Here is a 47140-nt window from a genome sequence, read left to right on the forward strand (position 1 = left end):
GGCCACACCGCGGGGGGGCGGGGCCCCCCCCCCCGGGCCCCCCCGCACGCCGCACGATCAGCCCACCTGATCGTGCGGTGCCCTCCCGGGGACACTGGGGGCATGACGACGTCCGTGCTCACCCGCGCCCGCACCCGGCTGTCCTCCGCCGTCCTCGTCGCCGTCGGGCTGGCGGCCGGCTTCGGCGTCGCGCAGGGCACCGGCGTCCGGGCGCTGGGCGGGGCGGTGTTCCTCGCCGGCGGGCTCGGCGCGGCCTGGCTGTGGGTGCAGCGCCGCGGCGCGGCGGTCGCCCTCGGGCTCGGCGCGCTCTACGTCGGCGCGTTCGTCCTGGCGCACGTGCTCGCCCTCGGCGCCGGGATGCCGGCCTGGCTGGCGGTGAGTCTGGTCACGATCGCCGCCGCAGGGGTGACGTACGCGGTGGCGGACCGGCCGCAGGCGGAGGTCACCGCGCGCTGACCGCCTAAGGTGGGAAGGTCGCCGGGCCGGCGGCCGTTGTCCGTGGTACCGCGAGCGCTGCCGCCGCGGGATCCCCCTGACTCTCCCTGAGGTGCCCTTCCGCATGCCCACCCGCGACGACCTGCGCAACGTGGCGATCATCGCCCACGTCGACCACGGCAAGACCACCCTGGTCGACGCCCTCCTCCGCCAGGCCGGTGCGCTCGGCCGCGCCAAGGGCGAGGGGACCGACGCCGACACGACGCAGGACCGCGTCATGGACTCGATGGACCTCGAGCGCGAGCGCGGGATCACCATCCTGGCCAAGAACACCGCCATCCGGCTGGCCGACGAGAACGGCAACCCGGTGACGGTGAACATCGTCGACACCCCCGGCCACGCCGACTTCGGCGGCGAGGTCGAGCGCGGCCTGTCGATGGTCGACGGCGTCGTGCTGCTGGTGGACTCCTCCGAGGGCCCGCTGCCGCAGACCCGCTTCGTGCTCCGCAAGGCGCTCGGCAAGGGGATGCCGGTCATCCTCGTGGTCAACAAGACCGACCGGTCCGACGCGCGCATCGCCGAGGTCGTCGACGAGACCTACGAGCTGTTCATGGAGCTGCTCGAGGACAACGGCCTGGACACCGACGCCCTCGAGTTCCCGATCGTCTACTGCAACGGCAAGGAGGGGCGGGCGTCGCTCACCCGGCCCGCCGACGGCGCCTCGCCGGACAGCCCCGACCTCGCGCCGCTGGTGAAGACGCTGCTGGAGACCATCCCGGCGCCGACCTACGACGCCGAGGAGCCGCTGCGCGCGCAGGTCACCAACCTCGACGCCTCGCCCTACCTCGGCCGGCTGGCGCTGCTGCGCATCCACTCCGGCACGATGAAGAACGGCCAGACCGTCGCCTGGTGCCGCACCGACGGCAGCGTCAAGAACGTCAAGATCACCGAGCTGCTGGTCACCGAGGGCCTCACCCGCACCCCGGCCGACAGCGCCGGCCCCGGCGACCTCGTCGCCATCGCCGGCATCGAGGACGTCATGATCGGCGACACCCTCGCCGACCCGAACGACCCGCGCCCGCTGCCGCCGCTGACCGTCGACGAGCCGTCGATCTCGATCACCATCGGCATCAACACCTCGCCGATCTCGGGCAGGTCGGGCAAGAAGCTCACCGCCCGGCTGATCAAGAACCGCCTCGACCAGGAGCTGGTCGGCAACGTGTCGGTGCGCATGCTGCCCACCGAGCGCCCCGACACCTGGGAGATGCAGGGCCGCGGCGAGCTGGCGCTGGCCATCCTCGTCGAGCAGCTGCGCCGCGAGGAGTTCGAGCTCACCGTCGGCCGCCCGCAGGTGGTCACCAAGGAGATCGACGGCAAGCTGCACGAGCCGGTCGAGCGGGTCACCATCGACACCCCGGGCGAGTACGTCGGCACGCTGACCCAGGCGCTGGCCTCCCGCCGCGGGCGCATGGAGAACCTCGTGCACCACGACACCGGCTGGGCGCGGATGGAGTACGTCGTCCCCTCGCGCGGCCTCATCGGGTTCCGCACCGAGTTCCTCACCGAGACACGCGGCACCGGCGTCCTCAACCACAACCTCGAGGGCTACGAGCCGTGGATGGGCGACATGCGCGCCCGCCCGACCGGCTCCCTGGTGGCCGACCGGCAGGGCGTGGCGACGTCGTACGCGATGTTCTCGCTGCAGGAGCGCGGCCAGATGATGGTCGCCCCGGGCACCGAGGTGTACGAGGGCATGATCGTCGGGGAGAACTCCCGGCCCGACGACATGGACGTCAACATCACCAAGGAGAAGAAGCTCACCAACATGCGGTCCTCGACCGCGGAGGAGCTCGAGCGCCTGGTGCCGCCGAAGGTCCTCAACCTCGAGCAGGCGCTGGAGTTCTGTGCCGAGGACGAGTGCGTCGAGGTGACGCCGGCCGCCGTCCGCGTGCGCAAGGTCGTCCTCGACCAGAACGAGCGCGGCAAGGCGAAGAACCGCAAGCCCAAGGTCTGAAGCCGACAGCACGCAGGAGCCCCCGTCCGGTCCGCCGGGCGGGGGCTCCTGCGCATCTCCGCGGACGTGCCCGCAGGCTGCCGTGACCGGATCGTGACCGGTGGTGATGACCGGCCGTCCGGGCGCGACAGGCCCGGCCGCGGCGCGCCGGGACCCCGCGGCGCGCCGACCTACCGTCGCCCGGTGGGCCCGGACGCGGGCCCGCAGCACGCTGAGCGGGAGGCGGGACTGCTGATGACGACCACGGAGGCGACGGGGACCACGGGGGTGTTCCGCGGGGGCATCGACGTGCGCGTGAGCCTGAGGGCCGACGCCGGGTCGGGGGAGAACGCCTTCGACGGGGCCTGGTTCCCGCGCGGCCGCGACCTTGCCGTCGAGGTGCCCGAGCTGATCGCCGCGCTCGACCGCCGCGGGGTGCGGATCGAGCGCTTCACCTACGCGCTGGACTCGTGGCTGCCGGCGCCGCGGAAGGTCCTCGTCGACGGCCGGGTGGTGCGCACCGGCGGGTTCCGCAGCATGGACCCCGGCGTCGTGTGCCTGAGCTGGGCCGGCGGCAACCGGCGCGCGGACCTGCTGGTCGTCCCGCCGGAGACCGACGTCATCACCGGTGTGCGCGCGCTGCGGCTGTGCACCCGGCGGGGCCTGCCCCGGTCGCCGCAGATGGTGCTCGCCGCGGCCCGCTCGCAGCCGCTGCCGCAGGTGCCCGACCTCCCGGTGGCCACCCGCGCCGTCTGAGCGCTTCCGCCGTCCGCGAACCGGGTGGACGGCGGAGGCGCGGCTCCGCTGGGGTGGGCCCGTGCGACTCCTCGTCCTCGGCGGCACCCACTTCCTCGGCCGGCACGTGGCGACGGCGGCCCTCGACCGCGGCCACGAGGTCGCCACGTTCAGCCGCGGCGTCACCGGCGCGCCGCCCGACGGCGTCCGCCCGCTGCACGGCGACCGCGACGACCCCGCCGCCCTCCCGCGCGCCCTGGACGGCTGGACGCCGGAGGTCGTCGTCGACACCTCCTGCCAGACCCGCCCGGCCGCAGACCACGCCGCGGCCGCCCTGGCCGGCGTGCGCGCCTACGCGTTCGTCAGCAGCCTCAACGCCTACTCCACCTGGCCGCCGGGCCCGGTCCGCGGCGAGGACGACCCCACCTGGGACACCCCCGACGACGACTACGGCCCGAACAAGGCGTACGCGGAGCGGGTGCTGGGCGCGGCACTGCCGGGCCGGTTCCTCACCGCCCGCGCCGGTCTCGTCCTCGGCCCGCACGACAACGTCCGCCGGCTGCCGTGGTGGCTGCAGCGGATCGCCCGCGGCGGCCGCGTCGTCGTCCCCGACGCGCTGGAGCAGCCGATCGCGCTGGTCGACGTCCGCGACCTGGCCGGCTGGCTGGTCGAGATGGCCGCGCGCGGGCAGGACGGCCCGGTCAACGCCACCGGCCCGGCCGGGATGACGACCCTGGGCGGGCTGCTGGAGACGTGCCGGGAGGTCACCGGCAGCGACGCGGAGCTCGTCCCGGTGCCGGAGGAGGACCTGCTGGCCGCCGGCGTGGAGCCCTGGCTGCACCTGCCGTTCTGGCTGCCCCGGGAGACGGCGGCGACGGCGTGGGACGTCGACACGACCCGCGCGCGGTCGCTCGGGCTGCCCACCCGGCCGGTCCGCGAGACCGTCGCCGACACCTGGGCCTGGCTGCGGCAGGACCCCGAGCGGCTGCCCACGCCGCACGGCCTGCCCGAGCCCGGCCTCCCCGAGGAGCTCGAGGCGAGGCTGCTGGGCGGCCGCTGAGCCGCCGGGAGGCCCCGCCCGGCATCGCCGGACGGGGCCTCCCGAGGAGTGCTCCTAGTCGCGCGGGTCGGCGGGACGGCCGGCGCGGAGGCTGCGCTCGAGGTCCGCGACGTCCGCCGCGTCCGGCGTGTGCAGGTGCTCGTCCTCGGCCAGGCGGGCGGCCTCGGCGGCGAGGGCGTCGGCCGACTCCTGCACTCGGTCCTTGCGGTACTGGCGGAAGGAGTGGGCGACGGCGGCGGCCCAGACCAGGTAGATGACCGCGTAGACCGCGTAGCGGACCGGGTCGGAGGCGTCGATCCAGTCGCTGCGCAGCAGCGTGCGGGTGTTGGTCAGGACGATGATGCCGCCGACCAGGGAGCCGAGCAGCCGCGGCGGCACGTGCCGGACCAGCCAGGCGGCGATCGGCGCGGCGACCAGGCCGCCGAGCAGCAGCGCCACCACCCAGGCGAGGTCGATGCCCTGCGAGCCGAGCGCGAAGAGGAAGCCGAGGCTGGCGGCCAGCGCGACGAGGAACTCGGAGGTGTCGATCGAGCCGATCACCTTGCGCGGCTCCATCCGGCCGCTGGCCAGCAGCGCCGGGGTGCCGACCGGGCCCCAGCCGCCGCCGCCGGTGGCGTCGACGAAGCCGGCCACCAGGCCGAGCGGGCCGAGGAACCGCTTGCGGACCGGCTTGCCGAGGTTGCGGCGGTCGATGCCGCGGAAGGTGAACCGGATCAGCAGGTAGACGCCGAGCGCGAGCAGGATCAGCGACATCACCGGGGCGGCGACCTCGGTGGAGAGGTTCGACAGCACGGTGGCGCCGGCGAACGCGCCGACGGCGCCGGGCACGCCGACCTTGGCGACGACCTTCCAGTCGACGTTGCCGAACCGCCAGTGCGACACCCCGGAGGCGAGGGTCGTGCCGATCTCGGCGAGGTGGATGGTCGCCGAGGCGGCGGCCGGGTTGGTGCCCAGGGCCAGCAGCAGCGTCGTCGAGGTGACGCCGTAGGCCATGCCCAGGCTGCCGTCGACGAGCTGGGCGCCCAGCCCGGCGAGGGCGAGCACGATCAAGGTCTTCACGAGGGTGGGGCTCCTGTCCGGCTGGGAGGCGGGCCGCGGGCGCGCGTCAGGGCGCGACTCGACGCGGGTCGTGCGAGGGGAGGGGCGCCCCGGAGGGCGCGGGCGTCAGCGGCCCGGACAGGTGGCCGTGCAGACGCGCAGCAGGTCGACGTGGATCCGCCCCACCAGGAGCACCGCCGTCGCCGCCACGAGGACTATGTCTACCAGATCGATCGGGATATGCCAGCGGGGGTCGGCGGGTCGGGGGTCACCCCGCGAGCGCCTCGCAGGATGACCCCCCGGTCAGGGGAGCGGCGGCGTCAGCCGACGACGAGGCCGGTGAGGAGGTACGCCAGCGCGGCCACCGCCCCGGCGGCCGGCAGGGTGACGACCCACGCGACGACGATGTTGCCGGCCACGCCCCAGCGGACCGCCGAGAGCCGCCGCGTCGACCCGACGCCCATGATCGAGGTCGTCGTGATGTGCGTCGTCGAGACCGGCACGGCGAACACGGTCGCCGTCGTGACCATGACGCCGGAGGCCACCGTCTGGGCGGCGAAGCCGCCGGCGGGGGTGAGCTGGATGATCCGCCGGCCCATGGTGCGCATGATCCGGAACCCGCCGGCGTAGGTGCCCGCGCTGATCGCGAGGGCCGCGGCGAGCACGACCCACAGCGGCACCTCGAAGTCGTCGATCTCGCCGGCGGTGAACAGCGCCAGCGTGATGATCCCCATCGTCTTCTGGGCGTCCTGCAGGCCGTGGCCGAGCGCCATGGTCGCGGAGCTGACGATCTGCGCGTAGCGGAACCCGCGGTTGGCGCGGGTGACGTTGGCCCGCCGGAAGGTCCAGAGGATGGCAAGCATGAACAGGTAGCCGAGGCCGAAGCCGACCAGCGGCGACACGACCATGGGGATGACGACCTTGTCGACGACGCCCAGCCACTGGACGTCGTGGGCCGCGGCCAGCGCGGCGCCCACCAGGCCGCCGATCAGCGCGTGCGAGGACGACGAGGGCAGCCCGAAGTACCAGGTGATGAGGTTCCACGCGATCGCGCCGACCAGCGCGGCGAAGACGATCTCCAGCCCACCGGTCCCGGTCGGCGCCTCGATGATCCCGGCGCCGACGGTCTTGGCGACCTCGGTGGACAGCAGGGCGCCGACCAGGTTCATCACCGCCGCCAGCGCCAGCGCCACCCGCGGCGTCAGCGCCTTGGTGGAGACGGCGACGGCGATGGCGTTGGCGGCGTCGTGGAACCCGTTGGTGTAGTCGAAGGCCAGGGCGACGACGACGATGACGACCAGCGCGACGAAGGCCGCGTCCATCGACGCTCAGGACTCCTTGACCGCGATGGACTCGACGACGTTGGCCACCTTCTCGAACGCGTCGGCGGCCTCCTCGAGCTGGTCGGCGACCTCCTTGAGCCGGAGGACCTCCAGCGCCTCGAACTCGCCGCTGTAGAGCCGGGAGAGCAGCCGCCGGTAGAGCTTGTCGGCCTCGTTCTCGATGCGGTTGACCTCGATCCAGTAGTCGGGGAGCGCCTTCATCGTCTGCAGCCGCGGCATCGCCTCGGCGGTGGTCTCCGCGGCGCGCTGCAGCAGCGCCGTCTGCTGGCCCATCTCGGCCGGCAGGGTGCCCAGCCCGGTGAGGATCACGAGGTCGGCGGCGGCCTCCACGAAGTCCATGACGTCGTCGAGGTGGCTGGCCAGGCTGTAGATGTCCTCGCGGTCGAACGGCGTCACGAAGCTGGAGTTCAGCTGCCGGAAGATCGCGTGGGTCGACTGGTCGCCGGTGTGCTCGAGGTCGCGCAGCCGGTCGGCGAGCTCGGGCCGGCGGGCGTGGTCGTGGATGAAGTCGCCCAGGACGTCGGTGGCCGCCACCAGGTTCTGCGCCGAGTCGCTGAACAGGGTGTAGAAGCTCTGGTCCTTGGGGGTCAGGCTGAAGGGCACGAAGGGACTCCGGATCGGCGGGGTTCGGGGAGGCGCCCGCCGCGGATGAGCGGTCGCACGGCCGTCGGGCAGCATAGGTACCCGTTCACGCGCGGTTCAGCGCAGGTTCACCCGCGGGCCGCGTCCGGTGCCTCCTGCGCGCCGTCGCCGAGCGCCTCGACCAGGTCGGCCCGGGCGCGGGCGACCCGCGAGCGGATCGTGCCCACCGGGCAGCCGGCCACCTCGGCGGCCTCGGCGTAGGAGAGCCCGAGCAGCTGGGTCAGCGCGAACGCCTCCCGGCGGTCGGGGTCCAGCCGGGCCAGCAGGTCGGTGACGGCGGCGCCCTCGCCCACCCGGTCGGCGTCCTCGCCGCGGCCGAGGGCCTCCAGGTCGGCGTCGTCACGGACCAGGGTGAGCCGCCGGCGGCGCCGCGAGCGGACGGCGTCGGCGCAGACCCGCCGGGCGATCGCCAGCAGCCACGTCCGCAGCGAGGAGCGGCCCTCGAAGCGGTGCAGCGTGGCGAAGGCGCGGGCGTAGGTCTCCTGGGTCAGGTCGTCGGCGGAGTCCCGGTCGCCGAGCGCGGCGCACAGCCGCCAGACGTCGGACTGGGTGGACCGCACGAGGGTCGCGGCGGCGAGGGGGTCGCCGTCGACGGCGGCCGCCGCGACCCGCGCGAGCTCGTCCACGTGTTCCCTCCGTCACACCCAGCCTGTCCCGGGAACCGGACGGGCCCTCCGTGACGACTACGACGACATGCAGTGTGCCCCCTTCCGCGAGGCGGTCTCCGCGCGACTCGACGGCGAGCCGCTCGGCGTGCCCGCCGCCGACCTGGACCGCCACCTCGCCGCGTGCCCCGCGTGCGCCGGGTGGGCCGACGCCGCGGAGGCGGTGACCCGCCGGGCGCGACTGGCCCCCGCGCCGCCGGTGCCCGACCTCACCGCCGCCGTCCTCGGCGCGCTGCCGCGGCAGCTGCCCGGCACCGCGGCGGCCGCGCGCGCCCGGCTGGTGCGGTCGGCGCTGCGGCTGGCGCTGCTCGCCGTGGGCGTGGCGCAGGCCGGCCTGGCGTGGCCGGCGCTGTCCGCCGGCACCGCGGCGATGAGCGCGCCCGTGCACGTGGCGCACGAGACCGGCGCGTGGAACCTCGCCGTCGCGGCCGCCTTCCTCGCCGTCGCCGCCGCGCCCCGGCTGGCCGCGGGGGCGCTGCCGTTCCTCGCCACCTTCGCCGTCCTGCTGACCGTCACCACGGTGCGCGACCTGCAGGCCGGGCACGTGCACGCCGACCGCGCCGCCGCGCACCTGCTGCTGCTCGCCGGCGTCGTGCTCATCGCCGTCGTCGCCTGGCGGCAGCGGCCGCGGCGGGAGGCCGCGCCCGCGGCGGCCCGGCGGGTGGTCGCGTGAACACCGCCGTCCCGGCCCGCCGCCCGCCGCGGCCGGTCCTCCTGCTGCTCGTGCTGCTCGCCGGCTGGCTGGGCCTCGGCGTGGCCACCGCCGGCCCCGCCGCCGCGCACGCCGAGCTGGTCTCCACCGACCCGGGGGAGGGCGCCCGCCTCGACGCGGTGCCCGCCCAGGTCACCCTGCGCTTCACCGAGGGCGTGTCCCTCGGCGCCGGCTACGCCCGCGTCCTCGGCGACGACGGCGAGCGCGTGGACACCGGCGCCGCGTCGGTGCAGGACGACACGGTCACCATCCCGCTGCGCGGCGACCTGCCCGACGCCAGCTACGTCATCACCTACCGGGTGGTCTCCGCCGACTCGCACCCGGTCAGCGGGGCCTACGCCTTCGTCGTCGGCGACGGCGAGCTCGCCGACGCCGGGGCGGTCGCCGCCGACCCCGACGCCGACCCGTTCGTCGCCGCCGCGCTGCCGGCCGCGCGCGCCCTCGGGTTCGCCGGCGAGGCCGTGGGCCTGGGCGTGCCCGCCTTCCTGCTGCTGTGCTGGCCGGCCGGCTGGGCCTCGCGGCGGATGCGGCGGCTCGCCACGGCCGGGCTGGGGACGGTCGCCGGGGCCGCGGTGCTCACCTTCCTGCTGCAGGGCCCGTACGCGGGCGGGGTGGGGCTGGGGTCGCTGCTCGACCCGGCGCTGCTGTCCACCACCGGCTCCTCCGCCTACGGCCTGACCACGCTCGGCCGCGGCGCCCTCGCGCTGCTGCTGGCCGCGCTGCTGGTGCCGCTGTGGCGCCGGGGGGCCGCGCCGCAGCCGGCGGAGACGGCGGGGCCGGCCGTCCTCGGCGCCGGCGTCGTCCTCACCACCGCGGCGGTCGGGCACCCGGTGGCCGGCAGCCTCCCGGTGTTCGCCACCGCCGTCACCGCGGTGCACGTCGCGGCCATGGCGCTGTGGCTGGGCGGGCTGGCCGCGCTGCTGGCCGGGCTGCTGCGGCCCGGCGTCGAGGCCGGGGAGCTGGCCGCGGCGCTGCCGCGCTGGTCGAGGATCGCCTCCGGCTCGGTGGCCGCGCTGGTGGTCACCGGCGTCGTCCAGTCGGTGCGCGAGGTCGGCTCGCCGGCCGCGCTGGTCTCCACGACCTACGGCTGGATCCTGCTGGCCAAGCTCGCGCTGGTCCTGCTGCTGCTGGCCGCCGCCGGTGTCTCGCGGGTGTGGGTGCAGCAGCACCTCGGCCTCAGCCGGCCGCGGCCGGGCGGGCGCCGCCGGGTGACCGCGCACGCCCTCGCCGCCCCCGGTCCCGGCGCCGAGGAGCCGGCGGTCACCGAGGCCGCCCGGGCCCGCGCCGAGGCGCAGGCCCGGGGCGCCGTCGAGGACGTCGCGCCGCTGCGCCGCACGATCCTGGTCGAGGCCGCCGTCGCCGCCGTCGTGCTGGTGCTGTCCGCGCTGCTGGTGGGCACCCCGCCGGCCCGCGCGACGGCCGCCCAGCCGGTCGACGTCACCCTGCCGCTGCAGTCGTCGGCGGGGGAGTCCGGCAGCGTCCAGCTGTCGATCGACCCGGCCCGCCCCGGCGCCAACACGCTGCACCTCTACCTGTTCGACGACGACGGCCGGCTGGCCCAGCCGGCCGACCTGCGCGTGACGCTCACCGAGCCGGAGCAGGAGATCGGCCCGCTCGACGTCGACCTCGAGCCCGCCGGCCCCGGCCACTGGGTGGCCGACGGGATGTCGATCCCAGGCGCCGGCACCTGGACCGTCGCCGTCAGCGTCCGGCTCGACGAGTTCACCGCCACCACCGCCGGCACCGACTTCCCGGTGCGCTGAGAACCCCTCCGCGGGACGACAGAAGGAGAACCGTGTCCCCCACCCTGCGACCGCTGGCCCGTGCCGGCGTCGTCCTGGCCGCCGTGCTGACCGCCCTGGTCGCGTCCGTCGTGGTCGCGGCCACCGCGTCGGCGCACGTGACGGTCTCGTCGGCCGACGCCGCCGCCGGCGGCTACGGGAAGCTGACCTTCCGGGTGCCCAACGAGAGCGACACCGCGAGCACGGTCTCGGTGCGCATCTCGATCCCGGAGGACCAGGCGCTGGCCTCGCTGCGGACCCTGCCGGTGCCGGGGTGGACGGTCGTCACGACCGCCGCCGAGCTGCCCGAGCCGGTGGACAACCACGGGACGGAGATCACCAGCTACGTCTCGGTGGTGGAGTTCCGCGCCGACGCCGGCGGCGGGATCGCGCCCGGCCAGTTCCAGGAGTTCTCGCTGTCCGGCGGCCCGTTCCCGGACGCCGACACGCTGTCGTTCCCCACGGTGCAGACCTACAGCGACGGCACCGAGTCGGCGTGGATCGAGCCCACCGTCGAGGGCCAGGAGGAGCCGGAGAACCCCGCGCCGACCCTGACGCTGGCCGCCGCCCCTGGGGACACGACCGACACCGACACCGCGGCGGCCGCCGACGGGCACGCCCACGACGGCGAGGTGAGCGGCGAGCCGGCCGGGCTGGCGCTGTTCCTCGCCATCCTGGCGCTGGCCGTCGGCGTCGCGGGCGTCGTCCTCGGGTACCGCGCGGGCCGACGTACCGTGTCCTCGTGACCGCTCCCGGACGCGGCCGGAGCGCCGCGCTGCTCCTCGCCGCCGGCCTGGCGCTGTCCGCCTGCGGCTCCGGCGACGGGGACGAGGCGGCGGCCGCCGAGGGCCACTCCCATGCCGACGGGGACCACGCGGGCGGCTCGCTCGCCACGGTGGAGGGGCCCGACGACACCTACGCCGGCCTCGACCTGCCGGACCCCTATCAGCGGCCCTCGTTCACCCTGACCGACCAGACCGGCGCGTCCTACGACTTCGCGTCCGTGACGGCGGGGCGCCCGACGCTGCTGTTCTTCGGCTACACGGACTGCCCCGACATCTGCCCGACGACGATGGCCGACGTCGCCCTCGCGCTGCGCGACACCGACACGGCGCTGGCCGAGCAGGTGCAGGTGGTGTTCGTGACCACCGACCCGGCCACCGACACCCCGCAGGTGCTGGGGGAGTACCTGGACCGGTTCGACGCCGACCTGCCCACGCAGTTCGTCGGGCTGACCGGCGACCAGGACGCGATCGACCAGGCCCAGCTGTCGGCCGGCGTGCCGCTGGCCGAGGAGGACGGCCGGATGCACAGCTCGCTGCTGCTGCTCTACGGCGCCGACGAGCAGGCGCGCGTCGCCTTCGACGCCGGCAACACCGCGCGGGACATCGCCGGCGACCTGGCCGCGGTCGCCGACGCTGCGTGAGCGGCGCCGTGCAGCGGACCCGGGCCGCCGGCGCGCGGCTGCTGGTCGTCCTGCTCGGCGTGCTGGCGGCCCTCGCCGTGGCCGGGCCGGCGCAGGCCCACGTCGGTGGTGAGGCCGCCGGCAGCGACTTCGCCGGCCGGGTCACCTCGGTGCAGCCGGCGGTGCCCGGGGTGAGCGTGCGCGTGCTGGACTTCGGGGACTCCCTGGAGCTGGTGAACGCCACCGGCACCGAGGTGACCGTGCCGGGCTACTCCGACGAGCCCTACCTGCGGATCGGCCCGGACGGCGTCTGGCGCAACGCGCACAGCCCGGCCACCTACATCAACCTCGACCGGTTCGGCCGGGTCACCCTGCCCGCGGACGCCGACCCGCGGGCCGACCCGGAGTGGGTGCGCGTCTCCACCGAGCCGCAGTACACCTGGCACGACCACCGCACGCACTGGATGACCGAGGGACAGCTGCCGCCGGCGGTCGCGGCCGACCCCGACCGGGCGCAGACGGTGTTCTCCTGGACCGTCCCGGTGCGGCACGGCGACACTGCGGTGACCGTGCGCGGCGTCCTCACCTGGAGCCCGCCGCCGTCGACGGCGCTCACCTGGGGGCTGCACCTCGCGCTGGCCGCCGCCGTCGCGGCCGCCGGTCTGCTGGCCCGGTCGCCGCGGCCGCTGGGCTGGGCGCTGGCCGCGGGCGGCGCCGCCGCGCTGTGGCACGCGGCGAGCACGCCCGAGCCCCCCGTGACGGTGTCCTCGCACGTGGCGGCGGTGGTGTCCGCGCTGCTGCCCGCGGTCACCGCGGTGCTGGTGGCGGTGCTCGGCTGGGTCGCCGCCCGCCGCGGCCGGGGCGTCATGGCCGGGCTGTGCGCGGTCGTGCTCGGCTGGCTGCTGCTGGTGCAGGGCCTGCCCGACGTCGACGTGCTGTGGAGCGCGCACGTGGCCGGCGCCGGCCCGGAGCCGCTCGCCCGGGTGGCGGTCGCCGTCCTCGTCGCGGGCGGGACGGGGCTCGTCGTCGGCGGGCTGGCCGCCGCCCGGCGCTTCCGCGACCCGGAGCGGGCCCGCCCGCCGGACCCCGCCCCGGAGCCCCAGCCGGTCGCGTGACCGGCCGGGGCCGGGGGGCGGTCCGGCTAGGCGGTGCCGTCCGGGACCGGGTGCAGGTGCGGGCGGGCGCCGGAGAGCATCTCGTTGGCCCGGTCCAGGTCGGCCTCGAAGTCGACCTCGACGGCCGCCCACCGCGAGATGTCCACCGGGCGGAAGCGCACGCCGGCCTCGACGATCGCCGTCTCCATGCCGCGCTCGAAGTAGTCCTGGTCGCCGCAGCCGTCGAGGTGCTCGACCAGCACGGCCTTGTCGGCCGAGGAGACGTAGTTGATGCCCACGGCCTCGCCCAGGCCGCCCTTCACCGTCTTGGACAGCTCGGCGACGTAGCCCTCCCCGTCGAGGGTGTACTTGACCTCCTCGTCGGCGACGGTGGAGGTGTCGACGCACACGAAGCTCTCGTCGGCCTCCAGCGCGGGCACCACGGCCTCCAGCACGGCGGCGTCGAAGACGACGTCGCCGTTGAGCCACAGCACGCCGCCCTCGCGGGTGGTCCGCAGGCCGCGGAGCAGGCTCTTGGAGGTGTTGGTCCGCGCGAAGTGCGGGTTGTAGGCGAAGCGCAGGTCGGGCGCGGCCTGCATGAGCAGCTCGCACTGGAACCCGACGACGGCGGTGACGTCGACGGCGGGGCCGAAGACCTGCGCGAGCGTGTCCAGCTGGCGGTGCAGGATGCTGCGGCCGTCCACCAGCGGCGTCAGCGGCTTGGGCAGCGGGCGCCCCAGCCGGGTGCCCATCCCGGCGGCCAGGATGACCACCTGCGGCGGGACGGGCTGCGTGCGGGCGGCCGGCCGGGCGGCTCCGGCCCTGCGGCCGGGTACCCGGGTCTGCACGAGGTCAGCGATGCGCACTGTCGTCCCCTCCTCGGGTCGGGTCAGCCGCGCCGGCGGGGCCGCCGGGCGGGAAGAACAGGTCGAGGACGCGCCCGGTGGCGTTGCCGTCCTCCAGGGCGGTGTAGGTCTCGCGGAAGGACCGGTAGCGGTCGGCGTGCTCCGCGGTGACGGCGTCCAGGTCGGCGAGCGCGTCGACCAGTTCCCCGCTGGTCGTCACGATCGGCCCGGGCGCGACCTGCTCGAGGTCCACGTAGAACCCGCGCAGCCGGTCGCGGTACTCGTCGAGGTCGTAGGGGAACAGCAGGATCGGCTTCCCGGTGACCGCGAAGTCGAACATCGTCGACGAGTAGTCGGTGACCAGCACGTCGGCGGCCAGGTACAGGTCGCGGATGTCCGGGTACGAGGAGACGTCCTGCACCGGCATCCCGTCGATCGACTCGAGCCGGTCGGAGACCATGTTGTGCAGCCGCAGCAGCAGCACGTGGTCCTTGCCGAGCCGGTCGGTGAAGTCGGCGAGGTCGACCGGGAAGTGGAAGTCGCGCTCCCCGGTGCCCTCGAAGACCAGGTCGTCGCGCCAGGTGGGGGTGTAGAGGACGACGCGGGCGTCGTCGTCGATGCCGAGCCCGGCCCGCACCCGCGCGCGCACCGCGTCCCGCTCGGGGCTGGAGAGCAGGTCGTTGCGGGGGTAGCCGGTCTCGTGCACCGGCCCGCGGAAGCCGAAGGCCTGGCGGAACCGGCCGGTGCTGTAGGGGTTGGGGGAGAGCATCGCGTCCCAGCGGGCGATGTCGTGCTCCAGGTAGGCCAGCCGGCCCTCCGGCGCCCAGAGGACGTCGTTGTGGATCCGCTTGAGCGGGGTGCCGTGCCAGGTCTGCAGGTAGAAGGCGCCCGGGCGCTTCTCCCAGTCCAGCGGCACGTGGTCGTTGGACACGACGACGTCGGCGGCCTCGAGCGCGGCGATGCTCTCGGGGCTGCCGAACGGGACGGTCTCGACGTCGGCCGGGAAGGCGGACTCGGCGACCGGCGCGGTCAGCCACGTGTGCGTGACGTCGTCGCCGCGGGCCACCAGGGCCTCGTAGACGGCGCGCGGGCTGTCGGAGAACAGGCCGCGGAAGCTGGTGTAGACGATCCTCATCGACCACCTCCGGTCAGGACGGGCAGCAGCAGGTCGGCGAGCTCCTGCCAGGACGAGACGACGGCGAGCACGCCGGCCTCCCACAGCCCGGCCTCGCGCTCGGCGCGCTCGGCGGGCTGGACGAACAGCAGGTTGCCCACCGTGGGACAACCCGCGCGGACCGCGGAGAGTGCCCCCGGGACGGAGTCCTCCACGGCCAGGCCCTGCTCCGGGGCGATCCCGAGGCGCTCGCAGGCGTACAGGTAGACCGCCGGGTCGGGCTTGCTCGTGGGCACCGGCAGCGAGTCCTCGGCGCTGAACCGGGCCGCCGGCGGGATGAGCCCGTCCAGGTCGGTGGCGGTGAAGCAGGCGGCCAGCCGGGCCAGCGCGCTGGAGCTCACCGCGGCCAGCCGCAGGTGCGGGGCGAGCGCGGTGAGGGCGGCGCTGGTCGGCCCGTGCGGGCGCAGGTGCTCGCCGAGGTGGGCGGTCACGGCGCGCTTCTCCTCGGCCACCCACGGCTCGACGTCGACCTCGGGGCGGCCGGCCTCGGCGGCCAGCCGGCGCGACGTCGTCCGGAAGTTCATCCCGGTGGTGGCCAGGCGCAGCTCCTCCGGGGTGAACCGGCGCGCGTCGCCGAGCTCGGCGAGGAAGCGGTTGGTGACCTCGGCGGAGGCGACGAAGGCCGGCTCCTCGGAGGGGAAGAGGTTGCCGTCGGCGTCGCACAGCAGCGCGGTCAGGCCTGCGACGACGTCGCGGGGGAGGACCGCGGCCGCCCCGCCGGTGCGGGGCGCGCTCACCGGGCGCTCGCGGTGGTGGCGGCGGCGACGGTCTCGCGGACGCCGTCGCACCGGAGCCGGCGCACGGCGCCGGCCAGCTCGTCGGCGAACCCGGGGACCGAGCCGAGGTCGCCGAAGACCGTCCCCTCGGCCAGCAGGAGGCGCGGGTCGTCGCCGCCGGCGCGGGCCACGGCCTGCAGGTGCGGCCCGCGGTCGTCCTCGATCGGCAGCGAGCGGCCGTGCTCGTCGACCCGCTGCAGGTACCGGACCCAGCCGGCCAGGGCGAGGGTGAGCAGCGCGTGCGGGCGGTCCTCGGCGAGGGCCTGGCGCAGCGAGGGCAGCAGGTGGTGCGGCAGCTTGGTCGACCCGCGGCGGCACAGCCGGGACAGCCGGTCGGCGATCGCCGGGTTGGCGAAGCGCTGCAGCAGCGTGGCCTTGTACTCGAACAGGTCGATGCCCTCCGGCACGGGGATCAGCGGGGTGACCTCGTCGTCCATGAGCCGGGCGGCGTACGCGGCGAACACCGGGTCGCCCATGAGCACGTCGATCCGCTCGTGCCCGGCCAGCGTGCCGAGGTAGCCGAGCGCGGAGTGGCTGGCGTTGAGCAGCCGGGTCTTCATCAGCTCGTGGTCGGTCACGTCGTGGACGAACCGGACCCCGACGGCGTCCAGCGGCGGGCGGCCGTTGCAGAAGGTGTCCTCGATCACCCACTGCGAGAACGGCTCGGTGACGACCGGCCAGCGGTCGTCGACCCCGTACCGGCGGGCGAGCGCCTCACGCTCGTCGGACGTCGTCTGCGGGGTGATCCGGTCGACCATGCTGCTGGGGAAGGCGACGCGGTCGGTGATCCACCGGGCGAGGACCTCGTCGCGCAGCGCCGCGAACCCGGTGACGGCGGCCCGGGTGGCGTCGCCGTTGCGGTGCAGGTTGTCGCAGGAGACGACGGTGAACGGCGCCGCGCCGGCCCGGCGGCGGCGGTCGAGCGCCTCGACGAGGAACCCGAAGACGGTGCGCGGGGCGCCGGGGTGCGCGAGGTCGTGCCGGACGTCGTCGTCGGGGGCGAAGGCCCGGGTGAGGGGATCGAGCAGGTAGCCGGCGTCGGTGATGGTCATGGTGACCACGCGGGTGCGCGGGTCGCTGAGCCGGTCGAGGACCGCGGCCGGGGCGTCGGGGGCGAACAGGTAGTCGGTGAGGACGCCGACCACCCGGGCGCGCTCGCCGTCGGGGCTGCGCTCGACGACGGTGTAGAGGTTGTCCTGCGGCGCGAGGGCCTCCCGCAGCCGCCGGGCGCGCAGGCCGACGCCCACGACGCCCCACTCCGTGGAGATCCGCTGCTGGGCGACCTCGTCGAAGTAGATGAGCTGGTGGGCGCGGGAGAACCCGCCCACGCTCAGGTGCACGACCGACGGAGTCAGCGACGCCCGGTCGTAGGTGGGGACGGTGAGCCGGGCCCCGTGCTGCTCGAGCGTCGCCGCGGTCAGCGGCCGGACGCGGCCGACGGGCAGTGCCGTCGGCTGCGCGGCCGTGCCGACCCGCGGGAGGTGCCGCGGGGAGCGCTCGGGCTGTGCCATCGAGGCATCGGTCCTTCCTGTCCGTGCTCGGCCGGCGCACGGTCGGCCGCCCGCGCGCGGCGGGGAACGATCATGGGACCACGCCGGGGTTCCCGGACGCACATCGAGGGGCGCAGCTCGAGGGGCGGACGGGGCTCGGCGGGGCGGTGCTGCGGTGGGTCGCGCCGGTGGGTCGCGACGACGCCCGCGAAGCGTGGGGACGCGGGCGTCGGCGGGGCCGGCGTCGGCCCGGCGTTCTCGTCGGACCGGCGCGGGCTGCTGCACACCGGAAGGCCGGACATCCCCACGCGGGGGCCGCCCCAAACACACGCGCCCCACGTGACACAACGCACACGGCGTGTCACCGGCGAACACGCCGCACTCCGGGTCACGGAGAGGTCACGGTGTGTTTGGATCGAGACAACTCGATCGGGCCCGGACGGGCCGCTTCCCACGAACGAGCGGGGTACGCGTCTTGGCCAGTCACCGGAGTGATGCGGGTCTGCTGACCCGTCCCGTCAGCGGCTCTCCCGCGGTGGTGCCCGGTCCCCGGACCGGCGACCCCAGGGGCGCGGCGGACCACCCGGTGTCCCCGCTGCGCGGCCTCCCGCCGGTCCGCCCCGCCGTCGTCCCGGTCCCGCGGTCCGCCGCCGAGGCCACCCCCGAGGCCACCGACGAGGCCACCGACGAGGCCACGGACGACGTCCCCGCGCCGGCCACCGCCGCCCTGCCCGTCCCCGCTGCGGCCGCCGGGCCCGCCACCGCCGCGCCGCGCCCCCGCCGTCGCGGCCTGCGCGACCGCCGCCCGCAGCTGCTGCTCGCTGCGCTCGTGGCGGGCGCGGTCGGCGCCGGGGTCGCCGGGGTGCCCGGCGGGTCCGGGGCGGAGACCGGGCCCACGCCGGTGCTCGGCGCGCAGATGGAGCTGGCCACCGGCGAGGAGTCCCTCGAGGTCCTGCCGATGGCCTCGATCACCGAGGCGGAGGCGCAGGCGCGCCTGCAGGAGGTCGCGGCCAGCCGCGCCGAGCGGGCCGCGGCCGAGGCCGCCGCCGCGGAGGCCGCCCGGGAGGCGGCGCGGCCCAAGGCCGTGCTGCCGGTCGACGGCGCGCGCTTCACCAGCGGCTACGGCTCGCGGTGGGGCACCTTCCACTACGGCATCGACCTGGCCGCCCCCATCGGGACGCCGGAGTACGCCGCCATGGACGGCGTCGTCGTCCGGGCCGGTGCGGCCAGCGGCTTCGGCCTGGCCGTCTACGTCCTGCACGAGAACGGCGACGTCACCGTCTACGGCCACATGGAGGAGATCCTCGTCGAGCCCGGCCAGTACGTGGAGGCCGGCGAGACGATCGCGCTGCTGGGCAACCGCGGCCAGTCGACCGGGCCGCACCTGCACTTCGAGGTGCACCAGGGCGGGATGAACGGCCGCAGGATCGACCCGGTGCCGTGGCTGGCCGAGCGCGGGGTCGAGGTCTGACCCGCGACGCGCGGGACGACCCCCCGTCGCAGGGTGCGGTTCCGGGGGTCGTATAGTTCTCCATGGCCCGAGCGAGACCGGGCGGGCCGAGGAACGGGGCTGTGGCGCAGCTGGTAGCGCACCACACTGGCAGTGTGGGGGTCAGGGGTTCGAGTCCCCTCAGCTCCACCCGTGTGACCAGGCCGTTCTCCTCCGGGAGAGCGGCCTGAGTCGTCTCTGGTGGCAGTCGTGGTCGCAGTTGACGCCGGCGTCACGAGCAGCACGGCGCCCATGCGGTGCTCTCGCGGGCCGACCTGGACAGCGCTGCGTCGAGGCGGAGGTCCGGCTCCTGACCCCCAAGATGGTCAGGCCGGCACCTGGCCGGCTCAGTGCGGTGCGCGAGCCGACCGAGGTCGTGGCGCGGCGGTGACGTCGGCCCCCGACCCGATGCCCTCGGTGTCCGGGGTGAGCGCTGCGAGGACGTCCTCCTCGTCGTCGTGGGCGCGCCGGACGGCGGCGGTCAGCAGCCGGAGCTGGCGGTCCAGCGGCTCCTGCCGGTCCGGCGGTGCCACGCTCCTGAGGTCGGCCAGCGCGGCGCACATCTTCCGGGTCACCTGCGGCTCCGACGCCCCGGCCAGGCGGATCTCGTCGAAGGCCAGCCGGACGTAGCCGTCCCAGCTGACGGTCCGCTCGAGCAGGCGCACCACGCCGTCCTCGTCGCGGTGTTCACCGCAGGGCAGGGGGCGAGCGGCGATCTGGCGCAGCAGGTCGTGCAGCCGGTGCAGCGCCTGAACCGTCGTCGTGGGGTCGTTGAACGGCTGTGCGATCGAGCGCACGGCGATGTCGACGAGCTTGCGGAAGCCGTAGGCGAGGTCCTCGGTGTGCACGCGCTCCGGGCCGAGCAGAACGTGGCGGGTGACGTCGGTGGCCCGGAGCCGACCGGCCGGGGAGCCGTCGGCGCTCACCGCCGACCGGGTGCCCGGGTGTATCCGGACCAGCGGCGCGCCGCCGACGACGAAGTCCCCGACGACGGGGACCAGTTCCAGCACGCAGTCCGCCTGCCGGGCCGCGGCGACCAGCGCCGGGCGGTCGACGCGGATCACGTTGCCGGGCTGCGCGGCGACCATCTCGTCCGGGCCGCCGGTGACGACCGGCAGCTCCCCGTGCTCGCGGACGATGAACTCGCGGCTCCGGTCGCCGACGAGGTCGACCAGCCCCGCGACCCGCAGGCCCTGGCCGATGTGGTGCACGAACAGGACGAGCACGACGATGCTGGCGAGCATCAGGAGGTAGCACAGCAGCATCGACAGCCCGGGCACGGTGCCGGTGTCGGAGCCTCGGATCTCGCGGAGGGTGAGCACCGCGACCAGGAAGCTCGCGCCGAACAACCCGATCGCCAGCTGACTCCACCGGTCGGTGAGCAGCGCCCCCACGATGCGGGGCGAGAACTGCCCCATCGCCAGCTGGACCGCGACCAGCGTGACCGTCAGGACGAGGCTGGTCAGCGACACCATGGCGGTGGCGAAGGAGGACAGGATCGTCTGGGCGTCGGACGGCGTCCCGGTCAGGCTCTGCGGGACGAGCCGGTAGCCCGTCGCCCGGTCCACGGCGAGCGTTCCGACGACGAGGAGGGCGCCCGCGGCCAGGCAGCCGATCGGCAGCAGCCACAGGCTGGTGCGGACGAAGCGCTGGAGCCGCAGCCAACTCATGCGCTGGAGGCCTGCGGGCCCGCCGCCCGGGTGGACGACTCGTACGCGGTCATGGTCTCCCTCCGGGTGGACGGGTGCGGACGTGCTCGACCCGGCGACCTCGCGGACCGCCCGGTCCTCCCATGGAACCGAGGCAGACGGGGGAGCACCATCGGCAGAACGCCCGATTCAGGCCCGGCAGGGCGACGGGAGCAGGGGCACGTAGAGGCCCTCGCGCTCGGCCCGCACCGCGGCGAGCGTCCTCGTGGGCGCATCGAGCTTGACGAGGACGTGCTCGAGATGCGCTGCGACGGTGCGCGGGGCCACGACCAGCGTGTGGGCGATCTGCTGGTTGGAACACCCGTCGATCAGCAGACCGAGCACCTCGAGCTCGCGCGGCGTCAGCCCGCGCAGGTCGGTCACGGGCGACAGGGCCACCGTTCCGAGAAGGCTCGCCGGTGCCTCCGCGGGGCTGGCCAGGACGGTCACGCGGACGTGCCCGTCCGGCGCGTGGCGTCCTCCGCGCGGCCAGAGGAAGGACGCGAAGATCCGGCCGTCGGCGATGGCGGAGCGGGCGACGGTGACGACGGGCGACCCCTCGGTGAGCAGTGCGTCGCCGTCGAGGCCGGGCAGCGGCCGGGTGGCGCTGCCACGGCACAGGACCGCGCCGGCGCTCGCCCCGCGCACCAGCCGCGTTGCCGCGGCCAGTGAGCGCACCGGGTCAGACCCGCGCGCCAGAACGGGCGTGAGCTGGTGCAGTCGGCGCCGCAGGGCCAGGGGCGGCGGCTCCGTGCTGCTGAAGAGCAGCGCCAGGTGTCCGACGTGGCGCCGGCCTCCGTCGAACAGGGCGACGCCCAGGGCCTCGTGGAAGCCGGCGGGGATGAAGCACTCGGCCCAGGTCTGCAGGTCAGCGGCCGGGTAGGGCAGGTCGGAAGGGCTCAGCGGCCGGCGCGTAGGGGCGGTGTGGGTCATCTCGATGTCGCGCGCCATGGACGGACCGCTCAGGTACTGCAGGGTTTCCTCGTCGAGAGCGATGCTGGCCATGCACGTGTAGCTGCTGCTCATCGGCTCGGCGAGGGCCAGCCACGCGGCGTCGAACGGCACCAGGCGGTGCACCAGTTCGAGCATCTCCCGCGAACGTTCGGGGAGGGGACTGGCCGAGTCGGCGATCTCGGCCAGTTCGAGGTTCGCGGTCTCCTGCATCGATGCTCCCGGGACCGCGGCCGCGGCAGACCCGCTGTCTGTTCAACGTTGCCGACGCCTGACCCCCGTGCGCCCAGGTACCGCGAAGCGGGACGGAGTAGTCCCGTTCCGGCTGACGAAAGTGGCGCAGTGGTCTGAGGTCCCGGCTAACGGTGCCACCGACGCGGGGACGCCGCGGAGCACCGGCGGGGTCGTGGAGTTGCGCCGCCTCAGGTACCTCCTCGGCCGCCGCAGGCGCGGACGTCACCCGGCACGGCCTGCCGCCCGGGCCCTCCAGCCCTGCGCGGCCGGGCTGTGCAGGGTGCGCTGGGCGGCAGCGGCCAGGCCGATGCCCACCACGGCGGCGGCCGACGGTTTCGGCGACCATCGCAGCGCTGCGATCGCCCAGCCGACGGGCGCCTCGGGTTGCCGATCGGACTCACGACGCGGTGCTGCCGCCACCGGCTCCGGCGATGCCTCCGCGAAGGCATCGAGCATCCCGGGGATGAAGGCGGCCATGTCCTGGGGCCCTCTGCTGGTGGTGAGGTTCCCGTCCCGGACGAGCTCCTGATCGAGCCAGGTGGCACCCGCGTTCACCAGGTCGTCGCGGATCCCGGGCCAGGAGGTGAGGGTCCGTCCGTCCACGAGTCCCGCCGAGGCGAGCACCCACGGCCCATGACAGAGGGTGGCGATGGGCTTGTCGCTCGCGGCGAACGCGCGGACGAACTCCCGTGCCGGGGCGGACTGCCGGAGGAGGTCGGGATTGATGAACCCACCCGGCAGCAGCAGGCCGTCGTAGTCGCCGGGATCGGCTTCCTCGATCGTCTTGTCCACGCGGACCCGGCTGGCCGGCATGTGCAGGTTCACCCCGCGGATGCGTCCGCGCCGCAGGGACACGACGTCCACCTCGGCGCCGGCCGCCTTCAGGGCTCGCAGCGGAACGATCAGCTCGACCTTCTCGAAGCCGTCGGCGGCCAGGGCAGCGAGCGTGCGGCCCTCGAGCCTGCGTCTGGTGGGCATGTCGTCCCCTGTTGCTCGATGGCGGAGAGATGACGGAGATCCCCTCGGCGGCGGAAGCCTCGATCGGGGTGCCACGGAGTCGCTCTCACCTGGCCGGCTGCTCGGCGGTGAGCGGGGTACCCGCACCCGACAGCCGGACACGTCCGCGGGCGGACCGACGCGCGACCGGTCCGTCATCCTGCTCCGACCGGCCGGAGCGCCCGGCTGACCCCGGTGGACGACATGTGGGCCCACGGCGGGTCCACTCACCACCGGTGCCGCCGTCGGAGCCGGCTCGGGCAGCGCGTCCGGGACGACGTCCCGCTCGGTGTCGGCCCGCGCCGCGCACCGACCTCGCGGCGCCTGGGGCGTGTCGGTGCGAGGCGCAGGGCTCTGGACCGCGGGGACTGCGCCGCGGCACCACGGGCCAGGCGGTCGGGTCCGGTCAGCTGCCGGTAGACGGGCCATGCCTCGAGCCACTGCCGCAGACGCCGCTCGATCGGGTTGCTGCTCGAGGTCGTCCCCCGGTCCCGGCCCGCACGGCCCGGCAGTGCGGTCAGCTCTCAGCGGTGTGAACGTCTGCGCCCCATCAGAGCGAGACCGGGGGGACGTCGGGCATTGGTAGATCTGCCGATCTTTCGGCGGAGCCCCGCGGCGAGTCCGGATGTGCGGTGGCCCCGGTGGGACGGCCGACGCAGAGTCAGGGGGCCGGTGAGCAGAGCCGGCCACTGGGCGCCCCGTGGCGCTCTCCCGAGCCGGGGCCCGCGCCCCAGGAGGGGATCCCATGCGAGCGATGGTGTACCGAGGGCCCTACAAGGTCAGGGCCGAGGAGAAGAAACGGCCAGTGATCGAGCACCCCAACGACGCGATCGCCCGGGTCACCCTGGCCGCCATCTGCGGCTCCGACCTGCACCTCTACCACGGCATGATGCCGGACACCCGGATCGGTCACACGTTCGGCCACGAGATCATCGGCGTGGTGGACGAGGTGGGGTCGTCCGTGCAGAACCTGCAGGTCGGGGACCGGGTGATGGTGCCGTTCAACATCTTCTGCGGCACCTGTTGGTACTGCGCGCGAGGGCTGTACTCCAACTGCCACAACGTCAATCCGAACGCCACCGCCGTCGGCGGCATCTACGGCTACTCGCACACGACCGGGGGCTACGACGGCGGCCAGGCGGAGTACGTGCGGGTGCCGTTCGCCGACGTCGGCCCGTCGAAGATCCCGGACTGGATGGCCGACGAGGACGCGGTCCTGCTGACCGACATGACGGCGACCGGCTACTTCGGAGCGCAGCTCGGCGACATCGTGCAGGGCGACGTCGTCATCGTCTTCGGCGCCGGGCCCGTCGGACTGGTGGCGGCGAAGTCGGCCTGGCTGATGGGGGCCGGCCGGGTCATCGTCATCGACCACCTGGACTACCGGCTGGAGAAGGCGCGCACCTTCGCCCATGCCGAGACCTACAACTTCACCGAGTACGGCGACATCGTCCTGGAGATGAAGAAGGCCACCGACTACCTCGGCGCGGACGTGGCCATCGACTGCGTGGGCGCCGAGGCGGACGGCAACTTCCTCCAGCACGTCACCTCGTCCAAGCTCAAGCTGCAGGGCGGCTCCCCGGTCGCGCTGAACTGGGCGATCGACTCCGTCCGCAAGGGCGCGACCATCTCGGTGATGGGCGCGTACGGCCCGCTCTTCAGCGCCGTCAAGTTCGGCGACGCAATGAACAAGGGGCTGACGATCCACACCAACCAGTGCCCGGTCAAACGGCAGTGGCCCCGGCTGTTCGAGCACGTGCGCGACGGCTACCTGAAGCCCAGCGAGCTGGCCACCCACCGGGTGGCCCTCGAGGACATCGCCGAGGGCTACCACATGTTCTCGGCCAAGCTCGACGGCTGCATCAAACCCCTCGTCGTCCCGACCGCGGCGTGAGCGCCAGGAGACCCCGATGACCTACACACCGCACAAGCCGCCGATCGCGGAGTCGCCCGAGGAACTGCGCAAGCGCATCCCGGGCTGGGGCGTCGACCTCGACCCCAAGGACCGGCCGTCGGTGCCGAAGCTGCAGTTCCAGGAGGACTTCACCGGCGCGCACTGGGAGTTCCCGGAGCGGCAGCCGGAGAGGTATCCGCGGGAACGCTCGGTCGAGCACGGGATGCTCACGCCGGTCTTCGGCACCGCCCAGCCGCCGTCGGGCGTCGCCGGCGCCATCCGCCGTCACGCCTACCGCTACAGCGAGGGCCGCACGGCGCACTGGCTGCTGCTCATCCTCGCCGACCGGGTGGACGCGTGGGAGCACCACCTGAAGTCGCTGCTCACGCTGCACCCGGACAACCCGATCACCGAGACCGGGGTGAAGGCCGAGTTCACCCGCCACGGCCTGCGGTCGCGGGTCGGGCAGCACCGCACGGACCTCAAGCACCAGGTACTCGACCCGGTGATCGTCGGTGGCCCGTGGATCGCCGCGGCGGGGGCGGTCTACGCCGGTGCCCGGAGCGTGTCGAGGTCGCTGGCGCGCGTCGGGTCCGACGGGCAGCGGCCGGTGCACTGAGCCGGGGACGGCTCGCCCCGGGACACGGACGGACCGGCGCGACCCGGGGAACGGCACGCCGTCGGACGGGTGCCGACCGGGCCGCCCACCCGCGGTCCTCGGGGCCGCGCCCGCCCGGTCCCGCCCCGCGCGACGCGGGGTGGGACCGGTGTGCGACGGCGCCCGCGAACTGCTCCGGGTGGACACCGCCGGGCAGGTCCGGTGGGGCCGGGTCGACGCGGCCGGCGTGCGCGACGTGGCGGTGCGGCCGGTCGGTGAACCGGTCAGGGCCGCTGCCCTGACCATCAGCTCCGGCCGGCTCGTGGCGGCCGGGAGCGGTTTCCGCGTGCTCACCACGCGGGACGGCGCGGTGCGCGTCCTGCTGGACCTGGAGGAGCCCCGCATGACCGCATCCACGATGCGCACCGTGACCCTGCCCGACGGCACCGCAGCCCCGGCCCTCGGCATGGGCACCTGGTACCTCGGTGAGGACCCCGGCAGGAACGACATCCAGCTGGACGCCCTCCGCACGGGCATCGACATCGGCCTGACGCTGGTCGACACCGCCGAGATGTACGGCGACGGCGCCGCCGAGGAACTCGTCGGCCGGGCGATCGCCGGCCGGCGGGACGACGTCTTCCTGGTCAGCAAGGTGCTGCCGCACCACGCCACGCGCCAGGGCACGGTGGACGCCTGCCAGCGGAGCCTGCGCCGACTGGGCACCGACCGCCTGGACCTGTACCTGCTGCACTGGCGCGGCCGGGTCCCGGTCGAGGAGACCGTCGCCGCCTTCGAGTCGCTGGTCTCCCGCGGGCTGATCCGCTCCTGGGGCGTGAGCAACTTCGACGTCCCCGACCTCGACCAGCTGGTCGGGCTCCCCGGCGACGACCGGGTCCAGACCGACCAGGTGCTCTACAACCTCGCCCGGCGCGGCCCCGAGTACGACCTGATCCCCTGGTGCCGCGGCAGGCGCATGCCCCTGATGGCGTACTCGCCCGTCGACCACGGCCGGCTCCTCGAGCACCGGGCCGTCCGGGACCTGGCCGCGGAGAAGGGGGTCACCCCGGCCCAGCTGGCCATCGCGTGGGTGCTGCGGCTGCCCGACGTGTTCGCCGTCGCCAAGGCCTCGACCCGCGCGCACGTCATCGACGACCGCGCGGCGCTGGAGATCGGCCTCAGCCAGGCGGAGCTGGACCAGCTCGACCGGCTCTTCCCGCCGCCGTCCGGCAAGGTCCCGCTCGACGTCCTGTAGGACCGGCCGACGAGCCGATCGCGAGGGCCTGCCTCACGAGCCGCAGCCGGCGGGTTCCTCGGCTCGATCCCGTGACAGCGGCGGGCGGTTCGCCGGTGCTCACTCCGGCAAGCGGCGACCCGGGTGCCTCGCCCGCCGGCGCGGGCCCGTTCGCCGGGCTCCGAGGGGAGTCCCGGACGGCGTCGCAGGCGACGGAGGAACTCGGCCGGCGCTGGGCAGGACGGCGGCCCCGCAGTCAGCGACTGCGGGGCCGCCGCCGCGGTCAGACGAGTCCCTCGTTGTGGGGCTCGATGCTGGCCGAGGGGTCCACCCCCTCGTCGGCGTCCGGCCGGACGGGGCCCTCGCCCGGCTCGGAACCGGAGCCGGCGGCGGTGTTCCGGGAGGACCGCTCCGGATCGGTCACGTCGGTGGTCGTCGGCGCCTGACCGATGCGCTTGGCGGCATCCCCGGTGCCGGTCTCCTCCAGCTCTGATTCGCTCACGACTCCTCCATCCAGGTCGTTCATCCAGGTAGTTCGACGTCGGTGATCACGCAGTGGGCTCCACGAGTTCCTCCGGCTCGTGGGACGGCTGGCCGGACAGTGACGTCCGGAGGGCCGGCCGGCGCGGTGACGTGGCCGGTGACCGGTCCTACCGGGGCTCGCGCATGTGCTCGGCGACCCCCGCGGGGGCACGGGTGCGCGCCTGCTCGGCCGCCCGGCTCGCCGATCGTCCGGCGCCGGGGTCGACGCGCACCGACCGCGCCACCTCCGCACGGCTGCGGTACTCGACCGGCGGGATGGCGCGGAGGCTGCGGACCACCGCCTCGGGTGCGCCCGCCCGCTCGGCGGCGTCGACCAGCGCCTCCTTGCCGGCCGGGTAGTCGACGTCCTCCAGGTACCGCAGGACGTCCTCAGGGGTGAGCGGATCGGTCACGGTGGTTGCCTTCCGACTGGTGGTCGTGGTTGTCCGGCGCCCGAGGGCGGTCAGCCGTGGGACCCGACCGCGGCGATCGCCGCGTCGATCCGCCGGGCGAGTTCGATGTCCATGTCGGTCACGCGGTCGAGCGAGTGCGTCCAGACCTCGAAGGTGACCGCGTCCTGCAGTTGCTCGACGCGTGCGTGGTGGGTCATGTCCTGCTCGGCGCGGGCGACGGCGTCACGCAGGGGTCGCTGGCGCTCGGGCGGGAGCACGACGGTGCGCCGCAGGCGGTGTTCGTCGCCCTCCCAGCCCTCCAGGGCGGCGAGCGCGCGGTCGAGCTCGTCCTGCTCGAGCAGTCGCGGGGTCAGCCCGATCGGCACCCCGGAACCGCGGGGCGGAACGCCCTGGTCGATCGGTGCGAACAGCTCCTCACCGTCCGGCAGTCGCCGGGCGAGGACGCCGGCCACCTCCGGCTCGGAGGCGGCCAGCGTCGACAGGACCGCCTGGGTGTAGAAGCGGGCCCGCTCGGCCGGGCAGCCGGACCCCGCGCTCACCGCGGAGACCAGGGCGGCGCTGCTGTCGGGGTGCAGAGCCGGGCCCCGGACCTCGGCGGCACCCCGGAGGGAGCCCGGCAGGACCGCGGCCAGCCGGTCGCGGTCGGGCTCGTCCAGCGAGGCGGCCACGGCGGCGACGACCGCTTCCACGGCCCGCCGGGCCTCCTCGGTGTCGGCGACGCCAGCCTGAGCGCCCGCGGCCTCGATGAACGTCGCGTACTTGATCACCGGATTCCTCCTGAGCTGTGCGGTCCTGGCCTCCCGTCGTCGGCCACTGCACGGGCGACGGCGGGTTCAGGCCATCGGCCCGACCAGCTCCCGGTACTCCTGCGGCAGCTGGGAGAGGACGTCGTCGAACTCGCCGGGCCTCAGCGCCTCCCGCACCGTGGTCAGGACGGCGGCGGCCCCCGTGCCTCGTCCGGGCCGACGTCCCCGCGTTCCGCGATCCGGCGCAGGAACTCGTCCACCCCGAAACGCCTCCGCTTCTTCGCGTGGGGGCCGCAGGTCGCCCCGGAGCGGGGTCGGCAGCTGCGCGGCGACGTCCTGGGCCTCACCACCGCTGATGCGGTCGGCGAGGGTCCGCGGGGTGGCGTGCTCGATCCGCTCCGCCGTCTCCTCGGGCACGCCGGCCCGTTCGGCCGTCGTCCGCGTGGACGTCGCGTGGTCCATCTGCGCTCCCGGAGGCGCCGTCGGGCGCCGGTCGTAGGGATCCCGTCGTCCGACCGCGGCGCCGACGCTAGGGGCGGTGACGGCACGTGGGCATCGGTCGAACGACCGATCCCGGCTCTCCGCATGGCCGCGACGTCAGCGACTCAGCGCTCGGGGGCTGGGGTCCGCCGACCTCCGCGGGGCAGGGCCACGCCGCCACGCGAACCCAGCCACGGATCAGCCCCTCGACCGCCGCGACCGGGGGGTTGAGTCCTCGAGGCTCTTCCCGACCACAGGGTCGCCGCCGGGACACAGCAGGTGCTCGGCCACGGGGCTCGCGGCCAGGATCTGCCCCGACGGCAGCTCGAGGGGCAACGACGGCAGGGGGCAGCGAGCCACCACGTCCAGCACTTCCGGCGGCGGCCTGGCTGCCGCCGGCCGCGGGAGTCGGTCCAGCATCTCCGGCACGGCACACCACCCCGCGAAGGAACGCAGCGCCGGGCTGCCTGTCCGGCCGTGCCATCGGTAGGCACCGATGGCACCGGACGAGGACCGGCGCAGGGGGGTTCACGGCGTCGCGCCGACCCGGTGCGGTGCTCGATCCATGACCGGTGTCGGCAGTGCTGCCGATACCGCCACCCCGCTCCCCGGCACCACGCTGGTCGCGACGACGACCTGCCACAGCGACCGCACCGAGTGCGTCCTGACCGCTCGGGACGAGGAGGGGCCATGCTGGTTTCGTCGGATCCGGGCGTCGCGCACACCTGGCTGCGAACCACGTATCCCGGCTACGCGCCCGAGGGGACCAACAGCCGCAGGAACTTCCTGTTCGAGGCGGTGCACGAGCAGGCGGGCCGCATCGGCATCTCCCGGCTCAGGTACTCGACGAGCGCGGACGACAACGTCACCCCTGAGGTGCTGCTCGTCGTGCGACCCTCGTCCGGCGCCATGATGGTTCGGCTCGGCCGGGAGGAGTTCGCCGTCCCTCCGGGCGCGCCGGTGCTCCTGCCGGCGGGTGAGCCGGTGAGCGTGCTGTGGGCCGATACGGACGCCGCCTGCGTCTGCCTGAACGCGGACGACGTCGAGCGCGTCGCGGTCGAGACCAGCGGTCTCGACGACCTCGCGCTCCGATTCACCTGGCTGCGGCCGATGCTCCCGGGCCTCGAGCAGCGGTGGAACGACACGGTCCAGGCCGTGACGCGCGCGGTGCTGCGCAACCGGCGCACCATGGCCGGCCCCGTACTGACCGGGCAACTGGCCGAGCGGCTGGCCGCGGCCCTCCTGGACACCTTCCCCAGCACCCGGCTGGCCACCCGTCGCCGTCTCCCGCCCGACCATGCCACGCCGGCCGTGGTGCGTCGTGCCGTCGACTTCGTCGACGCCAACGCCGAGTGCGACCTGACGACGAGCGACATCGCCGCAGCCGCCGGGATCGGGCCGCGCGGGCTGCAGGCTGCGTTCCTGCGCCACCGGGACTCGACGCCGACCGCCTACGTGCAGCGGGTGCGACTGGACCGGGCGCATCGGGAGCTGGTGGACACCGATCCCGCCGACCGCGGCACCGTGCCTGCCATCGCCGCTCGGTGGGGCTTTCCCACGCCGAGCGCGTTCGTCTCCGCTCACCAGCACGTCTACGGAGGCCCACCCCACCAGACCTCCCCGTATCGGGACCGCCGCGGGGACTGACCGGTCGGGCCGGTCGCTAGCCGTCCGCTGCCCCGGATCCGTCTCCCGAGCGGGCCCGAGGTTCCTCTCGCGAGCTCCCCGGCCCGATGGCCGGAGCCGCGCCCCCGAGTTCCTTGCTCACCGTCGGATCGGCGTCGTCCGGCTGCGGTATGCGCGGGTCGTCGGGGAGTTCGATCTCGGCCTCGTCACCGGCAGCCGTCAGGGGTGCGTCGTCCTGCGGGGGGAGGGTTCCGCCGTCCATGCGCGGGGGGTTACCCGGCGCGGCGTCCGGAACCGGGGCGCCACGCCGAGATGGGCAGAGCTGCCGATGCCCTCCGGTCGTCGCGCCGGATCGAGGTGCGGCAGGGCCGTGAGCCGGTATCGGCAGCCCTGCCGATTCCCCACTCACCTGCGCCGGACCAGGCTGCTCCCACCACATCACCGGCGACCGCAGACACGACAGCTGCCGAGCGCCCAGCTCGGCCACCCGCAACGAAAGGGCGTGTGACATGGCCCGTGCAGTCGGCATCGACCTGGGTACGACGAACTCCGTCATCGCGGCGTGGGAAGGCGGGCAGGCCTCGGTCATCCCGAACGCCGAGGGGTCACGGACGACGCCGTCCGTGGTGGCCTTCACCGACAGCGGCGAGCGCCTGGTCGGCCAGCTGGCCCGCCGCCAGGCCATCCTCAACCCCAAGGGCACGATCTACTCGGTCAAGCGCTTCATCGGCCGCCGATTCGAGGAGGTCGAGGAGGAGGCCGGTCAGGTCACCTATGACGTGGTCCCTGATGCGAACGGGCTCGCGCGGATCGACGTGCGGGACAAGCTGCACGCGCCGGAGGAGATCTCCGCGCTGATCCTGCGCAAGCTCGCCGACGACGCCGGACGGCACCTCGGCGAGCGCGTCACCGAGGCGGTGATCACCGTCCCGGCCTACTTCAATGACGCGCAGCGGACCGCCACCCGCGACGCGGGGAAGATCGCCGGCCTCGAGGTCCTGCGGATCATCAACGAGCCGACGGCCGCGGCGCTGGCCTACGGGATGGACAAGGGCCAGCACGAGACGGTGCTGGTGTTCGACCTCGGCGGCGGGACGTTCGACGTCAGCGTCCTGGATGTGGGGGACGGCGTGGTCGAGGTACGGGCCACGGCGGGCGACACCCACCTCGGCGGGGACGACTTCGACCGGCGGATCGTCGACCACCTGGCCGAGGAGTTCCGGAAGGAGAACAGCATCGACCTGCGGAAGGACCCGCAGGCGCTGCAGCGGCTCTACGAGGCGGCCGAGAAGGCGAAGGTGGAGTTGAGCTCGGTCACGCAGACCCAGGTCAACCTGCCCTTCGTCACCGCGGACGCGAACGGGCCGAAGCACCTCACGACGACGCTGATGCGCTCGACGTTCGAGCAGCTCACGGCGGATCTCGTCGAGCGGACCATGGGACCCGTCCGCCAGGCCATGTCGGACGCCAAGGTGGGGGCGGACGACATCGACGAGGTCATCCTCGTCGGCGGTTCCACGCGGATCCCGGCCGTGCAGGCGCTCGTGCGCCGGCTGACCGGTGGCAAGGAACCGAACATGACCGTCAACCCCGACGAGGTCGTGGCGGTCGGCGCTGCGATCCAGGCAGGGGTGCTCAAGGGCGAGGTCTCCGACGTCCTCCTGCTCGATGTCACGCCGCTGTCGCTGGGGGTGGAGACCCAGGGCGGGCTGATGACCAGGATCGTCGAACGGAACACCACGATCCCGGTGCGGCGCAGCGAGGTCTTCTCGACGGCCGTGGACGACCAGCCCGCCGTCGACGTCGTCGTGCTCCAGGGGGAGCGCGAGCGCGCGGCCGACAACCGTGTGCTCGGCCGGTTCCAGCTCACCGGGATCCGGCCGGCGCCGCGCGGGGAGCCGCAGATCGAGGTCGTCTTCGACATCGACGCCAACGGCATCCTCAACGTCACGGCCCGGGACAAGGACACCGGCGCCGAGCAGGGCATCACGATCTCCGAGAGCACCAACCTGGACACCTCCGAGGTCGAGCGGATGGTCACGGAGGCGGAGCGGAACCGGGCGTCGGACCAGCAACTGCGGCAGGAGGTGGATGCCCGCAACCAGCTGGACACCGTGGCCTACCAGGTGCAACGGCGACTCGACGAACTCGGCGATGCCGCACCTCCGCACGAGCGGGCCCGCGCCGAGATGCTGGTGACCGAGGCCCGGCAGGCGGTGGCGGACCAGGCGCCGATGGATCGGGTCCGCGAGCTGACCGGCGAGCTGCAGCAGGTGCTGGCCGGGCTCCAGGCGGCCTCGACCAACTACGCGGCGGACGTCAGTGACGTGACCGCCGGTGGGACGGTGGCCGCCGACGACGACGTCATCGACGCCCAGTTCGACCGGACCTGAGCCGCTACCGATGGCTGAGCCCGGACCCAACACGCCGTCCGACCGGCCGCCGGGTACACCAGGTGCCGGCCGGGGAGCCGCGGAGGTCCATCCGGCCAGTGGACCTCCGCCGGAGGCGCCCGCCCGGCCGGACGGTGCGGCGGTGCGCCCCACGGAGCAAGCGCTCGACGCCGCCGAGGACCGCTGGCGGCGAGCCGTCGCAGACCTGGACAACCTGCGCAAGCGATACGCGCGGGAGGTGGCGCGCGAGCGCGAGAACGAGCGGGAGCTCGTCACGTCGGCGTTCCTGCCCGTGCTGGACACCATCGATCGCGCGCTCGAACACGCCGCGGCGGACCCGGGATCCATCGTCGAGGGCATCCGCACCCTCCGTGAGCAGGCCCTCGCCGTCGTCTCGGGGCTCGGCTACGGACGGGAGGACGAGCCCGGAGTGCCGTTCGATCCGGCGCGGCACGAGGTGGTCGGGGTGGTGGACGCCGAGGGGACCGGGACCCCGCCCGGTTCGGTGGCCTCGGTCCTGCGGCCGGGCTACGGCGCCCCGGGACGTCAGCTCCGACCGGCGGCCGTCACCGTCGCGCAGCGGCACGGGAGCTGACCGGTGGCCCGCGACTTCTACGAGGTCCTCGGGGTGTCCCGTGACGCGGGCCAGGAGGAGCTGCAGCAGGCGTACCGGCGGTTGGCGCGGCAGAACCATCCGGACGTGAACAAGGACCCGGGGGCGGAGGAGCGGTTCAAGGAGATCAACGAGGCGTACTCCGCGCTGTCGGACCCGGAGCTCCGCAAGCGCTACGACCGGTTCGGGGAGGACTTCCGGCGGGTTCCCGAGGACTGGGAACAGCGCGTCGGTGCCGGGGCCGGCGGATCCGGGGGTCGGGCCGGTCGGGATCCCCGCACGACCTGGACCTCGGCGGGCTCCGACGTCGGCGGGGGATTCGGCGGCGGGGGTTTCGGCGGCGGGGGTTTCGAGGGCATCGACATCGAGGACCTCCTGGGAGGCGTGTTCGGCAGCCGCGGCCGAGGCGCGCGTGCGGCCCGCACCGCAGGCGCGGATCAGGAGGCCGAGCTCCCGCTCACCGTGGAGGAGGCCTACCGCGGCGGCCGCAGGGAGATCACCCTCAACGGTCCGGACGGCCCGCGCAGCTACACCGTCACCATCCCGCCCGGGGTGAACGACGGCCGGCGGATCCGGTTGGCCGGCGAGGGCGGGCGCGGGTTCGGCGACGGCCCCGCGGGAGACCTCTACCTGGTGGTGCGGCTGTTGCCGCACCCGCTCTTCCGCGTGCACGGCCGGAACATCCACGTCGACCTGAAGCTCGCCCCGTGGGAGGCGGCGCTCGGCGCGACCGTCCCGGTCCCCACGCCCGGGGGCGAGAACACGGTGACCGTGCCCCCCGGCTCCTCGTCGGGACGACGGCTCCGGCTGCGTGGGCAGGGCATGCCGGACCCGGCCGGCCACCCGGGCGACCTGTTCGCCGAGATCAAGATCATGGTCCCGCCGCGGTCCAGCGACCGCGAGCGCCAGCTGTTCTCCGAACTCGCCAGGTCGTCGACGTTCGATCCGCGCCGTGCTCCGACCGACGACGGAGGAGGACGCCGATGAGTCCGCAGAGTCGTCCCCTCCGCTACCCGCTGGTCCGGAGACCGGCAGCCATCCTGCTGGGCGAGGAGGAGTTCGCCCGGCGCTGTGAGCTGCACCCCGATCTGGTGCGGCGGTTCTGGGCGCTGGGGCTGATCCCGGCCGCGTGTCACGCCGACGGGTCGCTGTGGTTCAGCCCGGCGCAGGTGCCGGCCGTCGCCCGGTTGCAGCGCCTGCACGCCTCCCTGCCGCTCAACTACGCCGCCCTCGGACTCGTGTGCGACCTCCTCGACCGGATCACCGACCTCGAGACCGCCCTGCGCGTTCGCGGGCGCACCGAACCGGTGCGACGACGCGCCACCACCGACCAGCCGGCCGCCGACCAACCGGAGCGGAGTCAGCGATGGACCTGAACCGTCTGACGCAGAAGTCCCAGGAGGCGCTCGCCGCCGCGCAGACCCTGGCGATCGAGCACGGTCACACCGAGGTCGACGTCGAGCACCTGCTCACGGCGCTGCTCGACCAGCCGGAGGGCCTCGTCCCGCGGCTGATCTCGGCGATGGGTGCCGACCCCGCGGCCCTGCGCACGGACATGGGAGCGGAGCTCTCCCGCAAGCCACGGACCACCGGTACGGCCCCTCAGCCGGGGCAGGTCTCGCTCACGCAGCGGGTGGCCCGGGTGCTCGAGGCCGCCGACCGCGAGGCCAGGCGCATGAAGGACGAGTACGTCTCGGTCGAGCACCTGCTCGTCGCGCTGGCGGACACGGGCTCGGCCACCGGGGCCGGGCGGGTGCTGGCGCGGCACGGCGTCACCCGCGAGGCGTTCCTCTCCGCGCTGACGCAGGTGCGCGGCAACCAGCGGGTCACGTCCGCGACCCCGGAGGGCTCCTACGAGGCGCTCACGAAGTACGGGATGGACCTGGTGGAGTCCGCGCGTTCGGGCCGGCTCGACCCGGTGATCGGCCGCGACGCCGAGATCCGGCGGGTGATCCAGATCCTGTCCCGGAAGTCGAAGAACAACCCCGTGCTCCTCGGTGAGCCCGGCGTCGGCAAGACCGCCATCGTCGAGGGGCTGGCCCAGCGGATCCTCAACGGGGACGTTCCCGAGGGGCTGCGCGACCGCACGATCTTCTCCCTCGACATGGGCCTGCTGATCGCGGGAGCGAAGTACCGCGGCGAGTTCGAGGAACGGCTCCAGGCGGTGCTGGCCGAGGTGAAGGCCGCCGAGGGCCGGATCCTGCTGTTCATCGACGAGCTGCACAACGTGGTCGGGGCCGGTGCGTCCGAGGGTTCGATGGACGCGGGCAACATGCTCAAGCCGATGCTGGCCCGCGGCGAGCTGCACATGATCGGCGCGACCACGCTCGCCGAGTACCGGAAGTACATCGAGAAGGACGCCGCGCTGGAGCGCCGCTTCCAGCCCGTCTTCGTCGACGAGCCGTCGGTCGAGGACGCCGTCTCGATCCTGCGCGGGCTGCGCGAGCGGTTCGAGGTGTTCCACGGCGTCCGGATCCTCGACGGCTCGCTGATCGCGGCGGCGACGCTGAGCCATCGCTACCTGACCGACCGGTTCCTGCCCGACAAGGCGATCGACCTCGTCGACGAGGCGTGCGCCCGGCTGCGCACCGAGATCGACTCCATGCCCGCCGAGCTCGACGAGATCACCCGCCGGGTGATGCGACTGGAGATCGAGGAGGCGGCGCTGGCGCAGGAGGACGATCCCGCCTCGGTCGGCCGCCTGGACCAGCTCCGCCGCGAACTGGCCGACCTGCGCGGCGAGGCGGATGCCATGCGGGCGCAGTGGAACGCAGAGCGGCAGGCGATCAGGCGGGTCCAGGAACTGCGGGCGGAGCTGGAACAGGTCCGCCACGAGATCCAGGAGGCGGAGCGGGCCTACGACCTGAACCGCGCCGCCGAGCTCCGCTTCAGCCGGCTGGCCGACCTGGAACGCAAGCTGGACGTGGAGGAGCGACGGCTCGCCGAGAAGCAGGGCGAGCACAGTCTGCTCCGCGAGGTGGTCACCGCCGAGGAGATCGCCGAGATCGTCTCGGTGTGGACCGGCATCCCGGTGGCCCGGCTGACCGAGGGTGAGCGGGAGAAGCTGCTGCGCCTCGACGAGGTGCTGCACCGGCGGGTGATCGGGCAGGACGAGGCGGTGCAGGCGGTCGCGGACGCGATCATCCGGGCCCGGTCCGGGGTGAAGGACCCGCGCCGGCCGACCGGGTCGTTCATCTTCCTCGGCCCGACCGGCGTCGGGAAGACGGAACTGGCCAAGGCGCTGGCCGAGGCGCTGTTCGACTCGGAGGACAACATCGTCCGGATCGACATGAGCGAGTACCAGGAGCGGCACACCGTGTCGCGGCTGGTCGGCGCCCCTCCGGGCTATGTCGGTTACGAGGAGGGAGGGCAGCTCACCGAGGCGGTGCGCCGGCGTCCGTACGCCGTCGTCCTGTTCGACGAGATCGAGAAGGCGCACCCCGACGTCTTCAACACGCTGCTGCAGGTGCTCGACGACGGCCGGCTCACCGACGCGCAGGGCCGCACCGTCGACTTCCGCAACACCGTCATCATCATGACGTCGAACATCGGGTCGCAGTACCTGCTCGACGGCGTCACCGACGACGGCCAGCTCAAGCCGGAGGCCCGTGACCTCGTGGTGGCCGAGCTGCGGGGCCACTTCCGGCCGGAGTTCCTCAACCGGGTCGACGACACCGTGCTGTTCACGCCGCTCAACCCCGGGGAGATCGAGAACATCGTCGAGCTGATGCTCGCCGACCTCCGCGTCCGTCTCGCCGAGCGCACCATCACGGTGGAGATCACCGAGGGAGCCAAGCGCTTCATCGGCCGGGAGGGCTACGACCCGGTCTACGGTGCGCGCCCGCTGCGGCGGTTCATCGCCAAGGAGGTGGAGACCCAGGTCGCCCGGGCGCTGCTGCGGGACGGGGCGATCGAGGGCTCGACCGTGCGGGTCGACGTGGACGGCGACCGGCTCGTCGTCACCCACGAGACGGTCGGAGCCCAGTCATGAGCGCCCCCGCGACCGCACGGACGACCATCGTCACCTGCCCGCACTGCTCGAAGAAGAACCGGGTGCCGGCCGTGGCGGCCAGCAGCCCGAGGTGCGGCAACTGCCACCAGCGCCTGCCCTGGATCGCCGACGCGGGTGACGACGACTTCGCCGAGGTCGCGGAGCGGGCTCCGGTCCCGGTGCTCGTGGATCTCTGGGCGACGTGGTGCGGCCCCTGCCGGATGGTGAGTCCCGTCCTCGAGCGGCTGGCCACCGAGCGCGCCGGTGACCTCAAGCTGGTCAAGGTCGACGTCGACCAGGCGCCCCGGCTCTCCCAGCGGTTCGAGGTGCGCGCGGTGCCGACCCTGATGGTGCTGAGGGACGGCGAGGTGCTCGCCCGCCAGCCCGGGGCCGCGCCGGAGCCGGCGCTGCGGAGCTGGCTGGACCAGGCACTGCGATCGAAGGGAACCGAGAACCGATGACCGTTCCGCTCGGGCTGGACCCGCACCTCGCCTTCGCCCATGACGACGTCGAGCCCCGTACGCCCGAGGGATGTGAGGAGTGCCTGCGGATCGGCTCCCCCTGGGTCCATCTGCGGCTGTGCCTGACCTGCGGGCACGTGGGCTGCTGCGACCAGTCCCCGGGCAAGCACGCCCGCCGGCACGCCGGCCTGGTCGGCCATCCGATCATCCGGTCGTTCCAGCCGGGCGAGGACTGGCGGTGGTGCTTCGTCGACGAGGCACCGGTGTGACCCCCCAGGTGACGGCTGCCGACAGGAGCCACGGCGTCGAGCACCTGCTGGCCGACGTGCCGCCGGGCGAGACGCCGGATCTCTCCGGGGCGTTCCCCCGCCTGGAGGAGACGCGCGTCCGGGGACTGGAGGGGTGGGGGGAGCGCCGGCCCACGACGCGCGGGGACGTGCTGACCGCCGAGGGCGAGCCGGAGGACACCTTCTTCGTGGTGCTCTCCGGCCGTGTCGCCGCTGTCGAAGCGCTCGGGACGGCCGACCAGCGGGTCGCCCGGCTGCTCGGGCCCGGCCGCTTCCTCGGCGAGCTCGGTGTCCTCACGGGGCAGCCGGCCTTCCTGAGCGACGTCGTCGTCGACGCGGGCGAGGTCCTGGCCGTTCCGGCCGGCCGGCTGCGCGCCCTCGCGGCGCGGGAGCCCGCCTTCGGCGATCTCGTGCTGCGGGCCTACCTCGTCCGGCGCTGGCTGGCGCTCGGCGAGGGCATCGGGTTCCGGATCATCGGCTCCCGGTACTCGGCCACCACCCGGCAGCTGCGCGAGTTCGCCGCCCGCAACCGGCTACCCCACCGGTTCCTGGACCTGGAGGCCGACCCGACGGCCGAGCGGTTGCTCCGCTCTCTGGAGCTGGGGCCTGACGACACGCCGCTCGTGCTGTACCGGGACCGGCTGCTGCGCAACCCCTCGACGGCCGAACTCGCCGCGACGTTCGGCCTGCGCGACGTCAAAGACGGCCGGGAGGTCTGCGATCTCGTGGTGGTCGGAGCCGGCCCCGCCGGGCTCGCGGCGGCCGTCTACGGCGCCTCGGAGGGCCTCGACACCGCGGTGCTCGACGCCGTCGCGCCCGGCGGGCAGGCGGCGCGGACGTCGTGCATCGAGAACTACCTCGGCTTCCCCACCGGGATCTCCGGGGGCGAGCTGGCGGAGCGCGCCACCTTGCAGGTGGAGAAGTTCGGCGCGCGACGTTCCGTCCCGTCCGAGGTGGTGGGGATGGAGGAGCGCGACGGGAACCACGTCCTGCAGTTCGCCGACGGCGGTGAGCTGGCCACGCGCACGGTGATCGTCGCCTCCGGCGTGCGCGTCCGCCGGCTGCCCGTCCCGGGACTGGAGGAGTTCGAGAGCACCTGCGTCTACTACGCGGCGACGCCGATCGAGGCCCAGCAGTGTGTCGGCGACCCGGTGGTGGTCGTGGGTGGGGGCAACTCGGGCGGCCAGGCCGCCGTCTTCCTCGCCGACCACGCCGCCGAGGTCAGCCTGGTGGTCAGGGAGCAGAGCCTCGAAGAGAACATGTCCCGGTACCTCGCCGACCGGATCACCCAGGACCCGCGTATCGCGGTGCACCCGCACACCACGGTGGAGGGCCTGGAGGGCGAGGGGGGCCGCCTCCAGGCCGTCGTCGTGGAGGACACGGTGACCGGTGAGCGGACGCGCCTGCCGGCGCGCGACCTCATGGTGTTCATCGGGGGCGTGCCCAGCACGTCGTGGTTGCCCGACACGGTCGCCCTGGACTCCGGTGGCTACGTGCTGACCGGGCCGGACGCGCGCCGCGCGAGGGAGCAGGGAGAGTCCGGCGGATCCGACCCACTGCTGCTCGAGACCAGCCTGCCCGGCGTCTTCGCAGCGGGCGACGTGCGCAGTGGCTCGGTGAAGCGGGTCGCCTCGGCAGCCGGGGAGGGTGCGATGGCGGTGCGGATGGTGCACGAGCACCTGGCGGCCACGCGGTGATCGACCAGGACGAGGAGGGGACATGGCCGGGATCCCGGAGCTGAAGCGGTTCTTCCGGGCGGCGGGGAGCGTCGACGTGGACAAGGCCGACGTGCAGCGCTTCCGGGAGTTCGTGGACGAACGCGTGGACGACCTGGCCGTCGCGGGGCGCGACGCCGCCCGGTGGAACGGCCGGGACGTCATCGCCCCGCAGGACCTGCCGGTCACGGCGGGGCTGCAGGAGCAGATGCGAGCGTTCGGCAGGCTCGAGGAGGCCGACGAGCTCCGCGGGCTCCTGCGCGGCACGGTGCGCCGCCCACCGGCCGACGTCACGTTCGGCGACGAGACCGAGGACGTGCTCATCGAGGTGTTCGGCGGCCTCGGTGTCGCGCTGGCCCGCTCCTTCCGCCTCCTCGACGAGCGCGTGACGAACCCGACGACCGAGCACTGGGACCGGGCCTTCGGCCTCTTCCGGCTGCTCGTCTGACCGCGGCTGTCCGTGGCCGCCGGCGAGACGAGCGGTGCGGGCCCCGAGGTGGTGCCGCCGGACGTCACGGTCGGGATCGTCGCCGCCCCCGCCCTGCCGGACGGCCTGGCAGGCGAGTGCGCCCGGGACCTGCGAGGCGAGCTGGGAACCCGTCACCCGGAGGTGCACTGGCACGTCCGGGTGGTCCACGACGGGCTCGTGGCACCGCCGGCCGGCGACGGCGAGCTCGTCGCCGCGGCCCGCGGGAGGCTGCTGGACGGCGACTGGGATCTGGCCATCGTCCTGACCGACCTGCCCCTCGGGGCCGCCCCGCGCCCGGTCGTGGCGCACGCGAGCCCGCTGCACGGGGTCGCCGTCCTGTCCGTGCCTGCGCTGGGCACCGTCGCGCTGCGGCACCGGGCGCGTGATGCGCTGCTGCGCCTCTTGGGTGTGCTGCTGGGCGAGGCGCGTGACGCCGGATCGGGCGCTCGAGCTGTCAGGGCACGATCGGCCCGGATCACCCGGCGGCTGCGCGAACTGGCCTCCGACGTCGACGAGCAGGCGCAGGCGGTCCTGTTCACCACGAGGGTGCTCACCGGCCATCTCGGCCTGCTCCTGGGCATGGTGCGGGCCAACCGGCCGTGGCAACTGGCGAGGGGCCTCTCCCGGGCGCTCGTCGCGGCCGGTGCGGCCGGCGCCTTCGCACTGGTCACCCCGGACCTCTGGCGGATCGCCGACGTGTTCGGGTGGCAGCGTCTCGGTGCGCTGACCCTGCTGTCGGTCACGGCCTTGACCGTCACGTTGGTGGTCGGCGCCCAGCTCTGGGAGCGCGCCGATCGCCCAGGGGTGCGCCAGCAGGTGGTGCTGTTCAACCTCGCGACGAGCGCGACCGTGCTCACCGGGGTGGTGGTCCTCTACGCGGCGCTGCTCGTCCTGTCGCTGCTGGCTGCGCTGCTGCTCGTCGTCCCCCGGCTGATGGCCGACGAGCTCGGCCACCCGGTTGCTCTCTGGGACTACCTGCAGCTCGCCTGGCTGACCTCGTCCCTCGCCACCGTCGGCGGCGCCCTGGGAGCCGGCCTCGAGAGCGACGAGGCGGTCCGCCGTGCCGCATATGCGTACCGGACCAGCGCGGCCACCGAATCGGAGGCGGCCGGGTGGCCGGGGAGCGGCGCGTCCACCGACGTCGCACCGGGGCCCGGAGGGCGTGAGACGGAGGAGGTCGGGCCGATCGTCGAGCGGGACACGGGACCGCCTGACCAGGACCGCTGATCTCCCGACCCTGCTCGCGCACGCCCACGTCCTGTTCGCCTACCTGGTCGGCGCGACCGGGACCAGCGTGACGGAGTGGCCCGACCGCATGCGTGCCGACCAGGTCGACCGCACCCCGTCCAGAGGGACGGGTGTGTGTGGCCCGCTCGAACTCCGGCTCGGCGTCGCGCGGGCCGGCCTCCAGGTCCCGCCGGCGCTGTGGCCGTGAGTCCTCCGCCGCGGTTCAGTGCCGGCCGGCCGCGCCCGTTCCCGCCGGGACGTAGAGGCCCGCCCTCTCGGCGCGCACGGCGGCGAGCGTCCTCGAGGAAGCCCCCAGCTTGGCGAGGATGTGCTCCAGGTGCGCGGCGACCGTCCGCGGCGCCACCACGAGGGCCCGGGCGATCTCCTGGTTGGCGTGCCCCTCGACCAGCAGCCCGAGGACCTCCAGCTCCCGGGGCGTGAGCCCGCGCAGGTCGCCGCCCGGGGAGAGCAGCACCATCCCCGACAGCACGTGGGGCTCGTCGTCCGTGCCCGTCAGGACCGTCACGCGGACATGGCCGTCCGGGGCGTGCCGGCCACCGCGCGGCCACAGGAAGGACGTGTACACGTGGCCGCTCCGGGTGGCCGCGCGAGCGGCGTCCAGGACGGGAGAGCCTCCCGCGAGCAGTGCGTCGTCGCCGAGACCCGGGAACGGCGTGGTGCCACCGTCCCTGCAGAGCACCACACCGGCCCGGGCGCCCTGGACCACGCGGGCGGCGGCGAGCAGCGAGTGCATCGGGTCGATGCCGCGGGCGAGGATCGGGGCGAGCTGCGCCAGGCGGTGCCGCGTGGCCTCCGTCGGAGGTCGGGTGTCGGCGGAGAGCAGCGCCAGGTACCCGACGTGGCGCTGCCCCGGTACGAACAGTCCCACGGTGAGGGCCTCGTGATAGCCGGCGGGGGTGAGGCACTCGGCCCACGTCGGCAGGTCCTTGGCGGAACGGGGGAGGTCCGACGGGCTCAGCGGTGGGCGGGCGCGACAGGCTCCGGTCACCTCGATGTCGTGCGCCGTCGCCGGACTGCTGAGGTACCGGACGGTGCTCCGGTCCAGCGAGGTGCTGGCCACGGAGGAGTAGCCGTTGCCCAGCGGGTCGGCCAGCGCCATCCAGGAGGCGTCGAAGGGGATGTGGCGGCCCAGCTCGTGCAGCAGCGCCTGGGCACGGTCGGGGAGCCGTCCCGGAGTGGCGGCGATCTCCGCGAGGCGGAGAGCCGGGGCCTCGGTCATGTCGCTTCACCAGTCCAGGGCGTGCGCGGTCGGACGGAGCCGTCGAGGACGGCCGCGGCCCTGGACGAGGCTGGCCGGGCTGCAGCTACACGTACCGCACCGGCGGGGGGAGCAACCCGGATTCCCGTGACCGGAAACCTCGGTCGTGTTAGTCGTTGCCATCGCAACCACCGTCCGTGGACGGCGTGGTTTCCGCGTTAGCATGCACCGTGGAGTTGCGCCAGCTGCGCTACTTCCTGGCGGTGGCCGAGGAAGGCCGCTTCAGTCGGGCCGCGCAACGGCTCCACATCGCTGCCCCGTCGCTCTCGCAGCAGATCCGTGCGCTGGAGCGGGAACTCCGGGTCCCGTTGTTCGAGCGAACCCCGGAAGCGGCCCGGCTGACCTTCGCCGGCGTCGTCCTGGTCGAGCGGGCCCGGATCATCCTGGCAGAGGTGGACCGGGCGCTGGCTGACGCGCGCGCCGCCGGAGCGGACTCCCGCGAGCGACTGACCCTGCGGGTGGCCACCATGGCCGACCTCGTCCTCGACGGCCCGCTGCGGCACGCCGCGCTGGCGATCGACGGGATCGAGGTGTCGGTGAGCTCCGGCCGGGGGGACGACGCCGTCGAGGCCGTCCGCCAGGGCAGGGCGGACGCGGCGATCGTCTGGAGCCGGTCCTACCCGCAGCGGGACCTCGCCGGCGTGGTGCTGGGCTCGGTAGTCCTCGGCGTCGTGCTCCCGCTCGGGCACGCGTTGAGCGGCGCGGTCACGGTGCCGGTGGCCGCGCTCGCCGACGAGGTGCTGGTGATGTTCCCGCGGGAGCCGTTCGCCGGGACGTGGGACCGGGCCGTGGACCACGTGTTCCCCGCCGGGGCCGCGCAGGACCACGTCGTCATCGAACCCAACCTGCTGAACGCGCCGGAGGCGGTGCTGCGCGCGGTCGGAGCCGGCACCGGCATCGCCGTGAGCATCCTCCGGCTCGTCGATCACCTGGGGATCGAGGGGATCACGGTGCGGCCTCTCGTTCCGGCGTTGACGTGGGACCTGGAGGCGGTCTGGCGGGCACCGGCCACCCCCGCCGTCCGCAGACTCGTCGACTTCCTCGTCGAGTCGTCCCGGGACCCGCAGACGCTCATCGAGCCGGTCCGCCGTCCCGGCGACGGCCTCCGGCACGTCACGGTCAGGGCCTGAGGACCACCTTCTCGCAACGACGTCCTGGGGACAGGGCGGCGCAGGGGCGTCGCCGGTGGAACGGGACTGGCCGCAATGACAGCCGACCGCTCGGCCGGCAACCATCGGCAGAGCGACCGATTCCCGGCCGGCGCCGGACCCGCTCAGGTCGCTCCCGTCACCCCGGGCGGGATGCGCAACCCGCCGCGCAGGGCGCGCACCGCGGCGGCCGTGAGGTCGCTGGTCCCCAGGGCGACCAGGCTCCGCCCCAGGGAGTCCGCCACCGCCTCCGCGGCCACGTGGAGTGACTGCGCGAGGGCCAGGATGCCGGTGACGCCCTCCGCCACGAGGCCCAGGACCCGGAGGTCCAGGACGGTGAGGCCGTGCAGGTCGCCCGGTGCGCCCAGGAGCACCGCGGCGGAGAGGTGGTCGAGGTCCGGGCGGGCGAAGTCGAGCGCGGTGACCCGGATCAGCTGCTCGCCGCCGGTCCCCGGTGCCGGGGCGAGGAACGAGGTGTACGCGCCGCTGACGGCCAGCTCGTCAGCGGCGACCCCGAGGACCGGTGACCCCGGCGTCAACAGGCGGTCGTCGGGCAGACCTGGTAACGGCAGGACGTCGCCTCCGCGGGTGAGGACGACGCCGGCGCCGGCGTTGCCGACGATCCGGGCGGTCTCCGCGATGTCCCGGGTCCGGTCCAGGTCGTCGGCGATCAACGTGGTGACGGCCGCGACGACCCGGCGGTCGGCCTCTCTCGGTCGCGAGGGGTCAGCGGAGAGCAGGCTGAGGAAGCCGACGTGCCGCCCGTCCGTCGTGAACAGCCCGGCTGCCAGACCCTGGCGGAAGCCGGCCGGGAGCAGGTGGTCGGCCCACGCGCGGACCTCGGACAGGGGGCCCGGGATGTCGCTGGCCAGCATCGGCGGACGACGCCGGTGCAGGCCGAGCCGCTCCACCTCCTCGTCGGCCTCCGGACGGCCGAAGTAGGCGACGAGTGCCTCGGCCGGACCGGTGGTCGCCAGCGGGACGTGGGTCTGCCGCTCGGGGTCGCGGACGGCGAGCCAGCCGGCGTCGAAGGGCAGGATCCGCCCGAGCTGCTGCAGGTGCTCCGCAGCCCGTTCCTGCACGGTGGCGGACGACGCGACGACGCCCGCGTCCTCCGACCACACACGCTGGAGCAGCGGTTCGCTCCCGCTCATCACGGCTCACCTTCCCTCACTCGCGGGTGGACGTACAGCCCGAGGCGTTCGGCACGGTCAGCGGCACGGGTCGGCGTCGGTGGCGGCAGCCAGGCCGGGACGTGCGCCACGTGCGCCCTCTGGCGACTCGAGCGCGGGAGCGTCGGCGGCCACCGTCCTTGCGGGGCACGTCTCACAGATTCCCCGTGTAGATCACCGTCTCGGCCAGCACTCGCACCTTGACGTTGCTGTTCTGGCTGTGCGTCGCGAGCATCGCGAAGGCCTGATCGGCCGTGAGCTGGCGATGGCACATCAGGATGCCGATCGCGATGCCGATCTGCCGGTTGGTGGCCAGCGCCTGCTCCAGGTTGGCCGCCCTGTCCTCCGCCGATCGGACCCGCGCGTGCAGCTGGTCGAGTTCGGCGAGGACGGCGAGGCGGTGCACGTGCGCGGCCGGCGCCTCCACCGACGGGTCGACGGTCATCGTGTCCTGGTCCTCCTGCTCGCGCGGCCGGTGTGCGGATGGGCCGGCGCGTCGTCGCCTGTACGCCGTGGACCTCTCCCGCTACGGACGCCAGGGTGCGGGCGTGTTCCGGCGTCCGGCATCGGCAGAGCGACCGATCCGCGCCTCCGGGGTGGGCGGGACGGGGTCCGGTCCGTCGACGTCCGGCGCCCCGCGAGCGGCTCAGACCTCGACGGGTCCGCGGTCGTGCCCGCCGACCCGCCGCGGCACTGCGAGCGGTAGGCGGCGAGGACGGCACGGCCGGCCGCGCCGCGGAGCACCTCGTCCCGGCTGACGATGCCGAGCCCCCACGAGGTGCGCCGGCCGACGTGGCGACGGCGACGTCGCCGAAGAGGGCCTCGTCGAGGCACGCCTGCGGACCGTAGGTGATGCCCAGGCCGCGCTGCACCATGGTCAGGACGCCGAACCACTCGTCGACCTCCGACCGGACCTGCCGGGGGATGCCCCGGTCGGCCATGAGCCGGTCGAAGAGGTCGCGGACCCACCAGCCGCGGGGCAGGTCGATGACCGGCTCGTCGGCGACCTCCCCGGGATCCACGTCGAGCGCCCCGGCCAGCCGGTCGTCCGCCGGGCAGACGATCACGAGGGGGGTGCCGGCCAGCGGCTCGAAGCGCAGCGCCGGACCGGCGCGCTGGGTCAAGGGGGTGATGGCGAAGTCGACCCGGCCGTCGGCGACCAGTCCGACGAGGTCTCGGGCGCCGTCGTGGAGCAGGTCGATCTCCACGTCCGGGTGCTCCCGCTGGAAGCGGCGGATCGTCTCTATCACGTCGAGCCTGCGGGGGACGGCGACGGTGGCGATGCGGACCGAGCCGCGGAGCAGGCCGGTGACCGTCCCGGCCCGCGAGGCGCCGCCGTCCGAACGTCGAGGAGACGAGGTCGGCCGGCAGTCGGCAGCCGCGGCGGCAGTCGAACTCGACCGGATGGCCGTCGAGCCAGCCCACGGCGGCGAACCGCCCGGAGCCCGGGCAGGTCTCCCACGTCACGTGCTCACTCACCGACGATCCTCCCGACTGCGGCAACGGCGGCCGGCGCTCGAGGTGACGAGAGCCGACTTCCCGCACCCAGCGTCCGCCCGGTTGCCCCGGCAGGTGGACCACGCCCTCTCGCCGGCCGGCATCGACGGCTCCGATGGCACGTGGGAGACAGCGGCGGGGGAGGGGTCAGGAGCACCGGGACGTCCGGCGCCGGGCGGTGCGCATCCCTGGACGGGCCCTTCGGCAGGATGACCGATGGAGATGCCGCCCCGGGGCGAGTAGGTCATGAGGGGACCACGCCACTTCCGGGACGGACGAGCGATGACCAGCGGATACTTCCCAGGCCCGTACGGCAGCCCCTTCGACGACTTCTTCGCCCGGTACATGGGCGGCGCCCGCCAGCCCCGCCAGCGCGTCGACATCACCCAGTTCCTCAGCGAGCAGGCCCGGGGGCTGGTGAACGCGGCCGCGCGCCGGGCCGCCGAGGTGGGCAGCCCGGACCTCGACACCGACCACCTGCTGTGGGCGATGACCGAGGACGAGCCGACCCGGCAGCTGATCGGCCGCGCGGGCGCCGACCCGGCGCAGCTGCGCTCAGAGCTCGACAGCCTGCCCCGTCGCGGCGAGCCGCGCGCCGAGACGCCGGCCCTCACCCCCGCGGCCAAGCGCGTTCTCCTCGACGCCCACCAGGTCTCCCGCGCGCTGGGCTCCACCTACATCGGTCCCGAGCACCTGCTGTTCGCTCTCGCCGTCGACCCGGACTCGCCGGGCGGGCGGGTGCTGCACGAGCACGGGGTCACCCCCGAGGCGCTGCAGCAGGCGGCCACCGGCGGCGGCACCCCCGGCGGCGGCCGCCCCGGGCAGCCGGCCT

At 74.4% G+C, this 47140-nt stretch carries 44 protein-coding genes, 1 tRNA gene and 1 pseudogene; 27 read left to right on the forward strand and 19 right to left on the reverse strand.

The window, feature by feature from the left end:
* Positions 1 to 102: 102 nt before the first annotated feature.
* The 4 genes from ACI8AR_RS20935 (at position 103) to ACI8AR_RS20950 (ending at position 4223) form a co-directional block, all read left to right on the forward strand.
* Entirely contained in the window at positions 103 to 456 is a 354-nt protein-coding gene (locus ACI8AR_RS20935) for a hypothetical protein (RefSeq protein WP_457052708.1), read from the forward strand.
* 103 nt (positions 457 to 559) lie between these two features.
* Positions 560 to 2449 (forward strand): translational GTPase TypA, encoded by a 1890-nt coding sequence (gene typA / locus ACI8AR_RS20940; protein ID WP_457052709.1) that lies wholly within the window; start codon positions 560 to 562, stop codon positions 2447 to 2449.
* A 234-nt stretch (positions 2450 to 2683) separates the two neighbouring features.
* A complete protein-coding gene (locus tag ACI8AR_RS20945; protein WP_457052710.1) occupies positions 2684 to 3184 on the forward strand; it encodes a DUF5994 family protein in 501 nt (166 codons plus the stop codon).
* Between the two features lie 61 nt (positions 3185 to 3245).
* Entirely contained in the window at positions 3246 to 4223 is a 978-nt protein-coding gene (locus ACI8AR_RS20950; protein WP_457052711.1) for an NAD-dependent epimerase/dehydratase family protein, read from the forward strand.
* Between the two features lie 54 nt (positions 4224 to 4277).
* Here ACI8AR_RS20950 and ACI8AR_RS20955 read toward each other — a convergent pair whose 3' ends face one another.
* The 4 genes from ACI8AR_RS20955 to ACI8AR_RS20970 form a co-directional block, all read right to left on the reverse strand.
* Complete coding sequence (locus ACI8AR_RS20955; protein ID WP_457052712.1) at positions 4278 to 5282, reverse strand: sulfite exporter TauE/SafE family protein; 1005 nt, start codon at positions 5280 to 5282, stop codon at positions 4278 to 4280.
* 299 nt (positions 5283 to 5581) lie between these two features.
* The gene (locus ACI8AR_RS20960) at positions 5582 to 6583 is read right to left on the reverse strand and encodes an anion permease (protein ID WP_457052713.1); all 1002 of its coding nucleotides are present in this window, start codon (positions 6581 to 6583) and stop codon (positions 5582 to 5584) included.
* A 6-nt stretch (positions 6584 to 6589) separates the two neighbouring features.
* Positions 6590 to 7207 carry a DUF47 domain-containing protein gene (locus ACI8AR_RS20965; protein WP_456938784.1) on the reverse strand — a complete coding sequence of 206 codons (618 nt, stop codon included), beginning with the start codon at positions 7205 to 7207 and terminating at the stop codon, positions 6590 to 6592.
* Positions 7208 to 7314: 107 nt separating this feature from the next.
* Positions 7315 to 7872 carry a sigma-70 family RNA polymerase sigma factor gene (locus tag ACI8AR_RS20970; protein ID WP_456938783.1) on the reverse strand — a complete coding sequence of 186 codons (558 nt, stop codon included), beginning with the start codon at positions 7870 to 7872 and terminating at the stop codon, positions 7315 to 7317.
* A 67-nt stretch (positions 7873 to 7939) separates the two neighbouring features.
* On the opposite strand from ACI8AR_RS20970, the gene ACI8AR_RS20975 reads away from it, so the two are divergent.
* Genes ACI8AR_RS20975 through ACI8AR_RS20995 form a run of 5 tightly spaced genes read left to right on the forward strand, consistent with a single transcriptional unit; the run spans position 7940 to position 12924 of the window.
* Entirely contained in the window at positions 7940 to 8584 is a 645-nt protein-coding gene (locus ACI8AR_RS20975) for a zf-HC2 domain-containing protein (RefSeq protein WP_457052714.1), read from the forward strand.
* Positions 8581 to 10386 carry a copper resistance CopC/CopD family protein gene (locus ACI8AR_RS20980; RefSeq protein WP_457052715.1) on the forward strand — a complete coding sequence of 602 codons (1806 nt, stop codon included), beginning with the start codon at positions 8581 to 8583 and terminating at the stop codon, positions 10384 to 10386. The genes ACI8AR_RS20975 and ACI8AR_RS20980 overlap by 4 nt, the downstream gene beginning before the upstream one ends.
* 32 nt (positions 10387 to 10418) lie before the next feature.
* Positions 10419 to 11150, forward strand: a complete 732-nt coding sequence (locus tag ACI8AR_RS20985) for a YcnI family copper-binding membrane protein (RefSeq protein WP_457052716.1) — start codon at positions 10419 to 10421, stop codon at positions 11148 to 11150.
* A complete protein-coding gene (locus tag ACI8AR_RS20990) occupies positions 11147 to 11830 on the forward strand; it encodes an SCO family protein (protein ID WP_457052717.1) in 684 nt (227 codons plus the stop codon). The genes ACI8AR_RS20985 and ACI8AR_RS20990 overlap by 4 nt, the downstream gene beginning before the upstream one ends.
* Positions 11827 to 12924: a hypothetical protein gene (locus tag ACI8AR_RS20995; protein ID WP_457052718.1), complete on the forward strand. Its 1098-nt coding sequence runs from the start codon at positions 11827 to 11829 to the stop codon at positions 12922 to 12924. The genes ACI8AR_RS20990 and ACI8AR_RS20995 overlap by 4 nt, the downstream gene beginning before the upstream one ends.
* A 26-nt stretch (positions 12925 to 12950) precedes the next feature.
* On the opposite strand, the gene ACI8AR_RS21000 is transcribed toward ACI8AR_RS20995, so the two are convergent.
* Genes ACI8AR_RS21000 through ACI8AR_RS21015 form a run of 4 tightly spaced genes read right to left on the reverse strand, consistent with a single transcriptional unit; the run spans position 12951 to position 17209 of the window.
* Positions 12951 to 13769: a phosphocholine cytidylyltransferase family protein gene (locus ACI8AR_RS21000; protein WP_457052719.1), complete on the reverse strand. Its 819-nt coding sequence runs from the start codon at positions 13767 to 13769 to the stop codon at positions 12951 to 12953.
* Positions 13756 to 14883, reverse strand: coding sequence for a CDP-glycerol glycerophosphotransferase family protein (locus ACI8AR_RS21005; protein WP_457052720.1), 1128 nt, complete (start codon positions 14881 to 14883; stop codon positions 13756 to 13758). The genes ACI8AR_RS21000 and ACI8AR_RS21005 overlap by 14 nt, the downstream gene beginning before the upstream one ends.
* Positions 14880 to 15659, reverse strand: coding sequence for an HAD family hydrolase (locus tag ACI8AR_RS21010; protein ID WP_457052721.1), 780 nt, complete (start codon positions 15657 to 15659; stop codon positions 14880 to 14882). Before ACI8AR_RS21010 ends, ACI8AR_RS21005 begins: the two co-directional genes overlap by 4 nt.
* The gene (locus ACI8AR_RS21015) at positions 15656 to 17209 is read right to left on the reverse strand and encodes a mannitol dehydrogenase family protein (protein WP_457052722.1); all 1554 of its coding nucleotides are present in this window, start codon (positions 17207 to 17209) and stop codon (positions 15656 to 15658) included. The genes ACI8AR_RS21010 and ACI8AR_RS21015 overlap by 4 nt, the downstream gene beginning before the upstream one ends.
* A 565-nt stretch (positions 17210 to 17774) precedes the next feature.
* Here ACI8AR_RS21015 and ACI8AR_RS21020 point away from each other — a divergent pair.
* Complete coding sequence (locus ACI8AR_RS21020) at positions 17775 to 18659, forward strand: M23 family metallopeptidase (RefSeq protein ID WP_457052723.1); 885 nt, start codon at positions 17775 to 17777, stop codon at positions 18657 to 18659.
* Between the two features lie 95 nt (positions 18660 to 18754).
* Positions 18755 to 18827 (forward strand) — tRNA-Ala (locus ACI8AR_RS21025).
* A gap of 197 nt (positions 18828 to 19024) precedes the next feature.
* Here ACI8AR_RS21025 and ACI8AR_RS21030 read toward each other — a convergent pair.
* The 3 genes from ACI8AR_RS21030 to ACI8AR_RS21040 all read right to left on the reverse strand — a co-directional run bounded on the left by ACI8AR_RS21030 (position 19025) and on the right by ACI8AR_RS21040 (position 22528).
* Positions 19025 to 20347 carry a DUF2254 domain-containing protein gene (locus ACI8AR_RS21030; protein ID WP_457052724.1) on the reverse strand — a complete coding sequence of 441 codons (1323 nt, stop codon included), beginning with the start codon at positions 20345 to 20347 and terminating at the stop codon, positions 19025 to 19027.
* A 168-nt stretch (positions 20348 to 20515) separates the two neighbouring features.
* Complete coding sequence (locus ACI8AR_RS21035) at positions 20516 to 21529, reverse strand: response regulator transcription factor (RefSeq protein ID WP_457052725.1); 1014 nt, start codon at positions 21527 to 21529, stop codon at positions 20516 to 20518.
* A 243-nt stretch (positions 21530 to 21772) separates the two neighbouring features.
* Entirely contained in the window at positions 21773 to 22528 is a 756-nt protein-coding gene (locus tag ACI8AR_RS21040; protein ID WP_457052726.1) for a type 1 glutamine amidotransferase domain-containing protein, read from the reverse strand.
* Between the two features lie 763 nt (positions 22529 to 23291).
* On the opposite strand from ACI8AR_RS21040, the gene ACI8AR_RS21045 reads away from it, so the two are divergent.
* From ACI8AR_RS21045 to ACI8AR_RS21055, 3 genes are all read left to right on the forward strand, one after another.
* Positions 23292 to 24440 (forward strand): zinc-dependent alcohol dehydrogenase, encoded by a 1149-nt coding sequence (locus ACI8AR_RS21045; protein ID WP_457052727.1) that lies wholly within the window; start codon positions 23292 to 23294, stop codon positions 24438 to 24440.
* 16 nt (positions 24441 to 24456) lie between these two features.
* A complete protein-coding gene (locus ACI8AR_RS21050; protein ID WP_457052728.1) occupies positions 24457 to 25059 on the forward strand; it encodes a hypothetical protein in 603 nt (200 codons plus the stop codon).
* A 148-nt stretch (positions 25060 to 25207) separates the two neighbouring features.
* Positions 25208 to 26290 (forward strand): aldo/keto reductase, encoded by a 1083-nt coding sequence (locus ACI8AR_RS21055; protein WP_457052729.1) that lies wholly within the window; start codon positions 25208 to 25210, stop codon positions 26288 to 26290.
* 262 nt (positions 26291 to 26552) lie between these two features.
* On the opposite strand, the gene ACI8AR_RS21060 is transcribed toward ACI8AR_RS21055, so the two are convergent.
* From ACI8AR_RS21060 to ACI8AR_RS21075, 4 genes are all read right to left on the reverse strand, one after another.
* The gene (locus tag ACI8AR_RS21060) at positions 26553 to 26771 is read right to left on the reverse strand and encodes a hypothetical protein (RefSeq protein ID WP_456925429.1); all 219 of its coding nucleotides are present in this window, start codon (positions 26769 to 26771) and stop codon (positions 26553 to 26555) included.
* A 148-nt stretch (positions 26772 to 26919) separates the two neighbouring features.
* A complete protein-coding gene (locus ACI8AR_RS21065; protein WP_456938758.1) occupies positions 26920 to 27204 on the reverse strand; it encodes a DUF2795 domain-containing protein in 285 nt (94 codons plus the stop codon).
* A 50-nt stretch (positions 27205 to 27254) separates the two neighbouring features.
* Positions 27255 to 27971, reverse strand: coding sequence for a 4a-hydroxytetrahydrobiopterin dehydratase (locus ACI8AR_RS21070; RefSeq protein WP_457052730.1), 717 nt, complete (start codon positions 27969 to 27971; stop codon positions 27255 to 27257).
* Positions 27972 to 28037: 66 nt separating this feature from the next.
* The gene (locus tag ACI8AR_RS21075) at positions 28038 to 28412 is read right to left on the reverse strand and encodes a DUF2267 domain-containing protein (RefSeq protein ID WP_457052731.1); all 375 of its coding nucleotides are present in this window, start codon (positions 28410 to 28412) and stop codon (positions 28038 to 28040) included.
* Positions 28413 to 29087: 675 nt separating this feature from the next.
* Between ACI8AR_RS21075 and ACI8AR_RS21080 the strand changes: the two genes are divergently transcribed.
* The 11 genes from ACI8AR_RS21080 (at position 29088) to ACI8AR_RS21130 (ending at position 41212) form a co-directional block, all read left to right on the forward strand.
* Complete coding sequence (locus ACI8AR_RS21080) at positions 29088 to 30077, forward strand: AraC family transcriptional regulator (RefSeq protein WP_457052732.1); 990 nt, start codon at positions 29088 to 29090, stop codon at positions 30075 to 30077.
* 488 nt (positions 30078 to 30565) lie between these two features.
* Positions 30566 to 32449 (forward strand): molecular chaperone DnaK, encoded by a 1884-nt coding sequence (dnaK, locus tag ACI8AR_RS21085; protein ID WP_457052733.1) that lies wholly within the window; start codon positions 30566 to 30568, stop codon positions 32447 to 32449.
* A 142-nt stretch (positions 32450 to 32591) separates the two neighbouring features.
* Entirely contained in the window at positions 32592 to 33044 is a 453-nt protein-coding gene (locus ACI8AR_RS21090) for a nucleotide exchange factor GrpE (protein ID WP_457052734.1), read from the forward strand.
* Between the two features lie 3 nt (positions 33045 to 33047).
* Positions 33048 to 34049, forward strand: a complete 1002-nt coding sequence (locus ACI8AR_RS21095; RefSeq protein WP_457052735.1) for a DnaJ C-terminal domain-containing protein — start codon at positions 33048 to 33050, stop codon at positions 34047 to 34049.
* Positions 34046 to 34438, forward strand: a complete 393-nt coding sequence (locus ACI8AR_RS21100; RefSeq protein ID WP_457052736.1) for a chaperone modulator CbpM — start codon at positions 34046 to 34048, stop codon at positions 34436 to 34438. The genes ACI8AR_RS21095 and ACI8AR_RS21100 overlap by 4 nt, the downstream gene beginning before the upstream one ends.
* Positions 34429 to 37053 (forward strand): ATP-dependent chaperone ClpB, encoded by a 2625-nt coding sequence (gene clpB, locus ACI8AR_RS21105; RefSeq protein WP_457052737.1) that lies wholly within the window; start codon positions 34429 to 34431, stop codon positions 37051 to 37053. The genes ACI8AR_RS21100 and clpB overlap by 10 nt, the downstream gene beginning before the upstream one ends.
* Positions 37050 to 37514, forward strand: coding sequence for a thioredoxin (gene trxA, locus ACI8AR_RS21110; protein ID WP_457052738.1), 465 nt, complete (start codon positions 37050 to 37052; stop codon positions 37512 to 37514). Before clpB ends, trxA begins: the two co-directional genes overlap by 4 nt.
* Positions 37511 to 37783, forward strand: a complete 273-nt coding sequence (locus ACI8AR_RS21115) for a UBP-type zinc finger domain-containing protein (RefSeq protein ID WP_457052739.1) — start codon at positions 37511 to 37513, stop codon at positions 37781 to 37783. Before trxA ends, ACI8AR_RS21115 begins: the two co-directional genes overlap by 4 nt.
* Positions 37780 to 39498, forward strand: coding sequence for an FAD-dependent oxidoreductase (locus tag ACI8AR_RS21120; protein WP_457052740.1), 1719 nt, complete (start codon positions 37780 to 37782; stop codon positions 39496 to 39498). The genes ACI8AR_RS21115 and ACI8AR_RS21120 overlap by 4 nt, the downstream gene beginning before the upstream one ends.
* 22 nt (positions 39499 to 39520) lie before the next feature.
* Positions 39521 to 39964 (forward strand): DUF1931 family protein, encoded by a 444-nt coding sequence (locus ACI8AR_RS21125; RefSeq protein ID WP_457052741.1) that lies wholly within the window; start codon positions 39521 to 39523, stop codon positions 39962 to 39964.
* A gap of 12 nt (positions 39965 to 39976) precedes the next feature.
* On the forward strand, positions 39977 to 41212 hold the full coding sequence (locus ACI8AR_RS21130; protein WP_457052742.1) for a hypothetical protein: 1236 nt from the start codon (positions 39977 to 39979) through the stop codon (positions 41210 to 41212).
* 223 nt (positions 41213 to 41435) lie between these two features.
* Here ACI8AR_RS21130 and ACI8AR_RS21135 read toward each other — a convergent pair whose 3' ends face one another.
* Positions 41436 to 42452: a response regulator transcription factor gene (locus ACI8AR_RS21135; RefSeq protein WP_457052743.1), complete on the reverse strand. Its 1017-nt coding sequence runs from the start codon at positions 42450 to 42452 to the stop codon at positions 41436 to 41438.
* A gap of 209 nt (positions 42453 to 42661) precedes the next feature.
* Here ACI8AR_RS21135 and ACI8AR_RS21140 point away from each other — a divergent pair, with 209 nt between their 5' ends.
* Complete coding sequence (locus ACI8AR_RS21140; protein WP_457052744.1) at positions 42662 to 43621, forward strand: LysR family transcriptional regulator; 960 nt, start codon at positions 42662 to 42664, stop codon at positions 43619 to 43621.
* A 143-nt stretch (positions 43622 to 43764) separates the two neighbouring features.
* Here the strand turns inward: ACI8AR_RS21140 and ACI8AR_RS21145 are convergent, their stop codons facing one another.
* From ACI8AR_RS21145 to ACI8AR_RS21155, 3 genes and pseudogenes are all read right to left on the reverse strand, one after another.
* Positions 43765 to 44793, reverse strand: a complete 1029-nt coding sequence (locus ACI8AR_RS21145; RefSeq protein WP_457052745.1) for a hypothetical protein — start codon at positions 44791 to 44793, stop codon at positions 43765 to 43767.
* Positions 44794 to 44965: 172 nt separating this feature from the next.
* Entirely contained in the window at positions 44966 to 45256 is a 291-nt protein-coding gene (locus tag ACI8AR_RS21150; protein ID WP_457052746.1) for an ANTAR domain-containing protein, read from the reverse strand.
* Between the two features lie 382 nt (positions 45257 to 45638).
* A pseudogene (locus ACI8AR_RS21155) lies at positions 45639 to 46217 on the reverse strand (LysR substrate-binding domain-containing protein); the annotation flags it as partial.
* 373 nt (positions 46218 to 46590) lie between these two features.
* Here ACI8AR_RS21155 and ACI8AR_RS21160 point away from each other — a divergent pair.
* Positions 46591 to 47140: Clp protease N-terminal domain-containing protein (locus tag ACI8AR_RS21160; RefSeq protein WP_457052747.1), on the forward strand; the 550-nt coding region annotated here is incomplete at its 3' end.

It is taken from the genome of Geodermatophilus sp. SYSU D01036, from assembly GCF_054050435.1.

Coding starts and splice junctions, on each gene's coding strand:
- dnaK (WP_457052733.1), top strand. CDS start 30,566: ATGGCCCGTGCAGTCGGCATCGACCTGGGTACGACGAACTCCGTCATC.
- trxA (WP_457052738.1), top strand. CDS start 37,050: ATGAGCGCCCCCGCGACCGCACGGACGACCATCGTCACCTGCCCGCAC.
- ACI8AR_RS21045 (WP_457052727.1), top strand. CDS start 23,292: ATGCGAGCGATGGTGTACCGAGGGCCCTACAAGGTCAGGGCCGAGGAG.
- ACI8AR_RS21040 (WP_457052726.1), bottom strand. CDS start 22,528: ATGCCCACCAGACGCAGGCTCGAGGGCCGCACGCTCGCTGCCCTGGCC.
- ACI8AR_RS21150 (WP_457052746.1), bottom strand. CDS start 45,256: ATGACCGTCGACCCGTCGGTGGAGGCGCCGGCCGCGCACGTGCACCGC.
- typA (WP_457052709.1), top strand. CDS start 560: ATGCCCACCCGCGACGACCTGCGCAACGTGGCGATCATCGCCCACGTC.
- ACI8AR_RS21135 (WP_457052743.1), bottom strand. CDS start 42,452: ATGACCGAGGCCCCGGCTCTCCGCCTCGCGGAGATCGCCGCCACTCCG.
- ACI8AR_RS20935 (WP_457052708.1), top strand. CDS start 103: ATGACGACGTCCGTGCTCACCCGCGCCCGCACCCGGCTGTCCTCCGCC.
- ACI8AR_RS21005 (WP_457052720.1), bottom strand. CDS start 14,883: ATGAGGATCGTCTACACCAGCTTCCGCGGCCTGTTCTCCGACAGCCCG.
- ACI8AR_RS21100 (WP_457052736.1), top strand. CDS start 34,046: ATGAGTCCGCAGAGTCGTCCCCTCCGCTACCCGCTGGTCCGGAGACCG.
- ACI8AR_RS21145 (WP_457052745.1), bottom strand. CDS start 44,793: ATGAGCGGGAGCGAACCGCTGCTCCAGCGTGTGTGGTCGGAGGACGCG.
- ACI8AR_RS21125 (WP_457052741.1), top strand. CDS start 39,521: ATGGCCGGGATCCCGGAGCTGAAGCGGTTCTTCCGGGCGGCGGGGAGC.
- ACI8AR_RS20945 (WP_457052710.1), top strand. CDS start 2,684: ATGACGACCACGGAGGCGACGGGGACCACGGGGGTGTTCCGCGGGGGC.
- ACI8AR_RS20975 (WP_457052714.1), top strand. CDS start 7,940: ATGCAGTGTGCCCCCTTCCGCGAGGCGGTCTCCGCGCGACTCGACGGC.
- ACI8AR_RS21030 (WP_457052724.1), bottom strand. CDS start 20,347: ATGAGTTGGCTGCGGCTCCAGCGCTTCGTCCGCACCAGCCTGTGGCTG.
- clpB (WP_457052737.1), top strand. CDS start 34,429: ATGGACCTGAACCGTCTGACGCAGAAGTCCCAGGAGGCGCTCGCCGCC.
- ACI8AR_RS21015 (WP_457052722.1), bottom strand. CDS start 17,209: ATGGCACAGCCCGAGCGCTCCCCGCGGCACCTCCCGCGGGTCGGCACG.
- ACI8AR_RS21035 (WP_457052725.1), bottom strand. CDS start 21,529: ATGCAGGAGACCGCGAACCTCGAACTGGCCGAGATCGCCGACTCGGCC.
- ACI8AR_RS21115 (WP_457052739.1), top strand. CDS start 37,511: ATGACCGTTCCGCTCGGGCTGGACCCGCACCTCGCCTTCGCCCATGAC.
- ACI8AR_RS20960 (WP_457052713.1), bottom strand. CDS start 6,583: ATGGACGCGGCCTTCGTCGCGCTGGTCGTCATCGTCGTCGTCGCCCTG.
- ACI8AR_RS21050 (WP_457052728.1), top strand. CDS start 24,457: ATGACCTACACACCGCACAAGCCGCCGATCGCGGAGTCGCCCGAGGAA.
- ACI8AR_RS21075 (WP_457052731.1), bottom strand. CDS start 28,412: ATGGACCACGCGACGTCCACGCGGACGACGGCCGAACGGGCCGGCGTG.